The organism is Pseudomonas sp. SDI, assembly GCF_003105155.1.
Lineage (GTDB): Bacteria > Pseudomonadota > Gammaproteobacteria > Pseudomonadales > Pseudomonadaceae > Aquipseudomonas.
Map to the genome: position 1 here is coordinate 55981 of NZ_QETK01000005.1, position 55774 is coordinate 111754.

The following is a 55774-nucleotide window of genomic DNA, read 5'->3' on the forward strand; positions in this document are numbered from 1 at the left end:
TATTCTTATAGGGTAGAGTGGTCAATCACCGGCTGGATCGTCTTATTTTTTGGCGATTGTGTCTACCCTCGGTTCCTGTGTTGTACACAGGAACCGTTTAAGCCGCTTAGGGTGCGGGGTTGGGCTGCTCCTGATGAAGCGCTTCGATGCTGGCCAGCAGCTCTTCGCCAAGCTTCAGGTCGATGCTGGCCAGGTTGCTGTCGAGCTGTTCGAGCGAGGTGGCGCCGATGATGTTGCTGGTGACGAATGGCTGGCGGGTGACGAACGCCAGGGCCATTTGCGCCGGGTCCAGGCCGTGCTCGCGGGCCAACTGCACGTAGCGGCTGCAGGCCGCCACGGTTTGCGGGTTGGAGTAGCGCGCGAAGCGGCTGAACAGGGTCAGGCGGCCGTTGGCCGGGCGCGCACCGTTCTCGTATTTGCCCGAGAGCATGCCGAACGCCAGCGGCGAATAGGCCAGCAGGCCACATTGCTCGCGGATGGCGATTTCTGCCAGGCCCACTTCGAAGCTGCGGTTGAGCAGGTTGTACGGGTTCTGGATCGACACCGCCCGCGGCCAGCCGCGGCTTTCCGCCAGCTGGAGGAACTTCATGGTGCCCCAGGGCGTTTCGTTGGACAGGCCGATGTGACGGATCTTGCCGGCCTTGACCTGCTCGTCGAGCACTTCGAGGGTTTCTTCCAGTGGGGTGAAGTGATCCTGCGGCAGGTGCTGGTAGCCCAGCTTGCCGAAGAAGTTGGTGCTGCGCTCGGGCCAGTGCAACTGGTACAGGTCGATCCAGTCGGTGCGCAGGCGCTTGAGGCTTTCGTCCAGGGCCGCGACGATGTGCTGGCGGTTGTGCTTGAGCTGGCCGTCGCGAATGTGGCTGATGCCGTTGCCGGGGCCGGCGACCTTGCTGGCGAGGATCCAGTCGGCGCGATCGCCGCGCGCATGGAACCAGTTGCCGATGACGCGCTCGGTGGCCGCGTAGGTCTCGGGGCGGGGCGGCACCGGGTACATTTCGGCAGTGTCGATGAAGTTGACGCCGGCGGCCTTGGCCCGCGCGATCTGGGCGAAAGCCTCGGCCTGGTCGTTCTGCTCGCCCCAGGTCATGGTGCCCAGGCACAGCGCGCTCACATTGAGGTCGGTACGGCCCAGCTGGCGATAGTCCATGTGCTTCTCCACGGCAAAAGAAGCATAAAAGCAGGTTGATATTTTTTGCGCAATCTGGATAATTCCCGGGCTCTCTCAGCAGTGGAAGTGATGCCCCGCTCGCCGAAGAATCTTGCCGTATTCTGGACGCGCTGACCCGAGCCCCCGATAGCGTCCGCATCCGGCTGCCTTTGACCTTGTCAAAGTACGCACTATTCAGTAAGATCCGCCGTCTATTTTGCTGGGCGGCCCCTGAGGCTATAAAGAATGAAAACTTTTACTGCTAAACCGGAAACAGTAAAGCGCGACTGGTTCGTCGTCGACGCTGCTGGTCAGACCCTGGGTCGTCTGGCCACCGAAATCGCGAGCCGTCTGCGTGGCAAGCACAAGCCAGAGTACACGCCTCACGTTGACACTGGCGACTACATCGTCGTCATCAACGCCGAGCAAGTACGTGTCACTGGTGCCAAGACCACCGACAAAATGTACTACTCCCACTCCGGTTTCCCGGGCGGCATCAAGGAAATCAACTTCGAGAAGTTGATCGCCAAGGCCCCTGAGCGCGTGATCGAGACCGCGGTAAAAGGCATGCTGCCTAAGAACCCGCTGGGTCGCGACATGTACCGTAAGCTGAAAGTCTATGCGGGCGCTGCTCACCCTCATACTGCTCAGCAGCCCCAAGAACTGAAGATTTAACGGAATAGTTCATTATGTCGGCGACTCAAAATTACGGCACTGGCCGTCGCAAGACTGCAACCGCACGCGTTTTCCTGCGTCCGGGTACTGGCAGCATCTCCATCAACAACCGTTCTCTGGACGTGTTCTTCGGTCGTGAAACCGCGCGCATGGTAGTTCGCCAGCCGCTGGAACTGACTGAAACCACCGAGAAATTCGACATCTACGTCACCGTTGCCGGTGGTGGTGTCAGCGGTCAAGCCGGTGCAATCCGTCACGGTATCACCCGTGCGCTGATGGCATACGACGAGACTCTGCGTAGCGCCCTGCGTAAAGCTGGCTTCGTGACTCGTGACGCTCGTGAAGTTGAGCGTAAGAAAGTCGGCCTGCGTAAAGCACGTAAGCGTCCTCAGTACTCCAAGCGTTAATTCGCTTCGGCGTTCAAAAAAAGCCCGGTTCCAGTGGAACCGGGCTTTTTTTATGTCTTGAATAAATGAGGCTATTGTTCTCTGTGACAACTTGCCGCATAGACGCAAGTCAACAGGTGCAAGGGATGCAGGCCTTTAGCCAGGCTAATCACCTTGTCAGAGCAGGGTCTTTTCATTACCATGCGGCAAATTTTAAGCAGTTCAGAAATTACTTAGTAGATGCCTGTTGCAACAGGCCATAAAGCTGATGGGAGAGGACTGAATGAGCAATGACGGCGTCAATGCAGGCCGGCGTCGCTTCCTTGTAGCAGCCACGTCCGTGGTGGGTGCTGCAGGAGCGGTGGGGGCTGCGGTCCCGTTCGTAGGGTCATGGTTCCCCAGTGCCAAGGCGAAAGCTGCTGGTGCACCGGTGAAGGTCAATATCGCCAAGGTCGAGCCGGGTCAGCAGCTGATTGCTGAATGGCGCGGTCAGCCAGTGTTCATCGTGCGGCGAACTGAAGAGATCCTCGGCAATCTGAAAAAAATTCAGGGCGACCTCTCCGATCCTGAATCCAAAGCTTCGGAACAGCCGGCCTACGTCGACCCGGAAAACCGCGCCATCAAGCCCGAAATTCTGGTGCTGGTCGGCCTGTGCACGCACCTCGGTTGCTCGCCGACCTTCCGTCCTGAAGTTGCTCCGGTCGACCTCGGGCCGAAATGGGTGGGCGGCTATTTCTGTCCTTGCCACGGTTCGCACTACGACCTCGCCGGTCGCGTCTACAAGTCCCAGCCGGCCCCTCTCAATCTGCCCGTGCCGCCGCACTCGTACGAGTCCGATGACATCATCGTCGTTGGCGTCGACCAGGAGAAAGCATGATGAGCAAGTTCATGGACTGGGTAGACGCCCGCTTCCCCGCGACCAAGATGTGGGAAGACCACCTCAGCAAATATTACGCGCCGAAGAACTTCAACTTCTTCTACTTCTTCGGCTCCCTGGCCCTGCTGGTTCTGGTCAACCAGATCGTTACCGGCGTGTGGCTGACCATGAGCTTCACGCCGTCGGCCGAAGAGGCGTTTGCCTCGGTCGAATACATCATGCGTGATGTCGAATACGGCTGGATCCTGCGCTACCTGCACTCCACCGGTGCCTCGGCGTTCTTCATCGTGGTTTACCTGCACATGTTCCGTGGCCTGCTCTACGGTTCGTACCAGAAGCCGCGTGAGCTGGTCTGGCTGTTCGGCATGCTGATCTACCTGGCGCTGATGGCCGAAGCGTTCATGGGTTACCTGCTGCCATGGGGGCAGATGTCGTACTGGGGGGCCCAGGTGATCATCTCGCTGTTCGGTGCCATCCCGGTGATCGGCGGTGACCTGACCCAGTGGATTCGTGGTGACTACCTGATCTCCGGCATCACCCTGAACCGCTTCTTTGCCTTGCACGTGGTGGCCCTGCCGATCGTGATTCTCGGCCTGGTGGTGCTGCACATCCTGGCGCTGCACGAAGTCGGTTCGAACAACCCGGACGGCGTCGACATCAAGAAGCACAAGGACGAGAACGGCATTCCGCTGGACGGGATCGCCTTCCACCCGTACTACACCGTGAAAGATATCGTCGGTGTGGTGGTGTTCCTCTTCGTGTTCTGCTCGATCGTGTTCTTCTTCCCGGAAATGGGCGGTTACTTCCTGGAGAAACCGAACTTCGAACAGGCCAACGCCTTCAAGACCCCTGAGCACATTGCTCCGGTCTGGTACTTCACGCCGTTCTACGCGATCTTGCGGGCGGTGCCGGACAAGCTCCTGGGGGTAATCGCCATGGGCGCGGCAATTGCGGTGCTGTTCGTGCTGCCGTGGCTCGACCGTAGCCCGGTCAGGTCGATGCGCTACAAGGGCTGGATGAGCAAGGCCTGGCTGCTGGTGTTCTGCGTTTCCTTCGTGATCCTGGGTGTGCTCGGTGTACTGGCGCCAACCCCGGGTCGCACGCTGCTCTCGCAGGTATGTACTTTCCTGTATTTCGCCTACTTCATTCTGATGCCGTTCTACACCAGGCTTGAGAAGACCAAACCGGTTCCGGAAAGGGTGACTGGCTGATGAAAAAGCTATTTGCAGTATTGATTCTGGCTGTGATGCCAAGCCTGACCTTCGCCGCCGAGCCAGGTCTGGCGCTTGACAAGGTCGACATCGACCTCACCGACAAGGCCGCCATGCAGGACGGTGCGCGTACCTTTGCCAACTATTGCATGGGTTGCCACGGGGCCAAGTTCCAGCGTTACGAGCGGGTCGCCGATGACCTGGGTATCCCGCACGAGCTGATGCTTGAGAAGCTGGTGTTCACTGGCGCCAAGATCGGCGATCACATGAACGCCAGCATGCAGCCGGCGGACGCCAAGACCTGGTTCGGCGCGGCGCCGCCCGACCTGACCCTGGTGGCGCGCGTGCGCGGCACCGACTGGCTGTACAGCTACCTGCGCGCCTTCTATGAAGACCCGGCGCGCCCTTGGGGGGTGAACAACAAGGTATTCCCGAACGTCGGCATGCCGAACGTGCTGGTCGGCTTGCAAGGTCGTCAGGTGGTCGGGTGCAAACAGGTGCAGATGGTGGTCGATGGCAAGAAGCAATTCGACCCGCTGACGGGTACCCCGTTGACGCATGAAGCATGCGATCAGCTGACCATCGTGCCGAAATCCGGTACCCTGACGCCAGAGCAGTTCGACGAGAAGGTCAAGAATCTGGTGACCTTCCTGGCCTACTCGGCCAACCCGGTCAAACTGGAAAGCCAACGCATCGGTACCTACGTGCTGCTGTACCTGGCCTTCTTCTTCGTATTCGCCTACCTGCTCAAGCGCGAATACTGGAAGGACGTGCACTGATCACGCAGTAATTTCTGGTAGTTGAGCGCGCGCCCTGGGGTGCCTCTGGATAACAGGGGTGCCCTCAGGGCGCGTTTGCATTTGTGTATTCCCAATTTCAACAAGCGAGGAGGACCACCATGGGCGTGACCAATCGGTTAGCCTGCTACTCCGACCCCGCTGACCACTATTCTCATCGGGTGCGCATCGTCCTCGCCGAGAAGGGCGTCAGCGTAGAGATCATCGACGTGGAGGCCGGGCGTCAGCCGGCCAAATTGCTTGAGGCAAACCCGTATGGCAGTTTGCCGACGCTGGTTGATCGTGACCTGGCGTTGTATGAATCGACGGTGGTAATGGAATACCTCGATGAGCGTTACCCGCATCCGCCCTTGTTGCCGGTGTATCCGGTGGCGCGGGCCAACAGTCGGCTGCTGATCCATCGGATCCAGCGTGACTGGTGTGCGCTGGTCGACCTGATTCTCGATCCGCGCAGCAAGGAGGCTGCCCGTGTGCAGGCGCGCAAGGAATTGCGCGAAAGCCTGACCGGGGTGTCGCCGCTGTTTGCCGACAAGCCGTTTTTCCTCAGTGAGGATCTAAGCCTGGTCGATTGTTGTCTATTGCCCATACTGTGGCGGTTGCCAGTGTTGGGTATTGAACTGCCGCGGCCTGCCAAGCCGCTGCTCGATTACATGGAGCGTCAGTTTGCCCGCCAAGCTTTCCAGGCAAGCCTGTCCTCCGCTGAACGTGAAATGCGTTAGGTTTTAAGGAGCTGTTGATGAACTCCAGTCGCCCCTATCTGGTGCGTGCATTGTACGAGTGGATCGTGGATAACGATTGCACGCCGCATATCCTGGTGAATGCCGAGTTTCCGGCGGTGCAGGTGCCACAAGGTTTCGCCAGCGATGGTCAGATTGTCCTGAACGTGTCGCCGAGCGCCGTGCGTCATCTGCACATGGATAACGAAGCGGTCAGCTTCGAAGGTCGCTTCGGTGGGGTGTCGCACACCCTGTTCGTGCCGTGTGGCGCGATTCTCGGTATCTATGCCCGTGAAAATGGTCAGGGCATGGTGTTCGAGCTCGAGCCGTCGATCATCGACGAAGACGACGATCTTGAAGAGGATGGCGTTGAGCCGGATGACGATGGTCCGCCGAGCGGTGGTCAGCCGCCGCGCCCGAGCGGTCGGCCGAGCCTGAAGGTTGTGAAGTAATTCAGGCGCAAAAAAAATCCGACAACCCATGAGGGTGTCGGATTTTTTTATGCCCGCAGATCAGGCGCCGGGCCTGATCTGGTCGCCGGGTCTCAGCGTTTGGCCGAGGCTGGCAGGTGCGGCTGGATGGCGGTCAGTACGGCCTTGAAGCACTTGATGTTGCCGGCTACGACGTGGCCTTTTTCGAGGAAGTCGTGACCGCCGGTGAAGTCGCTCACCAGGCCGCCCGCTTCCTGGATCAGCAGGGCGCCTGCAGCCATGTCCCATTCGGACAGGCCTGACTCCCAGAAGGCGTCGTAGCGACCGGCGGCAACGTAGGCCAGGTCCAGGCTGGCGGCGCCGGCGCGGCGGATGCCGGCGGTCTGGCCGACCAGGGCGCGGAACATGCCCAGGTAGTTGTCGAGGTCTTCCATCTGGTTGTCGCGGAACGGGAAGCCGGTACCCAGCAGGGCGCCTTCCAGGCTGCTGCGGGCGCTGACGCGCAGACGGCGACCGTTCAGTTGGGCGCCACGGCCACGGCTGGCGGTGAATTCTTCCTGGCGGACAGGGTCGAGAACAACGGCGTGTTCCAGGCGGCCACGGTATTTGCAGGCAATGCTGACCGCGAAGTGCGGAACGCCACGCAGGAAGTTGGTGGTGCCATCCAGTGGGTCGATGATCCACAGGTAGTCCTTGCCTTCCTCGCCGGTGCCGGCGTGCAGGCCGGTTTCTTCGCCGTAGATGGAATGGTTCGGGTAGGCTTTGCGCAGGGCATTGATGATGGTCTGCTCGGCAGCACGGTCTACTTCGGACACATAGTCCTTGGCGTCTTTTTCATCAACCTTGATGCTATCCAGGCGCTCGATGGAGCGGAAAATCAGTTCACTGGCGCTGCGGGCGGCGCGCAGCGCGATATTCAGCATGGGCTGCATGGACGTTTCACCTAGGTCGTTAAAGAAAGCCGGACATTCTAGCAGAAAACTTTTCGCGAAGAAGGGCCTCATTCGCTTTCGTAGCGTAACGTCCGTCGGTTCTGTAAGATTTGCTCCCCTTTTTCCATGTCTGTGAGCGCCTGCCGTGCTGCAAAATATTCGTGTTGTCCTGGTCAACACCAGCCATCCCGGCAATATCGGTGGGGCTGCGCGCGCCATGAAGAACATGGGGCTGTCGCGCCTGGCGCTGGTCGATCCACTGCACTTCCCGAGCCCGGAGGCTGCCGCACGCGCCTCCGGTGCCGATGACGTGCTGGCCGGCGCCCAGGTAGTCGCCAGTCTTGAAGAGGCGCTGGTTGGCTGCACCCTGGTGGTCGGCACCAGTGCCCGCGACCGTCGCCTGCCGTGGCCGATGCTCGACCCGCGCGAGTGTGGCGCGAAGACCGTCGAGCAGGCCGCAGGGGGTTGCGAGGTCGCCCTGGTGTTCGGTCGCGAGCACTCCGGGCTGACCAACGAGGAGTTGCAGCGCTGTCATTATCATGTGCACATTCCGTCGAATCCGGACTTCAGCTCGCTGAACCTCGGTGCGGCGGTGCAGGTGCTGGCCTACGAAGTGCGCATGGCCTGGCTGGGGCAGCAGGAGCAGTCAGCCGGGTTGGAGAAAACCGAGGTCGTGCCGGCGCGCACTGAAGAGCTGGCCACCATGGATGAAATGGAAGGGTTCTACGGGCACCTGGAGCAGGCGCTGGTCGAGATCGGTTTCCTTGATCCGGCCAACCCGCGCCACCTGATGTCGCGCCTGCGCCGCCTGTATGGGCGCAGCTCGGTCAATCGTTCGGAAATGAGCATTTTGCGTGGCATCCTCACCGAAACCCAGAAAGCGGCCCGGGGCGATGCGCATAAACGGAAGGATCAATGATGTTCGAGCGTCTGCGTGAAGATATCCAAAGCGTTTTCCACCGAGACCCGGCGGCGCGCAATGCCTTTGAAGTGCTGACCTGCTACCCGGGCATGCATGCGATCTGGCTGCATCGCGCGGCGCACTGCCTGTGGAAAAAGGATTGGAAATGGCTGGCCCGGCTGGTCTCGAACTTTGGGCGCTGGATGACCGGCATCGAGATTCATCCGGGGGCCAAGGTCGGTCGGCGCTTTTTCATCGATCATGGTATGGGCATTGTCATCGGCGAGACCGCCGAGATCGGCGACGATGTCACCCTCTATCAGGGCGTGACCCTGGGCGGCACCAGCTGGAACAAAGGTAAGCGTCACCCGACCCTGGAAGACGGCGTGGTGGTTGGTGCCGGGGCCAAGGTGCTTGGTCCGTTTACCGTCGGCGCCGGGGCCAAGATCGGTTCCAATGCCGTGGTCACCAAGGCGGTGCCGGCTGGTGCCACTGCGGTAGGCATTCCGGGGCGAATCATCGTCAAGTCCGATGGCGAGCAGGAGGCCCGGCGCAAGGCCATGGCCGAGAAGATCGGTTTCGATGCCTATGGCGTCAGCGAAGACATGCCCGACCCGGTGGCCCGCGCCATCGGCCAGTTGCTTGACCACCTGCAGGCGGTCGATGGGCGTCTGGAGGATATGTGCGGCGCCCTGAAGAACCTGGGCAGCGACTATTGCGCCAAGGAGCTGCCGGCGCTGCGCGATGAAGACTTCGCCGGGGTCAAGGCTGATCTGCGTAGCGACACGTCGGCGCATTGACAGAAGGGGCGTGTGCTGGCGCCCCGACTTTGCTATCCTTTGCGCCGCCATTCAGGCGCAAACCCGACTAAAGCACTAGGTCTTATAGTTGACTTAAATGCTCGGGAATCGCATACTCGCACCCATTCCGTAACTCCCGTGGTACTAACTAGCCATGCGACTGACTACCAAAGGCCGATACGCCGTGACCGCCATGCTCGACCTGGCCTTGCACGCGCAAAATGGGCCGGTGTCCCTGGCCGACATCTCTGAACGCCAAGGTATTTCCCTTTCCTACCTGGAGCAGCTGTTCGCCAAGCTGCGTCGCAGCAGCCTGGTCTCCAGTGTGCGCGGGCCGGGCGGCGGCTATCAGCTGTCGCGGGACATGGCGACCATTCAGGTGGCGCAGGTAATCGATGCGGTCAACGAATCCGTCGATGCTACCCGCTGCCAGGGCCTGGGTGACTGCCACGCCGGCGATACCTGCCTGACCCACCACCTGTGGTGCGACCTCAGCCAGCAGATCCACGAATTCCTGAGCGGCATCAGCCTGGCCGACCTTGTGACTCGCCGTGAGGTACAAGAAGTCGCCCAGCGTCAGGACCTGCGCCGCATTGCCGGCCGTAAACCGCAGCTGGACAAGATTGAGACGTCCGCCGTCGAATGACCGTTTCGAACGAGCGACGCGCCTGCCTGATAGGAGATATTCAATGAAGTTGCCGATCTACCTCGATTATTCCGCGACCACGCCGGTCGACCCACGCGTCGCCCAGAAGATGAGCGAATGCCTGCTGGTCGACGGGAACTTCGGTAACCCGGCCTCGCGCTCCCACGTCTTTGGCTGGAAAGCCGAAGAGGCGGTCGAGAACGCCCGCCGTCAGGTTGCCGACCTGGTCAATGCCGACCCGCGTGAAATCGTCTGGACCAGCGGTGCTACCGAGTCCGACAACCTGGCAATCAAAGGTGTCGCGCACTTCTATTCGACCAAGGGCAAGCACATCATCACCTCCAAGATCGAGCATAAAGCGGTCCTGGACAGCACCCGCCAGCTGGAACGTGAAGGCTTCGAAGTTACCTACATCGAGCCAGGGGCTGATGGTCTGATCACTCCGGCCATGGTCGAGGCAGCGCTGCGTGACGACACCGTGCTGGTTTCGATCATGCACGTGAACAACGAAATCGGCACCATCAACGACATCGCCGCCATCGGCGAGCTGACCCGCAGCCGCGGCGTCATGTTCCACGTCGATGCTGCACAGTCCACCGGCAAGGTCGATATCGACCTGCAAAAGCTGAAGGTCGACCTGATGTCGTTCTCGGCGCACAAGACGTATGGCCCGAAAGGTATCGGCGCACTGTACGTCAGCCGTAAGCCACGCGTCCGTCTGGAGGCCACCATGCACGGCGGCGGTCACGAGCGCGGCATGCGTTCCGGCACCCTGGCGACCCACCAGATCGTCGGCATGGGCGAAGCGTTCGCCATCGCCAAGGAACTGATGGCTAGCGAGAACCTGCGCATCAAGGCCCTGAGCGATCGTTTCTACAAGCAGGTTGAAGGTCTGGAAGAGCTGTACATCAACGGCAGCATGACCGCGCGCATTCCGCACAACCTGAACCTGAGCTTCAACTACGTCGAAGGCGAGTCGCTGATCATGGCGCTCAAGGACCTGGCCGTTTCGTCCGGTTCCGCCTGTACTTCGGCTTCCCTCGAGCCGTCCTACGTGCTGCGTGCCCTGGGCCGCAACGACGAACTGGCGCACAGCTCGATCCGCTTCACCTTCGGCCGCTTCTCCACCGAAGAAGAAATCGACTACGCCGCGCAGAAAGTCTGCGAGGCCGTAACCAAGCTGCGCGAATTGTCGCCGCTGTGGGATATGTACAAAGACGGCGTCGACATCTCCAAGATCGAGTGGGCTGCGCACTAAGTAGTCGCCAGCAAGAGCGGCTCTCTGATGAGGAAGGAATTGCACCATGGCATACAGTGAAAAGGTCATCGACCACTACGAAAACCCGCGTAACGTCGGCAAGATGGACGCCGAAGATCCGGACGTAGGTACCGGCATGGTCGGCGCTCCGGCGTGCGGCGACGTGATGCGCCTGCAGATCAAGGTCAACGAGCAGGGCGTTATCGAAGACGCCAAGTTCAAGACCTACGGCTGCGGTTCGGCGATCGCTTCCAGCTCCCTTGCCACCGAGTGGATGAAGGGCAAGACCCTGGACGAAGCGGAAACCATCAAGAACACCCAGCTGGCCGAAGAGCTGGCGCTGCCGCCGGTCAAGATCCACTGCTCGGTTCTCGCCGAAGACGCCATCAAGGCGGCCGTTCGCGATTACAAGCAGAAGAAAGGTTTGCTCTAAGTCGCCTGTTACAGGTAAGGAGTCTCGATGGCTATCAGCATGACAGAAGCCGCCGCCAACCACGTGCGGCGCTCCCTCGAAGGTCGCGGCAAGGGTGACGGCATCCGCCTGGGCGTTCGTACCACCGGCTGCTCCGGTCTGGCCTATGTGCTGGAGTTCGTCGACGAGCCAGCCAGCGAAGACCAGGTGTTCGAAAGTCACGGCGTGAAAGTGATCATCGACCCGAAGAGCCTGGTTTACCTCGACGGCACCGAACTGGATTTCGTCAAGGAAGGGTTGAACGAAGGCTTCAAGTTCAACAACCCCAACGTGCGCGGTGAATGTGGCTGCGGCGAAAGCTTCAACGTCTGAGGCTGAGTTGTGGGTACTCCTTGTCATTTCGCCTTGTTCGGCCTGCAGCCGGGCTTTCGTCTGAACCTCGAGCAACTGGCCACTCGCTACCGCGAGTTGGCCCGTGAGGTGCACCCGGACCGTTTTGCCGATGCCTCCGAGCGCGAGCAGCGCCTGGCACTGGAACAGTCCGCGGGCCTCAACGAAGCCTATCAGACCCTCAAGAGCGCTCCACGCCGGGCGCGCTACCTGTTGGCCATCAGCGGTGCCGAAGTGCCGCAGGAAGTCACTGTCCACGATCCCGAGTTTCTCTTCCAGCAGATGCAATGGCGCGAAGAACTCGAGGACCTGCAGGACAGTGCCGACCTCGACGGTGTCAGCACCTTCAAGCGCCGTCTGAAAGTTGCGCAGGAAGCACTCAACGAGGACTTCGCCGCCTGCTGGGACGATGCTGCGCAGCGTGAACAGGCCGAGCGCCTGATGCGCCGTATGCAGTTCCTCGACAAGCTCGCCTACGAAGTGCGCCAGCTGGAAGAGCGCCTCGACGATTAACCCGGTGTCGCCGTTGGCGACGCCTTTGGTATTCAGAAAAGCATGGCCCTACTGCAGATCGCCGAACCCGGTCAGACTCCTCAGCCCCACCAGCGTCGCCTGGCCGTGGGTATCGACCTTGGCACCACCAATTCGCTGGTCGCTGCGTTGCGCAGTGGCCTCTCCGAACCGCTGCCCGATGCCGAAGGCCGGGTCATCCTGCCGTCCGCAGTGCGCTACCACGCCGACCATGTCGACGTCGGGCATGTCGCCCGTGATGCGGCAGCGAGCGACCCGCTGAACACCGTACTGTCGGTCAAGCGCCTGATGGGCCGTGGCCTGGCAGACGTCAAGCAGCTCGGCGAGCAATTGCCATACCGCTTCGTCGGTGGCGAATCGCATATGCCGTTCATCGACACCGTGCAGGGCGCGAAGAGCCCGGTCGAAGTGTCTGCCGACATTCTCAAGGTGCTGCGCCTGCGCGCCGAAGCCACCCTGGGTGGCGAGCTGGTGGGCGCCGTGATCACCGTGCCGGCCTACTTCGACGACGCCCAGCGCCAGGCCACCAAGGACGCCGCGCGTCTGGCCGGGCTGAACGTGCTGCGCCTGCTCAACGAGCCTACTGCGGCGGCGGTGGCCTATGGCCTGGACCAGAACGCCGAAGGCGTGGTGGCCATCTATGACCTGGGTGGCGGTACCTTCGACATTTCCATCCTGCGCCTGACCGGCGGGGTGTTCGAAGTGCTGGCCACCGGTGGCGACAGCGCCCTGGGCGGTGACGACTTCGACCATGCCATCGCCAGTTGGATCGTCGAGCAGGCCGGCTTGTCCGCCGACCTCGATCCGGGTGCCCAGCGGCAACTGCTCCAGGCCGCCTGCGCGGCCAAGGAAGCGCTGACCGAAACCGACAGCGTGAAGGTCGCCTACGGTAACTGGCAAGCCGACTTGAGCCGTGCCGCCTTTGAAGCGCTGATCGAGCCGATGGTTGCCCGCAGCCTCAAGGCCTGCCGCCGCGCCGTGCGCGACAGCGGCATCGAGCTGGACGAAGTCGAGGCCGTGGTCATGGTCGGTGGTTCCACCCGCGTGCCGCGTGTGCGTGAGGCTGTTGGCGCGCTGTTCGGGCGCACGCCGCTGACCGACATCGACCCGGATCAGGTCGTCGCCATTGGTGCTGCCATCCAGGCCGATACCCTGGCCGGCAACAAGCGCGATGGTGGCGAACTGCTGCTGCTTGACGTGATTCCGTTGTCCCTGGGGCTGGAAACCATGGGCGGGCTGATGGAGAAGGTGATTCCACGCAACACCACCATCCCGGTCGCCCGCGCCCAGGAGTTCACCACTTACAAGGACGGCCAGTCGGCCATGATGATTCACGTGCTCCAGGGTGAGCGCGAGTTGATCAGCGACTGTCGTTCCCTGGCGCGCTTCGAGCTGCGCGGTATTCCAGCGATGGTTGCCGGTGCGGCGAAGATCCGCGTCACGTTCCAGGTCGACGCCGACGGCCTGCTCAGTGTGTCTGCGCGCGAGCTGGGTTCGGGCATCGAATCGAGCATCCAGGTCAAGCCGTCCTACGGCCTGACAGACGGCGAAATTGCCCGGATGCTGAAGGACTCCTTCGAGCATGCCAGCAACGACAAGGTGGCGCGTCAGTTGCGCGAACATCAGGTCGACGCCGAGCGCCTGCTCGAAGCCGTGCAGGGTGCCCTCGATGCCGATGGCGAGCGCCTGCTCGACGCCGAAGAGCGTCTGGCCATAGAACAGCAGATGCAAGATTTGCGTGATTTGATGAACGGCACCGATGGTTCGGCCATCGAGCAGCAGACCCGGCGTCTGTCGCAGGTGACCGATGCCTTTGCCGCCCGTCGCCTTGATTCGACGGTCAAAGCCGCGTTGGCCGGGCGCAACCTGAATGAGATCGAGGATAACTAATGCCGCAGGTGACATTTCTGCCCCACGAGAAGTTCTGTCCGGAGGGGTTGACCGTCGAAGTGCCGCCGGGAACTAACGTTCTTGAGCTAGCCCACGACCATCACATCGAGATCGAAAGCGCTTGCGGTGGCGTTCGTGCCTGCACCACCTGCCACTGCATCGTGCGCAAGGGCTTCAACTCGCTGGAAGAGGCCGACGAGCTCGAGGAAGACATGCTGGACAAGGCGTGGGGCCTGGAGCCGCAGTCGCGCCTGTCGTGCCAGGTGGTGGTTGGCGAGGAAGACCTGACCATCGAAATACCGAAATACTCGCTCAACCACGCTGCCGAAGCGCCGCACTGATTCTGGGAGCCGACATGAGTCTGAAATGGGTTGATGTACTTGAGATCGCAATTCAACTTGCCGAAAGCAAGCCGGAAGTCGATCCTCGTTATGTGAATTTCGTCGATCTGCATCAGTGGGTGCTGGCATTGCCGGAGTTCAGCGACGATCCGAGCCGTGGTGGCGAGAAGGTTCTCGAAGCCATCCAGGCCGCCTGGATCGAAGAAGCTGACTGAGCGCACGCTGCAGGTTAGGCAATCCCCCTGAACCCGCGTATAATTCGCGGGTTTAATTTTTCGCTTCACTTACTGTTTCTGGAGTTACACCATGGCTGTTCAACGTACTTTCTCCATCATCAAGCCTGACGCCGTTGCCAAGAACGTGATCGGCAAGATCACCACTCGCTTCGAAGACGCTGGCCTGAAAATCGTTGCTTCGAAAATCAAGCAACTGTCCAAAGCCGAAGCTGAAGGCTTCTACGCCGAGCACGCTGAGCGTGGCTTCTTCGCTGACCTGGTTGCCTTCATGACTTCCGGCCCGGTTGTCGTTCAGGTCCTGGAAGGCGAAAACGCCATCGCTCGCAACCGTGAGCTGATGGGCGCTACCAACCCTAAAGAAGCTGCTGCCGGCACCATCCGTGCTGACTTCGCCGAGTCCATCGACGCCAACGCCGTTCACGGTTCGGACTCCGAAGCCGCTGCTGCTCGCGAAATCGCTTACTTCTTCGCAGCTACCGAGGTAACCACTCGCTAAGCGAAAGCTTTCGAGTGAGGGTGAATCCATGACGACATCGACTGGCAAAACAAACCTGTTGGGGCTGACCCAGCCGGAAATGGAAAAGTTCTTCGACTCGATAGGGGAGAAGCGCTTCCGTGCCGGTCAGGTTATGAAATGGATTCACCACTTTGGCGTCGACGATTTCGATGCCATGACGAACGTCGGCAAGGTCTTGCGCGAAAAGCTCAAGGCCTGTGCCGAAATTCGTGGTCCCGAAGTGGTCAGCGAGGACATTTCCAGCGACGGCACCCGTAAATGGGTGGTGCGCGTGGCGTCCGGCAGCTGCGTCGAGACCGTCTACATCCCTCAGGGCAAGCGTGGCACGCTGTGTGTCTCGTCTCAGGCCGGTTGTGCCCTGGACTGCAGTTTCTGCTCCACCGGCAAGCAAGGTTTCAACAGCAACCTCACCGCCGCCGAGGTTATCGGCCAGGTGTGGATTGCCAACAAATCGTTCGGCAGCATTCCGGCGACCGTCGACCGTGCCATCACCAACGTGGTGATGATGGGCATGGGCGAGCCGCTGCTGAACTTCGACAACGTGATCGCCGCCATGCGCATCATGATGGATGACCTGGGCTACGGCATCTCCAAACGCCGGGTTACCCTGTCGACGTCCGGCGTTGTGCCGATGATCGACCAGTTGGCCAAGCACATCGACGTGTCGCTGGCCCTGTCGCTGCACGCGCCAAACGACGCGCTGCGCAATGAACTGGTGCCGATCAACAAGAAATACCCGCTCAAGATGCTGCTTGAGTCGTGCCAGCGCTACATGTCCGAACTCGGCGAAAAACGCGTCCTGACCATCGAATACACCCTGCTCAAGGACGTCAACGACAAGCCTGAGCACGCCGTGGAAATGGTTGAACTGCTGAAGAACGTCCCGTGCAAGGTCAACCTGATTCCGTTCAACCCGTTCCCGCACTCCGGCTACGAGCGTCCGAGCAACAATGCTATCAGGCGTTTCCAGGATCACCTGCACCACGCCGGCTTCAACGTCACCGTGCGTACCACCCGTGGCGAGGATATCGACGCCGCCTGTGGTCAGCTGGTCGGCCAGGTCATGGACCGTACCCGTCGCAGTGAGCGTTACATCGCTGTGCGGCAACTGAACGCCGACGCCGATGTCACCGGCGTGGCGGGCAACTAAGGCGAGAAGCGCCATGTCCCTGCGCGTTGCGCTGTCGTTGCTGATTCTGACGCTGCTGGCCGGCTGCGTCAGTAGCGGCAGTTCCGACCCGTTGGTCAGCGACAAGGGCCGCGATGCAGCACGCGAGGCTTATGTGCAGTTGGGCCTGGGCTACTTGCAACAAGGCTTGACCGAACGCGCCAAGGTGCCACTCAAGCAGGCGCTGCAACTGGATGCCGACGATGCCGCGGCCAATGCGGCGCTAGCCCTGGTGTTCCAGCGCGAAGACGAGCCGGCGCTGGCCGAAGCGCACTACCGCAAGGCTCTGGCAGCCAACCCCGACGACCCGCGGCTGCGTAACAATTACGGCAGTTTTCTCTATGCGCAGGGCCGATATTCCCACGCGCTGAAGATGTTTCGCCAAGCGTCCACCGATACCCTGTATCCTGAGCGCTCACGGGTCTTCGAGAACCTTGGCCTGACCGCCATCAAGCTCGGCGAGCGTGACCAGGCGCGTGAATACCTGAACAAGGCTTTGAAGCTCAACCGGCAGCAACCGCGTGCGTTGCTGGAAATGGCTGAGTTGTCTTACGAAGACAGGCATTATGTGCCAGCCCGTGACTTCTACGATCGTTTCAGCCAACTGAGCGACGCTAACGCCCGCAGCCTGCTGCTGGGCAGTCGTCTGGCAAACGTCTTTGAAGAGCGGAGCAAGGCCATCGATCTGGGCCTGCAATTACAACGACTTTATCCCGGTACGCCGGAATATCAGCAATACCTGTCGGAGCAATGATGAAAGCGGCGCATCCCGAAGCAGCAGCAGCGACTCGCGAGAATCCCGGAGAGACCTTGCGTCAGGCCCGCGAGAGCAGGGACTGGTCGCAGGCCGAAGTGGCCCGCAAGCTCAACCTCACCGTGAGTTCCCTGAACAACCTTGAAGCCGGTGCCTTCGACAAGCTGCCGGGGCATACCTTCGCCCGTGGTTATATCCGCGCTTACGCCAAATTGCTCGACATGGACCAGGCGACCCTGGTGCAGGCCTTCGACCAGTGCACTGGCACTCACGCCCAAGGCAGCGACGTGCATGCCCTGGGGCGGATCGAAGAGCCGGTGCGCCTGTCGCACAACATCATGCGTATCGTCAGCCTGGTGCTGTTGGTACTGGTGGTCGGCGGTGGCTTCCTCTGGTGGCAGGACCAGAGCAAGCTGAGCGGCAAGGACCTGGCCAGTATCGCCATGGAACACGTCGAAGTCGAAAGCGCCGACGGCACCACCCAGATTCATCCGCTGGACGAGCCGGAGGACCAGGCCGTTGCCGAAGGTCAGCAGCCGCAAAGCACCGAGCTGAGCCTTGACCAGGGCCAGGCCGCAGCGCCGAACGAAGCCGCACCGGTCGCTGAAACCGCGCCGGCCGTCGTGCCTGCGCCGGCGGCACCTGCCGTTAGCGCGCCGGCTGCCCCGGTCGCCCCTGCGCTAGCGCCTGTGCATACTGCGCCGGCTCCGGTTGTCAGTGCACCGGTCGTGGCCGCCGCAGTTCCGGCCGTCGCCCCGAGCGCCCCAGCCGCCAGCGCCCCGGCTGCTGCGCCAGCGGGCAGCGGCCAACTGCATATGCAATTCAACGCCGATTGCTGGACTTCGGTCACCGATGGCAACGGCAAGCTGCTGTTCAGCGCCATCAAGCGCAAGGGCGACAGCCTGGACCTGACCGGCAAGCCGCCGTTCTCGGTACGCCTGGGCTATGCCCGCGGCGTGCAGGTCAGCTACAACGGCCAGGCCGTCGACGTTGCGCCGTTCACCAGTGGCGAGACTGCTCGCCTGAAGTTGGGACAATAAGTCATGCACGGCGAATCTCCGATCAAACGTCGCGAATCCCGGAAAATCTGGGTCGGTAATGTGCCTGTCGGCGGCGATGCCCCTATCGCCGTCCAGAGCATGACCAACACCGACACCAACGACGTTGCCGCCACCGTTGCGCAGATCCAGCGCCTGGTCGATGCCGGTGTCGACATCGTCCGCGTTTCGGTACCGGACATGGACGCGGCCGAAGCGTTCGGCCGGATCAAGAAACTGGTCAGCGTACCGCTGGTCGCCGACATCCACTTCGACTACCGCATTGCCTTGCGCGTCGCCGAGTTGGGCGTCGACTGCCTGCGCATCAACCCGGGCAACATCGGTCGCGAAGACCGCGTGCGTGCTGTGGTCGATGCCGCCCGCGACCGCGGTATTCCGATCCGTATCGGCGTCAACGCCGGTTCCCTGGAAAAAGACCTGCAAAAGAAATACGGCGAACCGACCCCGGCAGCGCTGGTCGAGTCGGCACTGCGCCACGTCGAGCACCTCGACCGTCTGGATTTCCAGGACTTCAAGGTCAGTGTCAAGGCGTCCGATGTGTTCATGGCGGTCGAAGCCTACCGTCTGCTGGCCAAACAGATCGTCCAGCCGCTGCACCTGGGCATTACCGAAGCCGGTGGCCTGCGTTCGGGTACGGTGAAATCCGCGGTCGGCCTCGGTATGCTGCTTGCCGACGGGATTGGCGATACTATCCGCATCTCGTTGGCGGCCGACCCGGTCGAAGAAGTGAAAGTCGGCTACGACATCCTCAAGTCGCTGCACCTGCGTTCGCGTGGCATCAACTTCATCGCCTGCCCGAGCTGCTCGCGGCAGAACTTCGATGTGGTCAAGACCATGAACGAGCTGGAAGGGCGCCTGGAAGACCTGCTGGTACCGCTCGATGTGGCGGTGATCGGTTGTGTGGTCAACGGCCCGGGCGAAGCCAAGGAAGCCCACGTTGGGCTGACCGGCGGCACGCCGAACCTGATCTACATCGACGGCAAGCCAGCGCAGAAGCTGACCAATGACAACCTGGTGGATGAACTGGAAAAGCTCATCCGGCAGAAAGCGGCCGAAAAAGCCGAGGCCGACGCGGCAGTGATTGCCCGCGGTTGACCGACTCAGATTCGTAAGGATTTTCCGTGAGCAAATCGCTGCAAGCCATCCGTGGCATGAACGACATCCTGCCGGAGCAGACGCCGCTGTGGCGCTACTTCGAAAGCACCGTAGCTGGCCTGCTGGACACCTACGGCTATCGCCAGATCCGCACGCCGATCGTCGAGTTCACCGAGCTATTCAAGCGTTCGATCGGTGAAGTGACCGATATCGTCGAGAAGGAGATGTACACCTTCGAAGACCGCAACGGCGACTCGCTGACCCTGCGCCCTGAAGGCACCGCCGCCTGCGTGCGCGCCGTGCTTGAGCACGGCATCACCGGCAGTGGCCAGGTGCAGAAGCTCTGGTACATCGGCCAGATGTTCCGCCACGAGCGCCCGCAGAAGGGTCGCTATCGCCAGTTCAATCAGATCGGCGTCGAAGTGTTCAACCTCGACGGCCCGGATATCGACGCCGAGCTGATCGTACTGACCTGGCGCCTGTGGGGCCTGCTGGGCATCCGCGACGCGGTCACGCTCGAACTGAACAGCCTGGGCACCAGCGAAGCGCGGGCCCGCTACCGTGACGCGCTGGTCGAGTTTCTCTCGGCACGCCTGGAGCAACTGGACGAAGACAGCCAGCGGCGCCTGAAGAGCAACCCGCTGCGCATCCTCGACAGCAAGGACGCCAATACCCAGAAGGTTCTGGTGGGCGCGCCGAAGCTGGAAGACTACCTCGACGAAGAGTCGCGGCTGCACTTCGACGGCCTGAAGGCGCGTCTGGAGGCTGCCGGCATCCCGTTCGTGATCAACACCAAACTGGTGCGCGGCCTGGATTACTACAGCAAGACGGTGTTCGAGTGGGTGACCGACAAGCTCGGTTCCCAGGGCACTGTCTGTGCCGGTGGCCGTTACGACGGCCTGGTCGAACAGATGGGCGGCAAGCCGACCACCGGCGTAGGTTTCGCCATGGGCATCGAGCGGCTGATCCTGCTGCTGGAAACCCTGGAGCAGGTGCCGGAGTCGATCCACCGTCAGGTCGACGTCTACCTGTGTGCCTTCGGCGAGCAGGCCGAACTGGCTGGGCTGGCCCTGAGCGAGCAACTGCGCGACCGTCTGCCGAACCTGCGCCTGCAGGTGAACGCCGGGGGTGGCAGTTTCAAGAGCCAGTTCAAGAAGGCCGACAAGAGTGCTGCGCTGTTCGCCTTGATCCTGGGGGACGACGAGCTGGCGCAACAAGTGGTAGGTTTCAAACCCCTGCGTGGCCAGGGAGAACAACAAAACATTGCCTGGGATGCTCTGGCCGAGCACCTGGAAGCTTCGTTCGCGCAGGCGTGAAGCGGGTCAACAGCCGATTTGGTGAAAAGGAGTATTGGGGTGTCGAGTACCGATGATGAACAGCTGGCCGCAGTGAAGGACTGGTGGGACCGCAATGGCAAGCCGTTGCTGACCGGTGCCTTGCTGGCCGCAGTGGTAGTGCTGGGCTGGAACATGTGGCACAAATACCAGGGCAACCAGTCGCAAGGCGCCTCGAACCTCTATCAGGCCTTGCTGGAAACCACCCTCACGCCAACCGGCACGCCTGACCTGGCCAAGGTGGCCGAGCTGTCGGGCAAGCTCAAGAGCGAGTTCGGCGGTACTGCCTACGCGCAGTACGGCAGTCTGTTCGTGGCCAAGGTCGCGGTCGATGGCGGCAAGCTGGATGACGCCGCCGCCGAGCTGAAAAGCGTGCTCGACAAGCCGGCCGACGCCACCCTGGGCGAAATCGCCCGGCAGCGTCTGGCCCGTGTCCTGGCCGCCCAGAACAAAACTGACGAAGCGCTGAAGCTGCTCGAAGGCGACGCCGACAAGGCGTTCCTGGCCAGCCGCGAAGAGCTCAAAGGCGACCTGCTGGTACAGCTGGGCCGTGCCGATGACGCCCATGCCGCTTATGAAAAAGCCAAGGCCGCGCTGTCTGACGACGCTGCGATCGGTGGTTTGCAACTCAAGCTCGACGACCTTGCCAAAGGGGATGCGTGACGTGATCGGTTGGAAACATGCAGCAGTGCTGGCCGTGGCCCTTCTGGCCGTTGGTTGCAGCAGCAACAGCAAAAAGGAATTGCCTCCGGCCGAGCTGACCAAGTTCACCGAGGAAGTGGTGCTGAAGAAGCAGTGGAGTCGTTCGATCGGTGACGGTCAGGGCGAAACCTTCAACATGCTGGTTCCGGCCATCGAGAATGACCGTATCTACGCCGCCGATGTGACCGGCGTGGTCATGGCCCTGGATCGCCTGAACGGCGACGTGGCCTGGAAGAAGGACCTCGAACTGCCGGTTTCCGGCGCCGTTGGCGTGGGTTACGGCATGGTCATGCTCGGCACCCTGAAGGGCGAAGTGATTGCCCTGGATGCCAGCACCGGTGAAGAGAAGTGGCGCTCGCGCGTCACCAGCGAAGTCCTGGCACCGCCAGCCACCAACGGTGACGTAGTGGTTGTGCAAACCCAGGACGACCGCGTGATCGGCCTGGACGCCAGCACCGGCGACCGCCGCTGGATCTACGAAAGCACCCCTGCGGTACTGACCCTGCGCGGTACCGGGGCGCCGATCGTGACCAACCGTCTGGCCATCGCCGGGCTGTCGACCGGCAAGGTCATCGCCCTTGACACCCAGAACGGCGTGCCGGTCTGGGAGCAGCGCGTAGCGATTCCACAAGGTCGTTCCGAGCTGGATCGCGTAGTCGATATCGACGGTGGCCTGCTGCTGTCCGGCGGTACCCTCTACGTTGCCAGTTACCAGGGGCGGGTGGCCGGCCTGGACATGGAAAGCGGCCGTGTGCTGTGGCAGCGCGATGCCTCCAGCTACACCGGTGTGGCCCAAGGCTTCGGTAACGTCTACGTGAGCCTGGCTTCGGGCACCGTCGAAGGTATCGACGAGCGCTCGTCTTCGGCGCTGTGGAGCAATGATGCCCTGGCCCGTCGTCAGCTGTCGGCGCCGGAAGTCTATTCCAGCTACGTGGCGGTCGGTGACCTGGAAGGTTACCTGCACCTGCTGAGCCAGGTAGATGGTCGTTTCGTTGGCCGTGAGCGGATCGACAGCGACGGCCTGCGCGCCCGTCCGCTGGTAGTAGGGGACATGATTTATGTGTTTGGCAACAGCGGCAAACTCGAGGCGCTGACCATTCGCTGAGTCTATGCTTGAGGCCTGCGGGCCTCGGGCTGCGGCGCCTTCGGGGCGCTGCCCGAACTCCGGCCGCTGCCCTGCAGCGGCCTTTGTATTTTTTGAATTTATGAAGTGGAGAGCCGCATGGTTCCCGTAATCGCCCTGGTGGGCCGACCGAACGTCGGTAAATCCACCATGTTCAACCGCCTGACCAGGACCCGCGATGCCATCGTCGGTGACCTTTCCGGCCTGACTCGTGATCGTCAATATGGTGAGGCGCGCTGGCAAGGGCGTTCCTACATCCTGGTCGACACCGGTGGTATTTCCGGTGACGAGCATGGCATGGACGAAAAAATGGCCGAGCAGTCGCTGCTGGCCATCGAAGAAGCCGATGTAGTGCTGTTCCTGGTGGACGCCCGGGCTGGCCTGACCGCTGCCGACCAGATGATTTCCGAGCACCTGCGCAAGCGCAACAAGCGCTCGTTCCTGGTGGCGAACAAGATCGACAACATCGATCCGAACACCGCCGTGGCCGAGTTCTCGCCGCTGGGCATGGGCAACGCCCTGCCGGTGGCCGGCTCCCAAGGCCGTGGTATCAACAACCTGCTGGAAGTGGTGCTGAGCGATTTCCCTCGTGACAAGGACGAGGAAGAGATCGACACCAACGTTGCCGAAGGCGAGGAAGCGGTACGTATCCCGGGGCCGAGCGAGAAGGATGGCATCAAGATCGCCATTATTGGCCGGCCGAACGTCGGCAAGTCGACCCTGGTCAACCGCATGCTCGGTGAAGACCGGGTAATCGTCTACGACCAGCCCGGCACCACCCGCGACAGTATCTACATTCCCTTCGAGCGTAACGAAGAGAAGTACACGCTGATCGACACCGCCGGTGTGCGCAAGCGCGGCAAGATCCACGAGGAAGTCGAGAAGTTCTCGGTGGTCAAGACGCTGCAGGCGATCAAGGACGCCAACGTGGTGATCTTCGTCATGGATGCCCGCGAAGGCGTGGTGGACCATGACCTGAACCTGCTGGGCTTTGCCCTGGAAGCCGGCCGCGCCATCGTCATCGCCCTGAACAAGTGGGATGGCATGCAGCCGAGCAAGCGCGACTATGTGAAGACCGAGCTGGAGCGCCGGCTGTTCTTCGTTGACTTCGCCGACATCCACTTCATTTCGGCGTTGCACGGCACTGGCGTGGGCAACTTGTACCAGTCGGTGCAGAACTCGTTCAAGTCGGCGGTAACCCGCTGGCCGACCAGCCGCCTGACGCAGATCCTCGAAGACGCGGTCAGCGAGCACCAGCCGCCGATGGTCAACGGTCGCCGGATCAAGCTGCGCTATGCCCACCTCGGTGGCGCGAACCCGCCGATCATCGTGATCCACGGCAACCAGGTCGAGAAGGTTCCGAAGTCGTACTCGCGCTATCTGGAAAACACCTACCGCCGCGTGCTGAAGCTGGTCGGTACGCCGATCCGCATCGAGTACAAGGGTAGCGACAACCCGTACGAGGGGAACAAGAACACGCTGACCGACCGCCAGGTCAACAAGAAGCGGCGTTTGATGTCGCACCACAAGAAGGCCGAGAAGAAGCGCCGCGACAAGCGCTAACAGCAAGAGCATCGCCGGCCGAGCCCGCTCCCACAGTGTTCCATGTGGGGGCGGGCTCGTCCCGCAGTGCGGCCTCCAGCTTTTTCCTGACCACTCAATCCGCTATGCTCGAAGGCCGAACCGCGCCGCCTCGAGCCGGATGTCAGCAGGAAAGAGGGCCCCATGATCAGCAGCAAGTTGCCGAACGTCGGCACGACCATCTTTACCACCATGTCCCAGCTCGCCGTGCAAACCGGCGCGATCAACCTGTCTCAGGGTTTTCCCGACTTCAACGGCCCGCAAGCGTTGTTGGACGCGGTTGGCCGGCACGTCAGCGCCGGGCATAACCAGTATGCGCCGATGACCGGTCTGCCCGCCCTGCGCCAGCAGGTGGCGGCGAAGGTCGCTCGTAGCTATGGCGTGACCGTGGATGCCGACAGCGAAGTGACCATTACCCCGGGTGCGACCGAGGCGATTTTCTGCGCGATCCACGCGATCATCCGCGACGGCGACGAAGTGATTGTCTTCGACCCGTGCTACGACAGCTACGAACCCGCGGTGGAACTGGCCGGTGGCCGCTGTGTGCATGTGCAACTGGGCGCCAGCGATTTTGCCATCGACTGGCAGAAGCTCAGCGATGCGCTGAGCCCGCGTACCCGGATGATCATCATCAACTCGCCGCACAACCCCAGCGGCGCACTGATCAGCCGCGCCGAACTCGACCAACTGGCCCAACTGATCGCCGAGCGCGACATCTACCTGATCAGCGACGAAGTCTATGAGCACCTGGTGTTCGACGGCGTCGCCCACGCCAGCGTGCTGGCGCATCCGGCCCTGGCCCAGCGTGCCTTTGTGGTCAGTTCGTTCGGCAAGACCTACCACGTCACCGGCTGGAAAACCGGTTATGTGATTGCCCCGCCGGCGCTGACTGCCGAGCTGCGCAAGGTGCACCAGTACGTCAACTTCTGCGGGGTGACCCCGCTGCAATGTGCGCTGGCCGATTTCATGGCCGAGCACCCCGAGCACGTCGAGGAGTTGCCGGCGTTCTACCAGGCCAAGCGTGACCTGTTCTGCGATTTGCTGGGCCCATCGCGGTTTCGGTTCAGCCGTTCGGCGGGCACCTATTTTCAACTGGTCGACTATTCGCAGATTCGCCCTGACTTGAACGACGTCGACATGGCCCTGTGGTTGACCCGCGAACATGGCGTGGCGACCATTCCGGTGTCGGTGTTCTATCAGCAACCCATGGCCGAGCAGCGCCTGGTGCGCCTGTGCTTTGCCAAACGCGAGGAGACGCTGCGCGAAGCAGCGGAGAAACTATGCGCGATCTGAGCAACCTGCCCAACCTCAAGGTCGCCCTGATCCAGACCACCCTGGCCTGGCAGGACCGGCTGGCCAACTACGAACACTTCGAGGGCCTGCTGGAGCAGGCCCGCGGTGCCGACTTGATCGTCTTGCCGGAAATGTTCACCACCGGTTTTTCGATGGATTCCGAAAGCCTGGCCGAGCCGGAGAACGGCCCGACCTACAAATGGCTGAAGAGCCAGGCGAAGAAGCTCGATGCCGTGGTGACCGGCAGCGTCATCATCCAGGCGGCCGACGGTAGCCACCGCAATCGCCTGTTGTGGGCGCGGCCGGATGGCGAACTGCTGCATTACGACAAGCGTCACCTGTTCCGTATGGCTGGCGAGCACAAGCACTACACGCCGGGCGAGCGCCAGGTGCAGTTCGAGCTCAAGGGTTGGCGGGTGCGCCCGCTGATCTGTTACGACCTGCGCTTCCCGGTGTGGAGTCGTGACGCCCAGGACACTGACCTGCTGCTGTACACGGCGAACTGGCCGGCCGCACGCCGCCAGCACTGGAACCGGTTGCTGCCGGCGCGGGGGATCGAGAACCTGTGTTATGTGGCGGCGGTGAACCGGGTGGGTACCGACGGCAAGGGCTTTGCCTATACCGGCGACAGCCAGGTGCTGGACTTCCAGGGCGAGAGCCTGCTCAGTGCCGGGGAAGCGGACGGGGTGTTTACCGTGGTGCTGAATGCGGCCGACCTGGCAAGCTACCGGACGCGGTTCCCGGCCAATCTGGATGCGGATACGTTCGAGCTGCATTGATTCGTCGCTCTGTGTAGGCGCTGGCACGCCAGCGCCTACAGGCGATCAGTACACATCCCGCCGATAGCGCCCAGCCTCGGTCAGGCGCTCGACCTCTGCCGCGCCGAGCACTTCATTCAGCACGGCATCAACCCCGGCGGCCATGCCTTGCAGGCTGCCGCAGAGGTAGATCGATGCGCCATCCTCCAGCCAGCGTTTGAGCGCCACTGCATGCTCGCGCAGACGATCCTGCACATACACCTTGTGCGCCTGGTCCCGTGAGAAGGCCAGGTCCAGCCGCGCCAGATCGCCGTTCGCCAGCCAGCCCTGCAACTCCTCGCGGCAGAGGAAGTCATAGGCCTCGTTGCGCTCGCCGAACAACAGCCAGTTGCGCTGTTCGCCTGCCGCGATCCGCGCCTTGAGCAGGCTGCGTAGCCCCGCCAGGCCGGTGCCATTGCCCACCAGCAGCATCGGCGCGGCAGTCGCCGGCAGATGGAAGCCACTGTTGCGCCGCAACCGCAGGCTCACGCTATCGCCTACGGGTAGATGCTCGGTCAGCCAGCCCGAACCCAGGCCCAGTGTGCCATCGGCATGCCGCTCCTGGCGGACGATCAGCTCCAGCACGCCGTCGCTGGCAATCGAGGCGATCGAGTATTCCCGTGCTGTCAGCGGAATCAGCGCATCGATCAGCGCCTGGGCATGCAAACCGACCAGATGCTCGCGGCTGCTTGGCAATTGCCGGCTGGCCAGGGCCACTGCCAGCGGCTCGCGCAAGCCATCGACCTGCACCTCAGCATCGGCCGAAAGGCCCAGGCCCTGGAGGAACTGCGTAACCGCCTCGCGGCCATGGCGTGGCAGGATTTCCACCAGGTCTCCGGCCTGCCAGGTCTGCGCGGCAGGGGCAGTGAGCCCGAGCAGGTACACCGCCGAACCCTGGCTACCCAGGTTCATCCGCTCGCGGCGGGTCAGGGTCCACTGTTCGAAGTCCGGCGCTTGCCAGGCTGGCAGTGTGCTGCTGCCGCTCAGCTCGGCCAGTTGCTGCTGCCAGCGCTGTAGCGCTGCCGGGTCGGCGTTGTCGACTTCGATCGGGGCAAAGCTGGCCTTGGCGCCGCGTTCGCCGAGCCAGGCATGCAGGCGCTGGGCAAAACCGCAGAACTGTGGATACTGGCGGTCGCCGAGGGCGAGTAGGGTGTAATTCAGTTCAGCCAGTGCCCACGACTGGCCCATCACCTTGCGCTCGAACCCGCGGGCGCTGTCTGGCGCCTCGCCGTCGCCGAAGGTGCTCACCACAAACAGCGCGCGCTCGGCTTGGCGCAGGTCGGCTTCGGTCAGTTGTGCCAGCGGCTGCACGCGCACCGGCACGCCGGCCGCTTGCAGTTGCCCGGCGCTCTGCCAGGCCAGTTGTTCGGCAAAGCCGCTCTGGCTGGCAAAGCCCACCAGCCAGCCACCGTTGCCCTCGCCAGCCGGCGTCAGCCCGCCACGTGCGGCCTTGACCTGACGCTTCTTGCGCCGCCGGTCGAGGTACAGCAGCCAGCCAGTAACGAAGAACAGCGGCATGCTCAGGCTGGCGACGGTAACGATGATCCGCCCCGGCAGGCCGAAATAGCTGCCGACGTGCAGGGCGTATACGCTGCCGAGCAGTTGCGCCTTGAACGATTTGTCGGTGTACACCTCGTGCTTGCGCACCTGGCCCGTGGCCGGGTCGAGGGTCAGGGTGTTGAAGGCGCGTTCGTGCGCCGCGCCCTCAAGCAGGTAGAACAGGGTCGCCGGTTGCCCGCCCGCCGACGGCAAACGCAAGTTGTAGGTGCTCAGGCCGGGGCCGGCTGCGGCTTTCAGGCTGGTCCAGATGGCGTCGTAATCCACCACCAGTGGCGCGGCGTTCTTGTCCGCCTGTGGCGGACCACCACGACCACGGCCACCCTGGCCGCGGCCTTCGCTGCGCTTCTGTTCGCCGGCTGCTGGCGCATCGGCCAGCAGCGTGTTCAGGCCGTCGCGGTACCATTCGTATGACCAGAACAACCCGGTCAGGGCAAACAGCAGGTAGAACAGCAGGCACCAGGTACCGAACACGGCATGCAGGTCCCAGTTGAACGCGCGGCCTTTTTTCGCCCAGTCGAAGGTCAGCCAGGTGCGCCAGTTCAGTGCTTGGCGCGGCCAGCGCAGGTACAGGCCGGAGAGGCAGAAGAAGATCAGCATCAGCGTACAGGCACCAGTGATCTGCCGGCCGCTGTCGCCCATGGCGAGGAAACGGTGCAGTCGCAGCATCAGGTCGAAGAAGCCCTGGCCGCCGACGTCTCCCTGGAACTCGCCGGTGTATGGGTCGACGTAACGCAGTTGGCCGCGACGTTCGCCCGGCGCTGGGGTGAAGAACACCCGTGCAGCCGCATCGCCCTGGGTCTGTACCCAGAGCATGGCGACTTTGTCGCCCTGCGTGGCCTCGACCTTGCGCACCAGCTCGGCAGGCGGCAGCACGCCACTGTCGCGGACCTCGACCTTGAGCACGTCCGGGTTGAACGCGCGCAGCAGTTCTTCCTGGAACGACCAGACCGCCCCGGTCACGCCCATCAGGGCGAGCACCAGGCCGGCCGTGATGCCAAAGAACCAGTGCAGTTGAAACAGCGACTTCTTCAACACATCGACCACCTTGACTTGTCGGTTACGCGAGCGCGCCGCGCCGTATGCCGTGATACACAAAAGCCCCGCTCACCAGGGGGAGCGGGGCTTGCCTGCCAGCGGTTCTTAGAAGTGGAAGCTGGTGGTCAGCAGGGCAGTACGCCCGGCTGCCTGGTTGGCAAAGTGCGCAGCGTATGCCTTGTCGTAGTAGACCTCGTTGGTGAGGTTCTGCACGTTCAGTTGCAGGTCGACGTTCTTGGTCAGCTTGTAGCTGGCCATGGCGTCATAACGAACGTAGGACGGTACGTACACCGTGTTGTTCAGGTCGCCCCAGACATCGTCGACGTAGAACGCACCACCGCCCAGGGTCAGCTTGTCGGTCACGTCATACGTGGTCCACAGGCTGAAGCTGTTCTTCGGCGTGTTCGGCAGTTCGTTGCCTTTGGCCGGGTTGGCGCCGCCGGTCAGTTGGGCATTCCGGTTGCCCGCTTCACCTGGGTCCACCGCCTCGCTCTTCAGGTAGCTGTAGCCGGCAAATACCTGCCACTGGTCGGTGATTTTACCGCTGGCGCCCAGTTCGATCCCGTCGACACGGGTGGTGCCGGAGTTTTCGTAGGTGTTGTTGGCAACCAGGACCCGAGTGTTTTCCTTTTCGGTACGGAAAATCGCTGCGGTCAGCGCGACACGGTTGTGGAACAGGTCCCACTTGGTGCCCAGCTCGTAGTTTTTGGTGGTTTCCGGTTCCAGGGCGCTCTGCAGTGTGCTGTTGCCGGCCGTCAACGGATTGCCGTCAGTGCCTTCGTTGAGCATCGCACCAGGCGGGGTTGCCGACGTGGCATAGGAAACGTAGATGCTGCCGTTCTCGGCCGGCTTCCAGACCAGGCCAGCCTGCCAGTTCCAGAAGTTGCTGTCGTTGCTGGTCTTGCCGGTGGTGGTGTTCTTGGCCTTGGTATCGAAGGTGTCGTAACGCAGGCCGAGGTTCACCAGCCATTGCGGGTCGAGCTCGATGGTGTCGAAGACGTAGGCCGCGCGGGTGTTGGCGGTGGTCTCGGTGCCAGCGTAGTTGCGGGTGATGGTGCCGGTGTAGTCATCGTTCGGGTTTGGGTTGCCCAGCGAGGTGCAGGTGCCACCGGCAACTACGCCTGGGCGGCACACCGGGTTGCTGTTGGCCGGGTTGGCAAAGGTGTAGCCGGTGACCTTGCTTTCTTCACGGGTGAATTCCAGGCCGGTGGAGTAGCTGTGCTTGAAGCCCAGGGCCTGGAACTCGCCAAACAGGTCGGTCTGGTTGGTGGTGGTCGCGGTATTGCTGACCCGGGCGTTGGCACGGCGCCAGACGGTGCCGAACTGATTGGTGTTGTGCTGGCTGTCGTCCGGCTGGGTCAGGATGTAGTCCTGGCCGGTGTTGCCGTGGCGCAGGGTGTTCTTGATGGTCATCGAGTCGCTGATATCGTGCTCGATGGAAAGGGTGCTGATGTCGGCGCGGGTCTTGCGGAAGTCGCGGCTTTTCAGACCATAGAAGTTGTCGCTGTCGCCGCCGTCGGTGGGTTTGTCGTGCACGTGTGTAGCCGTGGCCGAGGCAGACGTGTAGCCGTATGGAATGCCCGAGTCCGGCAGGTCGTCGCTTTCCATGTGGTAGTAGTTCAGGTTGACGCGGGTCGGCGTACCGAGGCCGAAGGTCACCGACGGCGCCACGCCCCAGCGATCGTAATTGATCGAATCGCGGCCGGCGACGTTCTGCTCGTGGCTCATCAGGTTCAGTCGGAATGCTGCGGTGTCGAGGAACTGACGGTTTACGTCGAGGGTGTAGCGGCGGGTCTGGTCGGAGCCGTAGGTGAACGCACCGTTGGTGAAGTCCTGCTGTTTCGGCGCTTTGCTGACCAGGTTTAGGCTGCCACCTGCCGAGCCACGGCCGCCGAACGACGAGTTCGGGCCTTTGCTGACTTCGATGGATTCAATGGCAAAGATTTCGCGGGTTTGTGCACCGGTGTCACGCACGCCGTCGAGGAAGGTGTCGCTTTGTGAGTCGAAGCCGCGGATGAACGGCCGGTCGCCTTGCGGGTTACCGCCTTCGCCAGCGCCGAAGGTGATGCCGGGCACAGTGCGCAAGGCGTCCTGCAGCGAAACGGCGCCGGTATCTTTGAGTACCTGTTGTGGCACCACCGTCACCGAGCGCGGTGTATCCACCAGCGGTGCGGTGTACTTCTGCGAGGAGGCTTTCTCGACCTTGTAGTCGGTGCTCGACGCTTCGGCCTGGCCGGTAATGCTGGTGGCGTCCAGCGAGATCGAGTCCTTGGCAGGGGCTGTTTCTGCGGCAAAGGCCAGGTGGCCGGCCGAGGTGGCGGTCATTGCTACACCAATGGCGGATGCGAGCAAGCGTGGTGAGCTGACAGCGGTTGGCACGTAGTGACGCGGCATTGGTGGTCCCCCTCCCAAGGTTTTCGAGGCGGCGAAATATAGTGTAAACAAATATGAGTAACAATTGAGAAGGATTGCTATTCGTGAGAAATTTACATTCTTTACAAATTTGCCGTGCGGTTTTTCCGTGCTCAACCGTCTCACCCGCCGATTGGGCCTTGTAGTGAGCCAATAAGAATCAATACCATTGGCATCCTTTCCTCTGCAGGTGCCTGCGCCATGCTGTTACACATCCCCGCTCTGTTCTCCCGCGACGAAGTGCTGCGCATCCGCGAAGCGCTGGAACAGGCCGATTGGGCCGACGGCAAGATCACCGCGGGCTATCAGTCGGCCAAGGCCAAGCACAACTTGCAGTTGCCCGAAGGGCATCCGCTGGCCAAGGAGATCGGCGTGGCGATGGTCGAGCGCCTGTGGGCCAACCCGCCGTTCATGTCGGCGGCGTTGCCGCACAAGGTGTTTCCGCCGTTGATCAACTGCTACCGTGAAGGCGGCAGCTTCGACTTCCATATCGACAACGCCATTCGCCAGCCACGTGGCAGCCAGGAGCGGGTGCGCACCGACCTGTCGTCGACGCTGTTCTTCAGCGACCCCGAGGATTACGACGGCGGCGAGCTGGTCATCCAGGACACCTTCGGCACCCGCCAGGTGAAGTTCGCCGCCGGCGATATGGTGCTGTACCCCGGCACCAGCCTGCACAAGGTCAACCCGGTCACCCGTGGCGCGCGTTACGCGGCGTTCTTCTGGACCCAGAGCCTGGTGCGCGAAGACAGCCAGCGCACCTTGCTGTTCGAGATGGACGGGGCGATCCAGCAACTGACCGCCGAGGTGCCCGAGCACCCGGCGCTGATCCAGCTCACCGGCACCTACCACAACCTGTTGCGCCGCTGGGCCGAGGTCTGAGCCGTGACCTTCAGCCTGCGCCGTGAAGAAGTGATCGCTACCGACCAACTCGCCGCACTGCTCGAAAGCAGCCCGGGCAAGGCCGCGCAAGCCTTGCTGGTGGCGGCCGGGCAGGGCGTGCTGGAAGCCCAGGTGCTGCTCGGGCAGATCCTGCTCGACGGCCGTGGCATCGAAAAAGACCCGGCCCTGGCCCGGCGCTGGTTCGCCATTGGCGCCCGCCAGGGCAGCGCGATGGCCGATAACATGCTCGGGCGCTGTCTGGAGCATGGCTGGGGCGGCCCGCTGGATCTGCCGGCAGCGGCGCTGCACTACCGGCGCGCGGCCGCGTCCGGCCTGGACTGGGGCCTGTACAACCTGGCCAACCTGTTGGCCACCGGCCGCGGTGTGGCGCAGGACCAGCAGCAGGCGCTGGCCTGCTACCGGCAGGCGGCCGAAGCCGGGCATGCCAAGTCGATGAACCTGCTCGGGCGTTATCTGGAAGAAGGCCTGGCCTGTGCAGCAGACCCGGAACAGGCGCGGGCCTGGTATCGCCGTTCGGCAGAGGCGGGGGATTTTCGTGGGCAGTTCAGCCATGCGGCGACGTTGGTCGAGCAGGGCCAAGTCGAGCAGGCGTTGCCGTGGCTGGAGCAGGCGCTGGCCAACGGCAACCTGAACTTTCTGCGCAGCAGCACGCCAGCCCTGGAGCAGGCCGGCGAGAGCCGCCTGCAAGACCTGGCGCGTCGCTACCGGGCGCGCCTCACGGCGCTGCAGGCGGCCACATAGGGCGTCTTACGCGGCCGGGTGGTCGCGTAGGAACACCAGGTTGTCCGGCGTCGACTGCTCGGCGTGGTAGTAGTAACCCTGCACGTCGAACTGCTTGAGCTGCTCGGGGTTGCTGATCTTTTCCTGAATCACGAAGCGGCTCATCATGCCGCGCGCTTTCTTCGCGTAGAAGCTGATGATCTTGTACTGGCCGTTCTTGAAGTCGCGGAACTCGGTGTTGATCACCCGCGCGTTCAGCGCGCTGCGTTTCACCGCCGAGAAGTACTCGTTGCTGGCCAGGTTCAGCAGCAGGTCGTCGCCTTGTTCGGCCAGCGCCTGGTTCAGCCATTCGCTGATCCGCGTGCCCCAGAAGGCATATAGGTCCTTGCCGCGGGCGTTGGCCAGCTTGGTGCCCATTTCCAGCCGGTAGGGTTGCATCAGGTCCAGCGGGCGCAGCAGGCCGTACAGGCCGCTGAGCATGCGCAGGTGCTCCTGGGCATAGGTGAAGTCGGCGTCGCTGAGGCTTTCGGCGTCCAGCCCGGTGTACACGTCGCCCTTGAACGCCAGCAGCGCCTGCTTGGCGTTCTGCGGGTTGAAGTCTGGTGTCCAGCTGCCGAAACGCGCGGCGTTGAGGCCGGCGAGCTTGTCGGACAGGTGCATCAGTTCGCTGATCTGCGCTGGCGACAGTTCGCGCAACTGTACGATCAGTTCCTGGGAGTCGTCCAGGTACTGTGGCAAGGTGAAACGCTGGGTCACCGGCGGGGTGTCGTAGTCGAGGGTCTTGGCGGGGGAAATCACCGTCAGCATGTTTCGGCTCCTGTTTTCGTGCGAGCGATTCTACGGGGCGGGGCCGGTGATCTCCAGCTATGACGTCGATAGCCGCGACCCTCTCGACACATGGCGCTATAGTTCGCGGCGACCAGAATGGAGTGTGTGCCTGTGCGATTAGCTTTTCTTTTGCTGACAGGTCTGTTGAGCGTTGCTGTGCAGGCAGCGCCACAGGAGGTGGCGACGTTCGACCGGGGCAACTGGCCCGAGCAGCTCGACACGCCGACCTTGTTCGATGTGGCCTCGCGGGCCGAGATCCTCGGTTTTGCCCGGGTGCTGCACGACAGCGAAGCGCTCGACGAAGCGGCGCTGGCCAAGCGTCTGAAGCTGCGCCAGATCAACCTGCTGGCGGTGAACCAGTTGCGCGAGCGCCTGTGGCAGCAGCTCTGGCGCAACTACGAGCGGGCGCAAAAAAGCTGCGAGCAGGACGCCTCGTTCTGCTATGTGATCGAGCACCTCGGCGATCTGCGCCAGCAGGCGGCCAAGTTCGACGTGGCAGCCGATTCCTTCTATGCCGGTTGGGTCGAGCCTGCGCGGCTGTTCCATCAGCGCTACCTCGACGAGCAGTTGCGCAAAGCCGCGCTGTTCCCGCAAACCAGCAGCGAAGTCGTACTGTTCTCCGAGCAGGAGCGCAATGGCGACGAACTCAACGACCGCCTGTTCCTGCTCACCTTCGAAGGCGGTCCGGGGCCTGCCACCGCCGCGCTGGCCGACTACCTGCGGCGGCAGAAACTCGGCGCCACCTTCTTCGTGCTTGGCACTGCCGTCCAGGCCCGCCGCGAAAGCACGTCGCTCAGTGACCTGCGCGCGCTCTACCAGGGCCAGTGCGTGGGGGTGCAGGGCTGGGAGTTCCGTTCCCATGCCCATTGGAAAGACTGGCAAGACTCGGTACTGCGCAGCGTCGCCCGGGTCCGGGGCGACCTGCCCGAGCAGTACGTGCCGTTGTTCCGGCCTCCGTATGGCCAACGGCGCGCCGACAGCCAGCGCTTCTTCGCCAGTCAGCAGCTTCAGGTATCGCTATGGGACATCGACGCCCAGGATCAGAGTGGGCTGAGCGCCGAGCAGTCGGCGCAGCGCGTGCTGAGCCTGATGCTGCTGTGGCGGCGCGGGGTGATCCAGTTCCACGACAACCAGCCCAAGGCCCAGGCGGCAGTGGCCTGGCTGCTGCAGCACACGGCGCAGAGCGGGATCGGTTGGGAGGATTGCCAAGGTTATGCCGGCATGCGGCACTAGGCGGGTGGCTGCGAGGAAGGGCGCTGTACTTATCGGTTACAGCACAACCTAATTTATGACTTTAACGGTGCTTTAGCGTGCCGCCAAGGGCCAGGCGTCAAACGGAAAAATAAAATCAAAGAATGCGTAAAAACGCTTTCTATAGTCATGGGTTTTGCGGTATCACGAAGACAGACCGCCGAACCCTGCTACACAGGTGGCGTCCTTGAGGCCACTTTTGTGCGCAGCTCCCTCCCCGTAACGACGCGGGCCTGGGGAGACCGGCGGCCACTTCGCGGCGCAGCACCGCTTGGGTATTGCGTCGTCTGGCTCCCACAAAGGTGACCGAGTATGGATGATCAAGGACGTACCACTTCTTCCAACCAGCCAATCCTTTATGTGCTCGATACCAATGTTCTGATTCACGATCCGAACGCGTTACTGAACTTCGAGGAGCACCATGTCGCGATCCCGATGACGGTGCTGGAGGAGCTCGACAAACTCAAGACCGGCAAACACACCGTTGCCGCCGAATGCCGCCAGGCCATCCGGCTGATCGACCAGACCCTCGGCGATGCCTCGCCTTCCGACGTTGAACTGGGCGTGCCGATCCAGCGTGGCAAGAGCGGGCCCAAGGGTTTCCTGTCGATCCTCATGACCCCGCGCACCGAGCCGAACCGGCTGCTGCCCGAGCACCTGAACGACAACATCATCATCAACCAGCTCCTGGAACTGCGCGCTCGGCGCAAGGACATGGACGTGGTGCTGGTGACCAAAGACATCAACATGCGCCTCAAGGCCCGCGCCTGTGGGATCGCGGCCGAGGACTACAGCACCGACCAACTGGTCGACGACGTGTCGTTGCTGTCCAAGGGCTATCACAGCGTCAGCGGTTCGTTCTGGGACCGCGTGGCCAAGGTCGAGACCCGTCAGGAGCGCGGGCGGACCTGGCACCGCGTGCAACTGATCGACAACCTGCCGGCGGTGCACATCAACGAGTTCATCATCGACGAGCAGGGTTTCGTCGGCTGGATCAAGGGCATTCGCGACAGCGAGCTGCTGTTGCTCGACCTGCACCAGGAGCCGCTGCTGCACCAGGAAGCCTGGGGCCTGAAACCGCGCGACATCCATCAGGGGCTGGCACTGTTCGCGCTGCTCGACCCGGACATTCACCTGGTCAACCTGACCGGTGCTGCCGGGTCCGGTAAAACCATCCTGGCCCTGGCGGCGGCAATCGAGCAGACCATGGTCAGCAAGCGCTACCGGCGCATCATCGCCACCCGCAGCGTGCAGGGGCTGGACCAGGAGATCGGCTTCCTGCCGGGTACCGAAGCGGAAAAAATGGAGCCATGGCTCGGTGCTATTACCGACAACCTCGAAGCCTTGCACATGGATGACGAAAACACCCACGGCAGCGTCGACTACATCCTTGAGCGGGTGCCGCTGCAGTTCAAATCGCTGAACTACATTCGCGGGCGCAGTTTCCAGCAAAGCCTGATCCTGATCGACGAATGCCAGAACCTGACGCCGCACCAGATGAAAACCATCATCACCCGTGCCGGTACCGGCTCGAAGGTGATCTGCCTGGGTAACCTGGCGCAGATCGACACCCCGTACCTGTCGGCCACCAGTTCGGGGCTCACCTACCTGACCGAGCGCTTCAAGGACTTCCCGAACGGCGTGCACATCACCCTGCAAGGGGTCCCACGCTCGGTGCTGGCCGAGTATGCCGAGTCGCATCTGTAGCAGCAAACAGCATCGCGGGCTTGTCCCGCGATTGCTTTTAAAGTGCTAAAAACTGACCGCCAGGTTTACAATCGGCACTCCTGATCAGGAGTAATGCCGTGCTGACTCATCTCGATTCCCAAGGTCGGGCCACTATGGTCGACGTCACCGAAAAAGCCGTGACTGCCCGCGAGGCCGTTGCCGAAGCGCGGGTGCGCATGCTCCCGCACACCTTGCAGATGATCGTCGACGGCGAGCATCCCAAGGGCGATGTGTTCGCCGTGGCGCGGATTGCCGGTATCCAGGCGGCGAAGAAAACCAGCGACCTGATTCCCCTGTGCCACCCGTTGATGCTCACCAGCGTCAAGGTCGAGCTGAGCGCCGAAGGCAGCGACACCGTGCACATCGTCGCCCGCTGCAAGCTGGCCGGGCAGACCGGTGTAGAAATGGAAGCCCTGACCGCCGCCAGCGTTGCCGCGCTGACCCTCTATGACATGTGCAAGGCCGTCGACCGTGGCATGACCATCGACGGTGTGCGCCTGCTGGAGAAACTCGGCGGCAAGAGCGGCCATTACCTGGCGGAGGACGCATGAAACTCAACGTCCAATACTTTGCCCGCTACCGTGAAACCCTCGGTGTGGACAGCGAGACGCTGACCGGCGAGTTCGCCAGCATTGGCGCGCTGCGTGAGCACCTGATGCAGCGCGAGGGCGCCTGGGCGGTGCTGGCCGAACAGAACATCATGTGTGCGCGTAACCAGGAACTCTGCGCCCTCGGCGAACCGCTGGCCGATGGCGACGAAGTGGCTTTCTTTCCCACCGTGACCGGAGGCTGAGATGACGATCCGGGTACAGGCGCAGGCGTTCGATCCGGGGGCGGAGCTCAATGCCCTGCATGCGGCGAATGTCGGAATTGGTGCGGTGGTCGGTTTTGTCGGCTATGTGCGCGATTTCAACGACGGCCGCGATGTCGCCGGGATGTTTCTTGAGCACTACCCGGGGATGACCGAAAAGGCCCTGGGTAAGATCGTCGCCGAGGCCGAGCAACGCTGGCCGTTGTTGCGCCTGGAGGTGTTGCACCGGGTGGGCGCGCTGGCACCGGGGGAGCCGATCGTGTTTGTCGGGGTGGCCAGTGCGCATCGTCAGGCGGCGTTCGAGGCCTGTGATTTCGTCATGGACTACCTGAAAACCCGCGCGCCGTTCTGGAAAAAAGAGAACACCAGCGAGGGGCCGCGCTGGGTGGAAGGGCGGCAGAGCGACCACGACGCGGCGGGGCGCTGGTAAAAGCATCGCGGGACGAGGCCCTCGGCGGTTTCACATAGGTTGAGTTTTCATACAAAAAAGTCCAGTATGGAATTATAAGTACAAAATAATTCCAGGCGGCCTTGCGCCTGTCCCTTTCTCTGTCTTGCAACACACCTCATCTAACGAGCGAGAGAGACCACCATGAAAACGCCTTCCCTGATCGCCGGCCTGGCCCTGAGCCTGTTGGCCAGCAGCTCGCTGTTCGCCGCCGAGAAAACCCTGCGCATCGGCATCGAGGCGGCCTACCCGCCGTTCGCCTTCAAGACGCCGGAAGGCACCATCAGCGGTTTCGACTACGACATCGGCAATGCCCTCTGCGCGCAGATGCAGGTCAAATGCCAGTGGACCGAGCAGGAATACGACGGCCTGATTCCGTCGCTGAAGGTCAACAAGATCGACGCTGCGCTGTCCTCGATCACCATCACCGAAGAGCGCAAGCGCTCGGTGGATTTCACCCACAAGTACTACTTCACCTCTGCTCGTCTGGCGATGAAGCAAGGCACCCAGGTCGACGACCAGTACGCCGCCCTCAAGGGCAAGCGCATTGGCGTCCAACGTGCCACCACCACCGACCGCTACGTCACCGCCGTGCTGGTGCCAAAAGGCGTGGAAGTGGTGCGCTACACCAGTAACGAAGAAATCTTCATGGACCTGGTCGCCGGCCGCCTCGATGGCGTGTTCGCCGATACCATTCCGCTGGAGCAGGGCTTCCTGGAAACGCCTAAAGGCGCCGGTTACGCCTTTGTCGGCCCCGAGCTGAAAGACCCGCAGTACGTCGGCGAAGGTGCCGGTATTGCGGTGCGCAAGGGCAACAGCCAACTGGTGGGCGAACTGAACCAGGCCATCGACGCGATTCGCGCCAACGGCGAATACCAGAAGATCCAGGCCAAGTACTTCAAGTCCGACATCTACGGCGACTGATCAACCCCACACGCAAGGCCTGGGCGTGCTCAGGCCTTGATCTCCTTCAGGTGCTTGTACACCGTCGCCCGGCCCATGTTCAGCACATTGGCGACATAGTTGGCCGCACTTTTCCCCCGGAACGCCCCTTCGGCATGCAGGGCCAGCACCAGCTCGCGCTTGTGCTCGCGGCTGAGCACGCCGAGGCTCAGCTGGCGCTGACGCAGCCAGCTGTTGAGGAAGGTGTTGATGCGCTCCTGCCAGTCGTCGCGGAACAGCGTGTCGGGCTGCGGGATCAGTTTGCTCGGCGACAGGAACAGGTCGAGCGCCGCCTTGGCGTTCTCGAACAGGCTGATGTTCAGGTTGATGCACAGCACTGCCAGCGGCTTGCCGCCGGTGTCGCGCAGTACTGTACTCAGCGAGCGGATCTTTTGCCCGTCCCAGTTCAGCTTTTCGTACGGGCCGATGTTGGTCTCGTCGGTGCCTTCCGCGAACATGTCCTCCAGGGCCGCATCGTCGCCGATCTGCCGTTTCGACAGGTTGTTGGCGATGTAGTCGATCTTCTGGCTGCGCAGGTCGTGCAGCACCACTTCGGCGTGGGGGAAGAACAGCGTGGCGATGGCATCGGCGATGGCCCGGTAGTTTTCCAGGGCAGCGTCGGGGCGGGGGGTCGACATTCGGGACAGGCTCCAGGCGGGGTCAGCGCCCTTGCACGAAGGGCGCTGCGAGTGTGCCGCAAAGCGGCCGGCGCGTCACCCTTGCAGGCGTGACGGCGAGAGCATGGCGGCGCTCAGGCCGAACGGCAGCAGCGCTGCGGGCAGCGGCTCGCCGCGTACCAGCGCAGCACTGGCCTGGCCCATGGCTGGCGAGGTCTGGATGCCATAGCCGCCTTGCGCCGCCACCCAGAACAGGCCAGCTACCTGCGGGTCGAAGCCGGCGACCAGGTCGCCGTCGGCGACGAAGCTGCGCAGGCCGGCCCAGGTCCGCGTCGGGCGGCGGATGCTCAGGGTGGTGGCTTCCTCGATCTGGTAGATGCCCATGGCGATGTCCAGTTCTTCGGCCTGCACGTCGTGCGGCTCGACCGGGTCGGCGTTGGCGGGTGAGCCGAGCAGGGCGCCGGCATCGGGCTTCAGGTAGAACGACTCGTCGAGGCTGACCAGCATCGGCCAGGCGTGGCTGTCGATGCCTTCCGGCGCCGGGAAGATGAACGCGGCGCGCCGCTTCGGTTGCAGGCCCAGTGGCTGGGCGCCGGCCAGCACGCCGATCTGGTCGGCCCAGGCGCCGGCGGCGTTGATCAGCACCGGCGCGCTGAAGCTGCCGCGCGCGGTGTGCACGTGCCAGAGACCCGCCGCATCGCGCTCGATGCGCTGGACCTCGCAGTCGCTGTGGACCTCGCCGCCCTGGCGGCGGATCCCGCGCAGGTAGCCCTGGTGCAGGGCGTCGGTATCGATGTCGCTGGCGCTCGGGTCGTACAGCGCACCGTGAACCTTGTCCTGGCGCAGCACCGGCACGCGCGCGCAGGCCTGCTCGGCGCTGAGCAGCTCGACCTGCGGCACACAGGCTTTGGCGCTGAGGTACTGGCGCTGCAGTTCGTCCGGGTCGCCCGTGAGGTCGACGGTCATTTCGCCGCGTGGGGTCAGCAGCGGGTGCTCGGCGAAACCGGCCGGCGGCGCGTCGAAGAAGGCGCGGCTGGCCAGGGTCAGCGCGCGCACTTGTGGCGTGCCGTAGGCGGCGGTGTACAGCGCTGCCGAGCGGCCAGTGGAGTGATAGCCGGGTTGCGCTTCGCGTTCGAGTACCAGCACCCGGCCGTGCGCGGCCAGCCAGAAACCGCTAGAGGCACCGGCAATTCCGGCGCCGATGATGATGAAGTCAGCCTGTTGCATGTCAGTCTCCGAAGGGCGTCAGCTGGCGCGGTGCAGGCGATAGAGGGCATTGGCCAGGGCGATGTCTTCCAGGCCCAGGCCGATCGAGCGGAAGAACGCATGGCGCTGGTAGTCCGGGCGTGGCGCCTGGGCACTGAGCACTTGGGCCAGGTCGCCGACGATGGCGTCTGCGTGCCAGCCGTGCTGTTCGGCCGCCAGGCGCATTTCCCCGGCCGAGCCTGGCGTGGTAACGCGGTAGTCGCAGTACACATCCATCTGCGCCAGGCACTGCGGCGGCACTTCGTGGGCGCGCACGGCGTTGGTGCTGATCGAGGTGATCAGGGCCGGCTTGCTCAGTTGGGCCGGGTCGATTACCGGGGTGGCCGACGAGGTGCAGAGCAGGATCACGTCGGCGTCTTCCAGGGCCGTCTCAAGGCTGTCGGCCAGGCTCAGGCGTGGGTCGAGGTCGGTCAGTACGGCGCGTTGTGCCGGCGATTTATTGGCCAGGCCTGGCGAGTACAGGCGGATGTCCAGCCACTGGCGCAGTTCGCGGGCGTAATGCAGGTGGGCCAGGGCAATCGGGCCGCTGCCGATGATGGTCAGGCGTTCGGCGGTGGTCGGCGCGAGGGCATCGACGGCGACCGCAGTAGTGGCGGCGGTGCGCGCAGTGGTCAGTTCGCCAGCATCGCAGAGCAGCAGGGGGTGGCCGCTGTCCATCGACATCAGCAGGGTCCAGGCGGTGACCAGCGGGCCGTCGTCGCGGACGATGTAGGGCGAGGTTTTCACGCCATAGACGCGGTCTTCGGCCAGTACGCCACCGTAATTGATGAAGTCGCCAGCGCCAGCCGGGAACTCGACCAGTTGCTGCGGCGGCTGCACGGCCTGACCGGCGGCAAGGTCGCGGAACAATTTGCGTAGGATCTGCGGGACGTCCACCTGGGCGAGCAGGTGGCGGGCATGTTGTTGATCAAGAATCACGGGCGTGGACATGCGAGGCTCCAGATAAACTATTTTGTCTATTATGGACTTTTAGTTTATTTGGGCAATATGCAGGAGATGAAAAGCAAAAAGCATCGCGGGACGAGCCCGCGATGCTTTAGTGAGGCCTACAGCAAATCAGTGATGCTTGCGCGGTACCGGCTTCAACAGTTCGGTCGGCGGCATCTCGCAGCTGATCTTGCGCCCCAGCAGCGTTTCGATCGCCGGCAACTGGTAGGAGTCGTCCTCGCCGGCAAAGCTGATCGACACACCGCTGGTGCCCGCCCGGCCGGTACGGCCAATCCGGTGCACGTAGTCGTCCGGGTCTTCCGGCAGGGTGAAGTTGATCACATGGCTGATGCCATTGATGTGAATCCCGCGCCCGGCCACGTCGGTCGCTACCAGCACGGTAATGCGCCCCTCGCGGAAACTCTCCAGGGTCTTGATGCGCTTGTGCTGCGGCACGTCGCCGGACAGCTGCGCCGCATTTACGCCATCGCGTACCAGGCGCTCTTCGATGCGCCGCACTTCGTCCTTGCGGTTGGCAAAGACAATCACCCGCTGCCACTTGTTCTCGGTCACCAGGTTGTACAGCAACTTGTATTTGTCGCTACCGGCTACCGCGTACACATGCTGCTCGACCGTTTCGCTGGCCACGTTCTCCGGCTCGATCTCGACGATGGCCGGGTCGGTGGTCCACTGCTTGGCCAGGTTCATCACGTCTTCGGTGAACGTCGCAGAGAACAGCAGCGTCTGCCGCTCGCTCTTGGGTGGGGTCTGACGAATGATCTGCCGTACCTGTGGGATAAAGCCCATGTCGAGCATGCGGTCGGCTTCATCGAGCACCAGCACCTCGACCATGTCCAGGTGCGCCTCGCCGCGCTGGTTGAAGTCCAGCAGTCGGCCCGGCGTGGCGACCAGAATGTCGCAGAAGCGCGCTTCCAATGCCTTGAGCTGTTTGTCGAAGTCCATGCCGCCGACGAACGTCATCACGTTCAGGCCACTGTACTTGGTTAGCGCCGCGGCATCCTTGGCGATCTGTACCACCAGTTCGCGGGTCGGGGCAATGATCAGCGCCCGTGGCTCGCCCATGTAGCGCTCTTTCGGCGGTGGGGTCTGCTGCAACTGGGTGATGATCGAAATGAGGAAGGCGGCGGTCTTGCCGGTGCCGGTCTGGGCACGGCCAATCGCGTCTTTGCCACGCAGGGTATGACCGAGCACCTGCGCCTGGATCGGCGTGCAGTACGGGAAACCGAGGTCATGAATGGCGTGCATCAGCTCGGGCGACAGCTTGAAGTCGTGGAAGCGGGTCTTGCCTTCCTGCGGTTCGACCGCGAAATCTTCCAGTTTCCAGGTCGACGCCTGGGGTTTCGGCTTGCGCTCGCGGCGCGGCTTGAGCTCGGCCGGTTTTTCGGCGCGCGCAGGCTTGGCGGCGGGAGCAACCTCGACCTCGAGCGGGGCCGTTGGCGTAGGGGCGGCGGCCGGAGCCGGCGGTTGCTGCACAGGAGCAACGCTTTCGGCGGCGAGTTGCTCAACCTCGTCTTTGCCGAACATCTTCTTGAGTGCTTTGAGCACGGTCATCTCATCAATTGGTTAAGGAATGTACGCCGGGCAGTGTAATGCAAGAATCGGGCGCGGCGTAGTGGATTGCACCGACAACTACAACCGAGCGGTCTTTCAGCGCAGGCGTTCGATCAGCCAGGTGGCGATATCCTGGATTTCTTCCGGCAACACCGCATGTTCCATCGAATATTCCTGCCAGGTAGCGCTCACGCCCCATTGCTTCAGGTACTCGAACGCGGTGCGGCCCATGGCCGGTACCACCACCGGGTCATAGACGCCGTGCAGGCACAGTGCCGGGGTGCGCTGCTGGCTGGCGTTGAGTTCGGTGCTGTCGGCGAAGGTCGGCGCATAGGTCGACAGGGCCATCACCCCGCCCAGTGCTTCCTGCCACTTTATATAGGCCGTGTGCAGCACCACTGCGCCACCCTGGGAGAAGCCGGCAAGGATGATCCGCGACAGGTTGATGCCCTTGGCCTGCTGTTCCTTGATCAGCCGGATCACTTCAGCGGCGGAGTCTTCCAGCTGGCTTTCGTCGATGGCGCGGGCCGGGCTCATCGCCTTGATGTCGTACCAGCTCGGCATCGCGTAACCGCCGTTGATGGTAACAGCGCGGGTCGGCGCCTGTGGCATGACGAAACGCGTGCTCAGCAAAACTTCCTGCAAGGCCTCGGCAACCGGCATGAAGTCGTAGCGATCGGCACCCAGGCCGTGCAACCAGATCACACACGCATCGGCGGGTTTCTGGGGTTCAAGAATCAAAGGGTTGGTCATGACTGCTCCGAAGGGGTGCGCGCGCTCTTATTGAGTGCATGAAAAAAAGGCGCGTCGGTTCGATCCGGGAAAAAGCTGTCGCAACGCTGCAAGTTTCCCTATTGACGAGCACTGAATCGCTTTAGCCGCTCAGTGTGGTACGCGCTTTGCTATGGACTTTACTACGCGAGGTTAGGCGTTCGAGACGGTAACACCTTTGATCGCGGTACCAAGGCTGTCACAGAACAGCGCATTGCGCCAATTGACCCAAAAACAAGCCAACACGGGTCGGATGCGCCTCATAAGGGTGCGGTGCAATTCCGGCTCATACAACAAGAGCAAAACTGGAGGTTTGAATGAAGATGTTGAAATCCACCCTGGCAGTCATGACGGCAGCCGCTGCATTGGGCATCAGCAGTTTCGCGCAGGCGGGTGCCACCCTCGATGCGGTGCAGAAAAAAGGTTTTGTCCAGTGCGGGGTGAGTGACGGCTTGCCGGGCTTCTCGGTGCCGGACGCCAAGGGCACTATCGTCGGGATCGACGCCGACGTCTGCCGCGCCGTTGCCGCCGCAGTGTTCGGCGACGCGAAGAAGGTCAAGTTCAGCCAGCTCAACGCCAAGGAGCGCTTTACCGCACTGCAGTCGGGCGAAGTCGATGTGCTGTCGCGTAACACCACCTGGACCAGCTCGCGCGATGCCGGCATGGGCCTGGTGTTCGCCGGCGTCACCTACTATGACGGCATCGGCTTCCTGGTGAACAAGAAGCTCGGTGTTTCCAGCGCCAAGGAGCTGGACGGTGCAACCATCTGCATCCAGGCCGGTACCACCACCGAACTGAACGTCTCCGACTACTTCCGCGCCAACGGCCTGAAGTACACCCCGATCACCTTCGACACCTCCGACGAAAGCGCCAAATCCCTGGAATCGGGCCGTTGCGACGTGCTCACCTCGGACAAGTCGCAGCTCTACGCACAGCGCTCCAAACTGGCTGCACCGGCCGACTACCAGGTACTCCCGGAAACCATTTCCAAGGAGCCGCTGGGCCCGGTCGTGCGCAAGGGCGACGAAGAGTGGTTCAGCATCGTCAAGTGGACCCTGTTCGCCATGCTCAACGCCGAAGAAATGGGCGTTACTTCGAAAAACGTCGAGGCCGAAGCCAAGTCCACCAAGAACCCCGACGTGGCTCGCATGCTCGGCGCCGACGGCGAATACGGCAAGGACCTGAAACTGCCGAAGGACTGGGTGGTGCAGATCGTCAAGCAAGTTGGTAACTACGGCGAAGTGTTCGAGAAGAACCTGGGCAAGGAAACCCCGCTGCAGATCGACCGCGGCCTGAACGCCCTGTGGAACAACGGTGGCATCCAGTACGCGCCACCTGTGCGCTGATGGGTAACGGCGCGGGGCAGCCTTGGGGCTGCCCCGCGTCGTAACGTTCCTCTTTTTCGGGGCATTACATGCAAAATCAAATCGGTGCACCCAAGGGCTTATCCCTGAGCGATCCACGTGTGCGTGCGTGGCTGTTCCAGATCCTCACCATCGTCGTGGTGGTCGGCCTGGGCTGGTACCTGTTCCACAACACCCAGACCAACCTGCAACACCGGGGTATCACCTCCGGCTTCGACTTCCTCGAACGCAGTGCCGGCTTCGGCATCGCCCAGCACCTGATTCCCTACACCGAGCAGGACAGCTATGCCCGGGTGTTCGTCATCGGTTTGCTCAACACCTTGCTGGTGACCTTCATCGGTATCGTGCTGGCGACCCTGCTGGGGTTCATCATCGGTGTGGCGCGACTGTCACCGAACTGGATGATCAACAAGCTGGCCACGGTGTATGTCGAGACCTTCCGTAACATCCCGCCGCTGCTGCAGATCCTGTTCTGGTACTTCGCGGTGTTCCTGACCCTGCCGGGACCGCGTGGCAGTATCAACCTTAGCGACACCTTCTTCATCAGCAACCGTGGCCTGAACATGCCCGGTGCCTCGATGGCCGACGGTTTCTGGCCGTTCGCCATGTCGTTGGTGCTGGCCGTCGTCGCCATCGCGCTGATGGTGAAATGGGCCAACCGCCGCTTCGAAGCCAGCGGTCAGCCCTTCCACAAGTTCTGGGCCGGACTGGGCCTGCTGCTGGTGATTCCGGCGCTGAGCGTGCTGCTGTTCGGCAACCCGCTGAGCTGGGAAATGCCGCAATTGAAAGGATTCAATTTCGTCGGTGGCTGGGTACTGATTCCCGAGCTGCTGGCGCTGACCCTGGCACTGACCATCTACACGGCTGCGTTCATCGCCGAGATCGTTCGTTCCGGGATCCGTTCGGTCAGCTACGGGCAGACCGAAGCGGCGCGCTCGCTGGGCCTGCGCGAAGGGCCGACGCTGCGCAAGGTGATCATTCCCCAGGCGCTGCGGGTCATCATCCCGCCGCTGACCAGCCAGTACCTGAACCTGGCGAAGAACTCTTCGCTGGCGGCCGGTATCGGCTACCCGGAAATGGTCTCGCTGTTTGCCGGCACCGTGCTCAACCAGACCGGCCAGGCCATCGAGGTGATTGCCATCACCATGAGCGTCTATCTGGCGATCAGCATCAGCATTTCCCTGCTGATGAACTGGTACAACAAGCGCATTGCGCTGATCGAGCGGTAAGGAGACGCGCATGACTTCCCATGTTTTCAAACCCGATATGCCGCCACCGGTGAAAACCGTCGGCGTGCTCGCCTGGATGCGCGCCAACCTGTTCTCCAGTTGGCTGAACACCCTGTTGACGCTGTTTGCCATCTACCTGGTGTGGCTGATCGTGCCGCCACTGCTGCAGTGGTCGATCTTCGATGCCAACTGGGTCGGCAGCACCCGCGCCGACTGCACCAAGGAGGGCGCCTGCTGGGTGTTCATCCAGCAGCGCTTCGGCCAGTTCATGTACGGCTACTACCCGAGCGAGCTGCGCTGGCGGGTCGACCTCACCGTGTGGCTGGCGGTGATCGGCGCGGCGCCGCTGTTCATTGCGCGTTTCCCGCGCAAGGCGCTATACGGGCTGTGCTTCCTGGTGGCCTATCCGATCCTCGCCTACACCCTGCTGCACGGCGATAGCCTGGGCCTGACCCTGGTGCCGACCAGCCAGTGGGGCGGGCTGATGCTGACCCTGGTGATTGCCACCGTGGGCATCGTTGGCGCCTTGCCGCTGGGCATTCTGCTGGCGCTCGGCCGGCGCTCGAAAATGCCGGCGGTGAAGGTGGTGTGCGTGACCTTCATCGAGTTCTGGCGCGGCGTACCGTTGATCACCGTGCTGTTCATGTCGTCGGTGATGCTGCCGTTGTTCCTGCCCGAGGGCATGAGCTTCGACAAGCTGCTGCGGGCGATGATCGGGGTAATCCTGTTCCAGTCGGCGTACATCGCCGAGGTGGTGCGTGGCGGTTTGCAGGCGATTCCCAAGGGCCAGTACGAAGCCGCTGCGGCCATGGGCCTGGGCTACTGGCGGGCGATGGGCCTGGTGATTCTGCCGCAAGCCCTGAAGCTGGTGATCCCCGGCATCGTCAACACCTTCATTGCACTGTTCAAGGACACCAGCCTGGTGATCATCATCGGCCTGTTCGACCTGCTCAACAGCGTCAAGCAGGCGGCGGCAGACCCGGCCTGGCTTGGTATGGCGACCGAGGGCTATGTGTTCGCGGCCCTGGTGTTCTGGATTTTCTGTTTCGGTATGTCCCGCTACTCCATGCACCTGGAGCGCAAGCTGGACACAGGCCACAAGCGTTAGGAGTTTTTCGAGATGAGTGAAGCGATCAAACAGCCTGTGGGCCCTGAAGGCATTATCCAGATGCAGGGCGTGAACAAGTGGTACGGCCAGTTCCACGTGCTCAAGGACATCAACCTGAATGTGCGCCAGGGCGAGCGCATCGTCCTGTGCGGGCCTTCGGGCTCGGGCAAGTCGACCACCATTCGTTGCCTGAACCGGCTGGAAGAGCATCAGCAGGGGCGCATCGTGGTGGATGGGGTGGAACTGACCAACGACCTCAAGCAGATCGAGGCGATCCGCCGCGAAGTGGGCATGGTGTTCCAGCACTTCAACCTGTTCCCGCACCTGACCATCCTGCAGAACTGCACGCTGGCGCCGATGTGGGTGCGCAAGATGCCCAAGCGCAAGGCCGAGGAAATTGCCATGCATTACCTGGAGCGCGTGCGCATCCCGGAGCAGGCGCACAAGTTCCCTGGGCAGTTGTCGGGGGGGCAGCAGCAGCGCGTGGCGATTGCCCGGGCATTGTGCATGAAACCGAAGATCATGCTGTTCGACGAACCGACCTCGGCGCTCGACCCGGAGATGGTCAAGGAAGTGCTGGATACCATGGTGAGCCTGGCCGAAGACGGTATGACCATGCTCTGCGTAACCCATGAGATGGGCTTTGCACGGACGGTGGCGAACCGCGTGATCTTCATGGACAAGGGCGAGATCGTCGAGCAGGCGGCACCGGACGACTTCTTCGACCGGCCACAGAACGAGCGGACCCAGTTGTTCCTGAGTCAGATCCTGCACTAAGGCAAAAAGCATCGCGGGACGACTCGTCCCGCGATGCGGCCCTGAGGCCTTACTGTTCCTCTTTGGCCACCGGCGCCGGTGGCGGCCGCAAGCCGACTTCAGCCGTCAGCTTCAACTGCTTGCCGTTACGCACCACTTCAATCGCGATCTTGTCGTTCGGCTTGGTCCGCGCCACCTGGTTCATCGAGCGCCGGCCATCGCCGGCCGGCTCGCCATTGATGCTCAGAATCACGTCACCCAACTGCAACCCGGCTTTCTGCGCCGGCCCGTCGCGGAAGATCCCCGCCACCACGATGCCTGGCCGCCCCTGCATGCCGAACGACTCTGCCAGCTCCTGGCTCAGCGGCTGCACTTCGATCCCCAGCCAGCCGCGAATCACCTGGCCATGCTCGATAATCGACTTCATCACCTCCAGCGCCAGCTTGGTCGGAATGGCAAAACCGATCCCCTGCGAGCCCCCCGACTTGGAGAAGATCGCTGTGTTGATCCCGGTCAGGTTGCCGTTGGCATCCACCAGTGCGCCACCGGAGTTGCCCGGGTTGATCGCCGCGTCGGTCTGGATGAAATCCTCGTAGGTGTTCAGCCCCAGCTGATTACGTCCGGTGGCACTGATGATGCCCATGGTGACCGTCTGGCCGACGCCGAACGGGTTGCCGATGGCCAGGGCGACATCGCCGATATGAATGTTGTCGGAGCGGCCGATGGTGATTGCCGGCAGGTCCTTGAGGTCGATCTTCAGCACCGCCAGGTCGGTTTCCGGGTCGCTGCCGATTACCCGCGCCAGGGTTTCGCGGCCGTCCTTGAGCGCCACCACGATCTGGTCGGCACCAGAGGTGACGTGGTTGTTGGTCAGCAGGTAGCCTTCCGGGCTCATGATCACCGCCGAGCCCAGGCTCGACTCCCAGCGCCGCTGCTTGGGCAGGTTATCGCCGAAGAAGCGCCGGAACTGCGGGTCTTCGAACAGCGGATGGGCGCTCTTGTTGACCACCTTGGTGGTGTACAGGTTGGCCACGGCCGGGGCTGCGTGGCTCACCGCGTCGGCATACGACACCGGGCCCTGAATGACCCGTGAAGTCTTTGGCGCCTGTTGCAGGTTGACGTCCTGGCTCGGCAGGCCGACCCAGTGAGGAAACCGCTGGATAACCAGCAGGGCGATCAGCACGCCGGTGAACAGTGGCCAGCCAACGTAACGCAGAGCCTTGAGCATTTAACGAATCCTGGGGAGATGGCCAGAGCCAGTCTTGCCATGGGGGAGTAATGAGCGCGCGCGATCATACTGCGCCAGCGCCGGTGCAGGAACCGCTAAATAAGCCAGACCACCCCGTCACCCACCGTCGGTTCCCCCAGAACAGCCGACGGCCCATAATGGTGGCCATTATACGAGGCCTTGTGCCGCGCTGAACTGTTGAATTGAGGAGTCTTTCCATGGCTGTAGCCCTGAATACCCTGGTCGAGGAAGCCGATCGCTACCTGGGCAGCGCCAAAATCCAGGATTACTGCCCCAACGGCCTGCAAGTCGAAGGCAACCCGCAGGTGTCGCGTATCGTCAGCGGTGTTACCGCCAGCCAGGCACTGCTCGACGCCGCAGTAGAGGCTGGCGCCGATCTGGTGCTGGTGCACCACGGCTACTTCTGGAAGGGCGAGAACCCGTGCGTCACCGGCATGAAGCAGCGCCGCCTGAAAACCCTGCTCAAGCACGACATCAGCCTGCTCGCCTACCACCTGCCGTTGGACCTGCATGCCGATGTCGGCAATAACGTGCAACTGGCGCGACAGCTCGACATCACCGTCGAAGGCCCGCTCGACCCGGCCAACCCGCGGGTGGTCGGCCTGGTCGGCTCGCTGGCCGAGCCGCTGTCGGCCCGCGACTTCGCCCGGCGGGTGAGCGAAGTGATGGGCCGCGAACCGCTGCTGATCGAAGGCGCGCAGATCATCCGCCGGGTTGGCTGGTGCACGGGCGGCGGCCAGGGCTACATCGACCAGGCGATTGCCGCCGGGGTCGACCTGTACCTGAGCGGCGAGGCCTCCGAGCAGACCTTCCACAGTGCCCGCGAAAACGGCATCAGTTTCATCGCCGCCGGCCACCACGCCACCGAACGTTACGGGGTGCAGGCACTGGGCGATTATCTGGCGCGGCGGTTCGCCCTCGAACACCTGTTTATCGACTGCCCGAACCCGATCTGAGGCTAAAACGAGAGGGCATATTCTTATACTGTTTCGTTCTACTTGGGCGCCTAAATAGAATAGGACGTTGTGATAGAGTGGCTCGCTCGAACACGGCCCGCTGGCCGTCCATAAGATCGATTTTCCGTGAGTAGCCATGGTCGACAAACTGACGCATTTGAAACAGTTGGAGGCGGAGAGCATCCACATCATTCGTGAGGTGGCCGCCGAGTTCGATAACCCGGTGATGCTGTACTCGATTGGCAAGGATTCGGCCGTGATGCTGCACCTTGCGCGCAAAGCCTTCTTCCCGGGCAAGCTGCCGTTTCCGGTGATGCACGTCGACACCCAGTGGAAGTTCCAGGAGATGTACAGTTTCCGTGACAAGATGGTCGCGGAGATGGGCCTGGAGCTGATCACTCACGTGAACCCGGACGGCGTCGCCCAGGGCATCAACCCGTTCACCCACGGCAGTGCCAAACACACCGACATCATGAAGACCGAGGGGCTCAAGCAGGCACTCGACAAACATGGTTTCGACGCCGCCTTCGGTGGCGCGCGCCGCGACGAAGAGAAGTCGCGGGCGAAGGAGCGGGTCTACTCGTTCCGTGACAGCAAGCACCGCTGGGACCCGAAAAACCAGCGTCCCGAGCTGTGGAACGTCTATAACGGCAAGGTCAACAAGGGCGAGTCGATCCGCGTGTTCCCGCTGTCGAACTGGACCGAGCTGGACATCTGGCAGTACATCTACCTCGAAGGTATCCCGATCGTGCCGCTGTACTTCGCCGCCGAGCGCGAAGTGATCGAGAAAAACGGCACGCTGATCATGATCGACGACGAGCGCATCCTCGAGCACCTCTCCGACGAGGAGAAGGCGCGCATCGTCAAGAAGAAAGTCCGTTTCCGTACCCTTGGCTGCTACCCGTTGACGGGCGCGGTGGAGTCCGAGGCCGAGAGCCTGACGGACATCATTCAGGAAATGCTCCTGACGCGTACGTCTGAACGCCAGGGCCGTGTCATCGACCACGATGGCGCAGGTTCCATGGAAGACAAGAAACGCCAAGGCTATTTCTAAGTTAGGGTCAGAGCATGTCGCACCAATCCGAATTGATCAGCGAGGACATCCTCGCGTACCTGGCCCAGCACGAACGCAAGGAACTGCTGCGCTTCTTGACCTGCGGTAACGTCGACGACGGCAAGAGCACCCTGATCGGGCGCCTGCTGCACGACTCCAAGATGATCTACGAAGATCACCTGGAAGCGATCACCCGCGACTCGAAGAAAGTCGGCACCACCGGCGAAGACATCGACCTGGCGCTGCTGGTCGACGGCCTGCAGGCCGAGCGTGAGCAAGGCATCACCATCGATGTGGCCTACCGCTATTTCTCCACCGCCAAGCGCAAGTTCATCATTGCCGACACCCCGGGCCACGAGCAGTACACCCGTAACATGGCCACCGGCGCGTCCACCTGCGACCTGGCGATCATTCTGGTCGACGCCCGCTACGGCGTGCAGACCCAGACCCGCCGGCACAGCTACATCGCCTCGCTGCTGGGCATCAAGCATATCGTTGTGGCCATCAACAAGATGGACCTCAAGGGCTTCGACGAGCAGGTGTTCGAGTCGATCAAGGCCGACTACCTGCAGTTTGCCGACGCGATCAAGCTGAACCCGAGCAGCCTGCACTTCGTGCCGATGTCGGCGCTCAAGGGTGACAACGTGGTCAACCGCAGCGAGCGTTCGCCGTGGTACAGCGGCCCGGCGCTGATGGAAATCCTCGAAACCGTGGAAGTGGCGGCCGACCGCAACTTCACCGACCTGCGCTTCCCGGTGCAGTACGTCAACCGGCCGAACCTGAACTTCCGTGGCTTCGCCGGGACCCTGGCGAGCGGCGTGGTGCACAAGGGCGACGAGATCGTCGTGTTGCCGTCGGGCAAGAGCAGCCGGGTCAAATCCATCGTCACCTTCGAAGGTGAGCTGGAGAACGCCGGCCCTGGCCAGGCGGTCACCCTGACCATGGAAGACGAGATCGACATCTCCCGTGGCGACCTGCTGGTGCATGCCGATAACGTCCCGCCGGTTACCGACCAGTTCGACGCGATGCTCGTGTGGATGGCCGAAGAGCCGATGCTGCCGGGTAAGAAATACGACATCAAGCGCGCCACCAGCTACGTGCCGGGCTCGATTGCCAGCATCGCCCACAAGGTCGATGTGAACACCCTGGAGCAGGGCGCTGCCAGCGCCCTGCAACTGAATGAAATCGGCCAGGTCAAGGTCAGCCTCGACGCGCCGATCGCCCTCGACGGTTACGAGAGCAACCGCACCACTGGTGCATTCATCGTTATCGACCGCCTGACCAACGGCACTGTCGGTGCGGGCATGATCATCGCGCCGCCGGTGGTGCCGCATGGTTCGGTGGGGCAGCATGGCAAGTTGGCCCACGTGGCCACCGAAGAGCGCGCACTGCGCTTCGGCCAGCAGCCGGCCACCGTGCTGTTCAGCGGCCTGTCCGGCGCGGGCAAGAGCACCCTGGCCTATGCCGTGGAGCGCAAGCTGTTCGACATGGGCCGTGCGGTGTATGTGCTGGACGGGCAGAACCTGCGCCATGACCTGAACAAGGGCCTGCCGCAGGACCGTGCCGGGCGTACCGAGAACTGGCGGCGTGCCGCGCACGTGGCGCGTCAGTTCAACGAAGCCGGCCTGCTGACCCTGGCGGCGTTCGTTGCGCCGGATGCCGAGGGGCGTGAGCAGGCCAAGGCGCTGATCGGCAAGGAGCGTTTGCTGACGGTCTACGTGCAGGCTTCGCCGCTGGTCTGCCGTGAGCGCGATCCGCAGGGGCTGTATGCGGCGGGTGGGGATAACATCCCAGGCGAGAGCTTCCCGTTCGACGTGCCGCTGGATGCCGATCTGGTGATCGATACCCAGCATGTCAGCCTGGAAGACGGCGTCAAGCAGGTACTCGACCTGCTGCGCAAGCGTGGCGCGATCTAAGCCGCTGTGCAGAATGAAAAACCCCGCCCGGGCCTGACCCTGGCGGGGTTTTTTATGGCCTATCGCGGGACGAGCCCCTCAGACCACCGCCTCAGCCGGCGACACAATGCTGGTCTTGCCCCCCCGCGAACGCCCCGAGCTCAGGTACGCGGCAATCGACTCCTGCGTCACCTCGCCCAGGAACACCTGCTCGGCATCCAGCACCGGCAGCCACGCACGGTTGAACTCGTACATCCGCGACAACAGGATGCGCAGGTGCTCGTCATGCGCCGCCGTCGCATTGAAACTACGCAGGAAGTCCTGACACGTTCCCTGCTGGCGATGCAGATCGCGCCGACGCACATAGCCCTTGGCCTTGTTCTCGGCATCGGTCACCACCACGTAGCGACGGTCGTGCTCGTCCATCAGTTCCAGCGCATCGCTCACCGGGGTTTCCGGGCTCACCGACGGCGCGTTGTCCGCCGCATCCTCGGCCCGCACCAGCAACAGTCGCTTGAGCGTACTGTCCTGGCCGACGAAGTTGCTTACGAAGTCATCCGCCGGGTGTGCCAGCAGCGTGTCCGGGTGATCGATCTGCACCAGTTTGCCGGCGCGGAAGATGGCGATCTTGTCGCCCAGCTTGATCGCCTCGTCGATGTCGTGGCTGACCATGATCACGGTCTTGTTCAGCGCCCGCTGCATCTCGAAGAACTCGTTCTGGATCATTTCGCGGTTGATCGGGTCGACCGCGCCGAACGGCTCGTCCATCAGCAGCAACGGCGCATCCGCCGCCAGCGCCCGGATCACCCCGATGCGCTGCTGCTGCCCGCCGGACAATTCCCGCGGGTAACGATGCAGGTACTGCTTGGGCTCCAGCTTGATCATGCGCATCAGCTCGCGGGCCCGTTCATGGCACTTCTGCTTGTCCCAACCGAGCAGGCGTGGCACCACGGTGATGTTTTCCTCGATGGTCATGTTCGGGAACAGGCCGGTCTGCTGGATCACATAACCGATGCTGCGGCGCAGCGTTACCGCGTCCAGGCCGGTGGTGTCCTCGCCATTGATCAGCACCTTGCCGGCGGTCGGCGCGATCAGCCGGTTGATCATTTTCAGGGTGGTGCTCTTGCCGCAACCGGACGGGCCGAGGAATACGCAGATCTCGCCTTCGTTGACCGTCAGGCTTACCGAGTCGACGGCCTTGATGGCTTTGCCGTTGCTATGGAAGGTTTTGCCAAGGTTTTGAAGTTCGATCATTTGAGCAGTCCTTTTGGAGTCAGCGAACGTTGCAGGGCTTGCAGCAGCAGGTCGGCAAAGATGGCCAGCAGGCTCACCAGCACGGCGCCGACCAGTAGCATCGACATGTCGCTGCGGCTGATGGAAGTCAGGATGAGTACACCCAGGCCGCCGGCGCCGATAGTGGCGGCGATGGTCATGACGCCGATGTTCATCACCACTGCGGTGCGCACGCCGGCGATGATCACCGGCAGCGCAATCGGCAACTCGACCATGCGCAGGCGCTGGCCGAAGGTCATGCCGATACCGCGCGCGGCCTCGCGAATGCCTGGCTCGACGTTGGTCAGCGCCAGGTAGGTGTTCCGCAGGATCGGCAGCAGTGAATAGAGGAACACCGCGGTGATCGCCGGCAGCGGGCCGAGGCCCTGGCCGAATTTGGAGTAGAACGGCAGCAGCAGGCCGAACAGGGCAATCGACGGCACCGTCAGCAACACTGTGGCGCTGGCTTGCAGTGGCCCGGCCAATGCCGGAAAGCGGGTCATCAGAATGCCCAGCGGCACGCCGACCAGAATGGCCAGGGACACGGCGATGCCGACCAGGGTGATGTGTTCCCAGGTCAGTTGCAGCACCTGGGCCCAGTCGAGGTGGGCGAACGTATCGAGCAGGTTCATGGGCGCTCCTCCGCAGGTGGATGCTGGCGCAGGTACTCGGCGGCGACCTTGGTCGGGTTCTGGTGCTCGACGTCGACCTTGGCGTTGAGCTGGCGCATGGTGTCGTCATCCAGTTGCTCGGCCAGCGGCTTGAGCAGGCTGGCCAGCTGTGGATGGGCGTCGAGCACGGCCTGGCGCACCACCGGTGCGGCGGTGTAGTCGGGGAAGTAGTGCTTGTCGTCTTCCAGCAGCTTGAGGTCGAAGGCGCTCAGCCGGCCGTCGGTGGTGTAGACCAGACCACTGAATACCTGGCCGTTGCGCAGCGCGGTGTAGACCAGGCCGGCGTCCATCTGGCGAATGTTGCGGCGGCTCAGTTGCAGGTCGTAGGTTTCGCTCAGGCCGACCAGACCGTCGGGGCGGTTGGCGAACTCGGTGTCCAGTGCCACCACGTGGGCCTGCTCGGCTTCGTCGCGCAGCACCTGGTTCAGTT

57 protein-coding genes (1 of these 57 cut by a window edge) are annotated in these 55774 nt (G+C 62.6%); 43 read left to right on the forward strand and 14 right to left on the reverse strand.

The features are described 5' to 3' along the window. Nucleotides 1-106: 106 nt before the first annotated feature. Complete coding sequence (locus DCO48_RS04510) at nt 107-1147, reverse strand: NADP(H)-dependent aldo-keto reductase (RefSeq protein ID WP_116549417.1); 1041 nt, start codon at nt 1145-1147, stop codon at nt 107-109. 246 nt (nt 1148-1393) lie between these two features. Between DCO48_RS04510 and rplM the strand changes: the two genes are divergently transcribed. From rplM to DCO48_RS04545, 7 genes are all read left to right on the forward strand, one after another. Further along, nucleotides 1394-1822, forward strand: a complete 429-nt coding sequence (rplM, locus tag DCO48_RS04515) for a 50S ribosomal protein L13 (protein WP_116549418.1) — start codon at nt 1394-1396, stop codon at nt 1820-1822. A gap of 14 nt (nt 1823-1836) precedes the next feature. Continuing rightward, nucleotides 1837-2229 carry a 30S ribosomal protein S9 gene (gene rpsI / locus DCO48_RS04520; protein ID WP_116549419.1) on the forward strand — a complete coding sequence of 131 codons (393 nt, stop codon included), beginning with the start codon at nt 1837-1839 and terminating at the stop codon, nt 2227-2229. A gap of 262 nt (nt 2230-2491) precedes the next feature. Then, nucleotides 2492-3085, forward strand: a complete 594-nt coding sequence (gene petA, locus DCO48_RS04525) for a ubiquinol-cytochrome c reductase iron-sulfur subunit (RefSeq protein ID WP_116549420.1) — start codon at nt 2492-2494, stop codon at nt 3083-3085. Continuing rightward, entirely contained in the window at nt 3085-4296 is a 1212-nt protein-coding gene (locus DCO48_RS04530) for a cytochrome bc complex cytochrome b subunit (protein WP_116549421.1), read from the forward strand. The genes petA and DCO48_RS04530 overlap by 1 nt, the downstream gene beginning before the upstream one ends. Further along, entirely contained in the window at nt 4296-5075 is a 780-nt protein-coding gene (locus tag DCO48_RS04535; protein WP_116549422.1) for a cytochrome c1, read from the forward strand. The genes DCO48_RS04530 and DCO48_RS04535 overlap by 1 nt, the downstream gene beginning before the upstream one ends. 119 nt (nt 5076-5194) lie before the next feature. Continuing rightward, nucleotides 5195-5812: a glutathione S-transferase N-terminal domain-containing protein gene (locus tag DCO48_RS04540; RefSeq protein WP_116549423.1), complete on the forward strand. Its 618-nt coding sequence runs from the start codon at nt 5195-5197 to the stop codon at nt 5810-5812. 17 nt (nt 5813-5829) lie between these two features. Continuing rightward, nucleotides 5830-6261, forward strand: coding sequence for a ClpXP protease specificity-enhancing factor (locus DCO48_RS04545; protein ID WP_116549424.1), 432 nt, complete (start codon nt 5830-5832; stop codon nt 6259-6261). A 92-nt stretch (nt 6262-6353) separates the two neighbouring features. On the opposite strand, the gene suhB is transcribed toward DCO48_RS04545, so the two are convergent. Beyond that, a complete protein-coding gene (suhB, locus tag DCO48_RS04550) occupies nt 6354-7172 on the reverse strand; it encodes an inositol-phosphate phosphatase (RefSeq protein ID WP_116549425.1) in 819 nt (272 codons plus the stop codon). Nucleotides 7173-7317: 145 nt separating this feature from the next. Between suhB and trmJ the strand changes: the two genes are divergently transcribed. The 21 genes from trmJ (at nt 7318) to DCO48_RS04655 (ending at nt 25981) form a co-directional block, all read left to right on the forward strand. Beyond that, entirely contained in the window at nt 7318-8091 is a 774-nt protein-coding gene (trmJ, locus tag DCO48_RS04555) for a tRNA (cytosine(32)/uridine(32)-2'-O)-methyltransferase TrmJ (protein WP_116549426.1), read from the forward strand. Continuing rightward, nucleotides 8091-8873, forward strand: a complete 783-nt coding sequence (gene cysE / locus DCO48_RS04560; protein ID WP_116549427.1) for a serine O-acetyltransferase — start codon at nt 8091-8093, stop codon at nt 8871-8873. The genes trmJ and cysE overlap by 1 nt, the downstream gene beginning before the upstream one ends. A gap of 154 nt (nt 8874-9027) precedes the next feature. Continuing rightward, nucleotides 9028-9519, forward strand: coding sequence for a Fe-S cluster assembly transcriptional regulator IscR (gene iscR, locus DCO48_RS04565; protein ID WP_116549428.1), 492 nt, complete (start codon nt 9028-9030; stop codon nt 9517-9519). A gap of 43 nt (nt 9520-9562) precedes the next feature. Further along, nucleotides 9563-10777 (forward strand): IscS subfamily cysteine desulfurase, encoded by a 1215-nt coding sequence (locus DCO48_RS04570; RefSeq protein ID WP_116549429.1) that lies wholly within the window; start codon nt 9563-9565, stop codon nt 10775-10777. A 46-nt stretch (nt 10778-10823) separates the two neighbouring features. Then, on the forward strand, nt 10824-11210 hold the full coding sequence (iscU, locus tag DCO48_RS04575) for a Fe-S cluster assembly scaffold IscU (protein ID WP_040261926.1): 387 nt from the start codon (nt 10824-10826) through the stop codon (nt 11208-11210). A 27-nt stretch (nt 11211-11237) separates the two neighbouring features. Continuing rightward, nucleotides 11238-11561: an iron-sulfur cluster assembly protein IscA gene (iscA, locus tag DCO48_RS04580; RefSeq protein WP_116549430.1), complete on the forward strand. Its 324-nt coding sequence runs from the start codon at nt 11238-11240 to the stop codon at nt 11559-11561. Between the two features lie 9 nt (nt 11562-11570). Next, nucleotides 11571-12092 carry a co-chaperone HscB gene (gene hscB, locus DCO48_RS04585; RefSeq protein WP_116549431.1) on the forward strand — a complete coding sequence of 174 codons (522 nt, stop codon included), beginning with the start codon at nt 11571-11573 and terminating at the stop codon, nt 12090-12092. Nucleotides 12093-12134: 42 nt separating this feature from the next. Beyond that, nucleotides 12135-14000 carry a Fe-S protein assembly chaperone HscA gene (gene hscA, locus DCO48_RS04590; RefSeq protein ID WP_116549432.1) on the forward strand — a complete coding sequence of 622 codons (1866 nt, stop codon included), beginning with the start codon at nt 12135-12137 and terminating at the stop codon, nt 13998-14000. Beyond that, the gene (fdx, locus tag DCO48_RS04595; RefSeq protein ID WP_116549433.1) at nt 14000-14341 is read left to right on the forward strand and encodes an ISC system 2Fe-2S type ferredoxin; all 342 of its coding nucleotides are present in this window, start codon (nt 14000-14002) and stop codon (nt 14339-14341) included. The genes hscA and fdx overlap by 1 nt, the downstream gene beginning before the upstream one ends. A gap of 14 nt (nt 14342-14355) precedes the next feature. Further along, nucleotides 14356-14556 (forward strand): Fe-S cluster assembly protein IscX, encoded by a 201-nt coding sequence (gene iscX / locus DCO48_RS04600; RefSeq protein ID WP_116549434.1) that lies wholly within the window; start codon nt 14356-14358, stop codon nt 14554-14556. Nucleotides 14557-14647: 91 nt separating this feature from the next. After that, nucleotides 14648-15073 (forward strand): nucleoside-diphosphate kinase, encoded by a 426-nt coding sequence (gene ndk, locus DCO48_RS04605; RefSeq protein WP_116549435.1) that lies wholly within the window; start codon nt 14648-14650, stop codon nt 15071-15073. A 28-nt stretch (nt 15074-15101) separates the two neighbouring features. Next, nucleotides 15102-16244 carry a 23S rRNA (adenine(2503)-C(2))-methyltransferase RlmN gene (rlmN, locus tag DCO48_RS04610; RefSeq protein WP_116549436.1) on the forward strand — a complete coding sequence of 381 codons (1143 nt, stop codon included), beginning with the start codon at nt 15102-15104 and terminating at the stop codon, nt 16242-16244. A 13-nt stretch (nt 16245-16257) separates the two neighbouring features. Further along, entirely contained in the window at nt 16258-17016 is a 759-nt protein-coding gene (gene pilW / locus DCO48_RS04615) for a type IV pilus biogenesis/stability protein PilW (protein ID WP_116549437.1), read from the forward strand. Then, on the forward strand, nt 17016-18056 hold the full coding sequence (locus DCO48_RS04620) for a RodZ family helix-turn-helix domain-containing protein (protein ID WP_116549438.1): 1041 nt from the start codon (nt 17016-17018) through the stop codon (nt 18054-18056). Before pilW ends, DCO48_RS04620 begins: the two co-directional genes overlap by 1 nt. Before the next feature lie 3 nt (nt 18057-18059). Further along, a complete protein-coding gene (ispG, locus tag DCO48_RS04625; protein ID WP_116549439.1) occupies nt 18060-19169 on the forward strand; it encodes a flavodoxin-dependent (E)-4-hydroxy-3-methylbut-2-enyl-diphosphate synthase in 1110 nt (369 codons plus the stop codon). A gap of 26 nt (nt 19170-19195) precedes the next feature. Then, the gene (hisS, locus tag DCO48_RS04630; protein ID WP_116549440.1) at nt 19196-20485 is read left to right on the forward strand and encodes a histidine--tRNA ligase; all 1290 of its coding nucleotides are present in this window, start codon (nt 19196-19198) and stop codon (nt 20483-20485) included. Between the two features lie 39 nt (nt 20486-20524). Next, entirely contained in the window at nt 20525-21166 is a 642-nt protein-coding gene (locus DCO48_RS04635; RefSeq protein ID WP_116549441.1) for a tetratricopeptide repeat protein, read from the forward strand. Continuing rightward, nucleotides 21159-22310 carry an outer membrane protein assembly factor BamB gene (gene bamB / locus DCO48_RS04640; RefSeq protein WP_116549442.1) on the forward strand — a complete coding sequence of 384 codons (1152 nt, stop codon included), beginning with the start codon at nt 21159-21161 and terminating at the stop codon, nt 22308-22310. The genes DCO48_RS04635 and bamB overlap by 8 nt, the downstream gene beginning before the upstream one ends. A 117-nt stretch (nt 22311-22427) precedes the next feature. Further along, nucleotides 22428-23891, forward strand: a complete 1464-nt coding sequence (gene der / locus DCO48_RS04645) for a ribosome biogenesis GTPase Der (RefSeq protein ID WP_116549443.1) — start codon at nt 22428-22430, stop codon at nt 23889-23891. Nucleotides 23892-24053: 162 nt separating this feature from the next. Further along, nucleotides 24054-25202 carry a pyridoxal phosphate-dependent aminotransferase gene (locus tag DCO48_RS04650; protein WP_116549444.1) on the forward strand — a complete coding sequence of 383 codons (1149 nt, stop codon included), beginning with the start codon at nt 24054-24056 and terminating at the stop codon, nt 25200-25202. Beyond that, nucleotides 25190-25981: an amidohydrolase gene (locus DCO48_RS04655; RefSeq protein ID WP_116549445.1), complete on the forward strand. Its 792-nt coding sequence runs from the start codon at nt 25190-25192 to the stop codon at nt 25979-25981. The genes DCO48_RS04650 and DCO48_RS04655 overlap by 13 nt, the downstream gene beginning before the upstream one ends. 45 nt (nt 25982-26026) lie before the next feature. Here the strand turns inward: DCO48_RS04655 and DCO48_RS04660 are convergent, their stop codons facing one another. Together DCO48_RS04660 and DCO48_RS04665 are read right to left on the reverse strand one after the other, a co-directional pair. Further along, on the reverse strand, nt 26027-28594 hold the full coding sequence (locus tag DCO48_RS04660) for a sulfite reductase flavoprotein subunit alpha (protein ID WP_116549446.1): 2568 nt from the start codon (nt 28592-28594) through the stop codon (nt 26027-26029). Nucleotides 28595-28699: 105 nt separating this feature from the next. Then, complete coding sequence (locus DCO48_RS04665) at nt 28700-30988, reverse strand: TonB-dependent siderophore receptor (protein WP_116549447.1); 2289 nt, start codon at nt 30986-30988, stop codon at nt 28700-28702. Nucleotides 30989-31207: 219 nt separating this feature from the next. Here DCO48_RS04665 and DCO48_RS04670 point away from each other — a divergent pair, with 219 nt between their 5' ends. Together DCO48_RS04670 and DCO48_RS04675 are read left to right on the forward strand one after the other, a co-directional pair. Beyond that, nucleotides 31208-31888 carry a Fe2+-dependent dioxygenase gene (locus tag DCO48_RS04670; RefSeq protein ID WP_116549448.1) on the forward strand — a complete coding sequence of 227 codons (681 nt, stop codon included), beginning with the start codon at nt 31208-31210 and terminating at the stop codon, nt 31886-31888. Between the two features lie 3 nt (nt 31889-31891). After that, complete coding sequence (locus DCO48_RS04675) at nt 31892-32650, forward strand: tetratricopeptide repeat protein (protein WP_116549449.1); 759 nt, start codon at nt 31892-31894, stop codon at nt 32648-32650. 6 nt (nt 32651-32656) lie between these two features. On the opposite strand, the gene yaaA is transcribed toward DCO48_RS04675, so the two are convergent. Then, on the reverse strand, nt 32657-33436 hold the full coding sequence (gene yaaA, locus DCO48_RS04680; RefSeq protein ID WP_116549450.1) for a peroxide stress protein YaaA: 780 nt from the start codon (nt 33434-33436) through the stop codon (nt 32657-32659). 132 nt (nt 33437-33568) lie between these two features. Here yaaA and DCO48_RS04685 point away from each other — a divergent pair, with 132 nt between their 5' ends. The 6 genes from DCO48_RS04685 (at nt 33569) to DCO48_RS04710 (ending at nt 38619) form a co-directional block, all read left to right on the forward strand. Then, a complete protein-coding gene (locus DCO48_RS04685) occupies nt 33569-34690 on the forward strand; it encodes a polysaccharide deacetylase family protein (protein ID WP_116549451.1) in 1122 nt (373 codons plus the stop codon). 330 nt (nt 34691-35020) lie between these two features. Next, nucleotides 35021-36415, forward strand: a complete 1395-nt coding sequence (locus DCO48_RS04690) for a PhoH family protein (protein ID WP_116549452.1) — start codon at nt 35021-35023, stop codon at nt 36413-36415. A 98-nt stretch (nt 36416-36513) separates the two neighbouring features. Then, complete coding sequence (moaC, locus tag DCO48_RS04695) at nt 36514-36987, forward strand: cyclic pyranopterin monophosphate synthase MoaC (protein WP_116549453.1); 474 nt, start codon at nt 36514-36516, stop codon at nt 36985-36987. Continuing rightward, entirely contained in the window at nt 36984-37229 is a 246-nt protein-coding gene (locus DCO48_RS04700; RefSeq protein WP_116549454.1) for a MoaD/ThiS family protein, read from the forward strand. The genes moaC and DCO48_RS04700 overlap by 4 nt, the downstream gene beginning before the upstream one ends. 1 nt (nt 37230) lies before the next feature. Further along, the gene (gene moaE, locus DCO48_RS04705) at nt 37231-37677 is read left to right on the forward strand and encodes a molybdopterin synthase catalytic subunit MoaE (RefSeq protein WP_116549455.1); all 447 of its coding nucleotides are present in this window, start codon (nt 37231-37233) and stop codon (nt 37675-37677) included. Between the two features lie 162 nt (nt 37678-37839). Beyond that, nucleotides 37840-38619, forward strand: a complete 780-nt coding sequence (locus DCO48_RS04710) for an ABC transporter substrate-binding protein (protein ID WP_116549456.1) — start codon at nt 37840-37842, stop codon at nt 38617-38619. Between the two features lie 29 nt (nt 38620-38648). Here the strand turns inward: DCO48_RS04710 and DCO48_RS04715 are convergent, their stop codons facing one another. The 5 genes from DCO48_RS04715 to DCO48_RS04735 all read right to left on the reverse strand — a co-directional run bounded on the left by DCO48_RS04715 (nt 38649) and on the right by DCO48_RS04735 (nt 43772). Further along, complete coding sequence (locus DCO48_RS04715; protein ID WP_116549457.1) at nt 38649-39275, reverse strand: transcriptional regulator; 627 nt, start codon at nt 39273-39275, stop codon at nt 38649-38651. A 75-nt stretch (nt 39276-39350) separates the two neighbouring features. Continuing rightward, a complete protein-coding gene (locus tag DCO48_RS04720) occupies nt 39351-40481 on the reverse strand; it encodes an FAD-binding oxidoreductase (protein WP_116549458.1) in 1131 nt (376 codons plus the stop codon). Nucleotides 40482-40499: 18 nt separating this feature from the next. Then, on the reverse strand, nt 40500-41450 hold the full coding sequence (locus tag DCO48_RS04725; protein ID WP_116549459.1) for an ornithine cyclodeaminase family protein: 951 nt from the start codon (nt 41448-41450) through the stop codon (nt 40500-40502). A 126-nt stretch (nt 41451-41576) separates the two neighbouring features. Next, nucleotides 41577-43013 carry an ATP-dependent RNA helicase RhlB gene (gene rhlB, locus DCO48_RS04730; protein WP_256583969.1) on the reverse strand — a complete coding sequence of 479 codons (1437 nt, stop codon included), beginning with the start codon at nt 43011-43013 and terminating at the stop codon, nt 41577-41579. A gap of 102 nt (nt 43014-43115) precedes the next feature. Then, the gene (locus DCO48_RS04735) at nt 43116-43772 is read right to left on the reverse strand and encodes an alpha/beta hydrolase (RefSeq protein ID WP_116549461.1); all 657 of its coding nucleotides are present in this window, start codon (nt 43770-43772) and stop codon (nt 43116-43118) included. Nucleotides 43773-44107: 335 nt separating this feature from the next. Here DCO48_RS04735 and DCO48_RS04740 point away from each other — a divergent pair, with 335 nt between their 5' ends. From DCO48_RS04740 to DCO48_RS04755, 4 genes are all read left to right on the forward strand, one after another. Beyond that, on the forward strand, nt 44108-45136 hold the full coding sequence (locus tag DCO48_RS04740) for an amino acid ABC transporter substrate-binding protein (RefSeq protein ID WP_116549462.1): 1029 nt from the start codon (nt 44108-44110) through the stop codon (nt 45134-45136). Between the two features lie 68 nt (nt 45137-45204). Further along, nucleotides 45205-46383: an amino acid ABC transporter permease gene (locus DCO48_RS04745; protein WP_116549463.1), complete on the forward strand. Its 1179-nt coding sequence runs from the start codon at nt 45205-45207 to the stop codon at nt 46381-46383. Between the two features lie 10 nt (nt 46384-46393). After that, nucleotides 46394-47491 carry an amino acid ABC transporter permease gene (locus tag DCO48_RS04750; protein WP_116549464.1) on the forward strand — a complete coding sequence of 366 codons (1098 nt, stop codon included), beginning with the start codon at nt 46394-46396 and terminating at the stop codon, nt 47489-47491. Between the two features lie 12 nt (nt 47492-47503). Then, complete coding sequence (locus DCO48_RS04755) at nt 47504-48268, forward strand: amino acid ABC transporter ATP-binding protein (RefSeq protein ID WP_116549465.1); 765 nt, start codon at nt 47504-47506, stop codon at nt 48266-48268. A gap of 49 nt (nt 48269-48317) precedes the next feature. Here the strand turns inward: DCO48_RS04755 and algW are convergent, their stop codons facing one another. Further along, the gene (gene algW, locus DCO48_RS04760; protein ID WP_116549466.1) at nt 48318-49475 is read right to left on the reverse strand and encodes a Do family serine endopeptidase AlgW; all 1158 of its coding nucleotides are present in this window, start codon (nt 49473-49475) and stop codon (nt 48318-48320) included. Between the two features lie 218 nt (nt 49476-49693). On the opposite strand from algW, the gene DCO48_RS04765 reads away from it, so the two are divergent. The 3 genes from DCO48_RS04765 (at nt 49694) to cysN (ending at nt 53422) form a co-directional block, all read left to right on the forward strand. After that, on the forward strand, nt 49694-50452 hold the full coding sequence (locus DCO48_RS04765) for a Nif3-like dinuclear metal center hexameric protein (RefSeq protein ID WP_116549467.1): 759 nt from the start codon (nt 49694-49696) through the stop codon (nt 50450-50452). A 136-nt stretch (nt 50453-50588) separates the two neighbouring features. Next, nucleotides 50589-51506 carry a sulfate adenylyltransferase subunit CysD gene (gene cysD / locus DCO48_RS04770; protein ID WP_116549468.1) on the forward strand — a complete coding sequence of 306 codons (918 nt, stop codon included), beginning with the start codon at nt 50589-50591 and terminating at the stop codon, nt 51504-51506. Between the two features lie 14 nt (nt 51507-51520). Further along, nucleotides 51521-53422 (forward strand): sulfate adenylyltransferase subunit CysN, encoded by a 1902-nt coding sequence (gene cysN / locus DCO48_RS04775; protein ID WP_116549469.1) that lies wholly within the window; start codon nt 51521-51523, stop codon nt 53420-53422. Between the two features lie 78 nt (nt 53423-53500). On the opposite strand, the gene DCO48_RS04780 is transcribed toward cysN, so the two are convergent. The 3 genes in view from DCO48_RS04780 to DCO48_RS04790 are tightly spaced (each overlapping or abutting the next) and all read right to left on the reverse strand, a layout consistent with a single transcriptional unit that may run on beyond the window. Beyond that, entirely contained in the window at nt 53501-54655 is a 1155-nt protein-coding gene (locus tag DCO48_RS04780; protein WP_116549470.1) for a betaine/proline/choline family ABC transporter ATP-binding protein, read from the reverse strand. Beyond that, nucleotides 54652-55305, reverse strand: coding sequence for an ABC transporter permease (locus DCO48_RS04785; RefSeq protein ID WP_116549471.1), 654 nt, complete (start codon nt 55303-55305; stop codon nt 54652-54654). Before DCO48_RS04785 ends, DCO48_RS04780 begins: the two co-directional genes overlap by 4 nt. Continuing rightward, a protein-coding gene (locus tag DCO48_RS04790; protein ID WP_116549472.1) for a glycine betaine ABC transporter substrate-binding protein crosses the window boundary here: on the reverse strand, nt 55302-55774 show its 3' portion. The gene runs 436 nt beyond the window's last position; the window shows 473 of its 909 coding nt (coding positions 437-909); the start codon falls outside the window, past its right edge; its stop codon occupies nt 55302-55304. The genes DCO48_RS04785 and DCO48_RS04790 overlap by 4 nt, the downstream gene beginning before the upstream one ends.

What these genes read in the sequence shown, in the direction of transcription:
- rlmN (WP_116549436.1), top strand. Translation starts at nt 15,102, where the DNA reads ATGACGACATCGACTGGCAAAACAAACCTGTTGGGGCTGACCCAGCCG.
- DCO48_RS04570 (WP_116549429.1), top strand. Translation starts at nt 9,563, where the DNA reads ATGAAGTTGCCGATCTACCTCGATTATTCCGCGACCACGCCGGTCGAC.
- DCO48_RS04690 (WP_116549452.1), top strand. Translation starts at nt 35,021, where the DNA reads ATGGATGATCAAGGACGTACCACTTCTTCCAACCAGCCAATCCTTTAT.
- DCO48_RS04510 (WP_116549417.1), bottom strand. Translation starts at nt 1,147, where the DNA reads ATGGACTATCGCCAGCTGGGCCGTACCGACCTCAATGTGAGCGCGCTG.
- rplM (WP_116549418.1), top strand. Translation starts at nt 1,394, where the DNA reads ATGAAAACTTTTACTGCTAAACCGGAAACAGTAAAGCGCGACTGGTTC.
- DCO48_RS04785 (WP_116549471.1), bottom strand. Translation starts at nt 55,305, where the DNA reads ATGAACCTGCTCGATACGTTCGCCCACCTCGACTGGGCCCAGGTGCTG.
- cysE (WP_116549427.1), top strand. Translation starts at nt 8,091, where the DNA reads ATGTTCGAGCGTCTGCGTGAAGATATCCAAAGCGTTTTCCACCGAGAC.
- moaE (WP_116549455.1), top strand. Translation starts at nt 37,231, where the DNA reads ATGACGATCCGGGTACAGGCGCAGGCGTTCGATCCGGGGGCGGAGCTC.
- der (WP_116549443.1), top strand. Translation starts at nt 22,428, where the DNA reads ATGGTTCCCGTAATCGCCCTGGTGGGCCGACCGAACGTCGGTAAATCC.
- DCO48_RS04715 (WP_116549457.1), bottom strand. Translation starts at nt 39,275, where the DNA reads ATGTCGACCCCCCGCCCCGACGCTGCCCTGGAAAACTACCGGGCCATC.
- iscR (WP_116549428.1), top strand. Translation starts at nt 9,028, where the DNA reads ATGCGACTGACTACCAAAGGCCGATACGCCGTGACCGCCATGCTCGAC.
- hscA (WP_116549432.1), top strand. Translation starts at nt 12,135, where the DNA reads ATGGCCCTACTGCAGATCGCCGAACCCGGTCAGACTCCTCAGCCCCAC.
- ispG (WP_116549439.1), top strand. Translation starts at nt 18,060, where the DNA reads ATGCACGGCGAATCTCCGATCAAACGTCGCGAATCCCGGAAAATCTGG.
- DCO48_RS04545 (WP_116549424.1), top strand. Translation starts at nt 5,830, where the DNA reads ATGAACTCCAGTCGCCCCTATCTGGTGCGTGCATTGTACGAGTGGATC.
- DCO48_RS04755 (WP_116549465.1), top strand. Translation starts at nt 47,504, where the DNA reads ATGAGTGAAGCGATCAAACAGCCTGTGGGCCCTGAAGGCATTATCCAG.
- DCO48_RS04720 (WP_116549458.1), bottom strand. Translation starts at nt 40,481, where the DNA reads ATGCAACAGGCTGACTTCATCATCATCGGCGCCGGAATTGCCGGTGCC.
- DCO48_RS04700 (WP_116549454.1), top strand. Translation starts at nt 36,984, where the DNA reads ATGAAACTCAACGTCCAATACTTTGCCCGCTACCGTGAAACCCTCGGT.
- iscX (WP_116549434.1), top strand. Translation starts at nt 14,356, where the DNA reads ATGAGTCTGAAATGGGTTGATGTACTTGAGATCGCAATTCAACTTGCC.
- bamB (WP_116549442.1), top strand. Translation starts at nt 21,159, where the DNA reads ATGCGTGACGTGATCGGTTGGAAACATGCAGCAGTGCTGGCCGTGGCC.
- pilW (WP_116549437.1), top strand. Translation starts at nt 16,258, where the DNA reads ATGTCCCTGCGCGTTGCGCTGTCGTTGCTGATTCTGACGCTGCTGGCC.
- ndk (WP_116549435.1), top strand. Translation starts at nt 14,648, where the DNA reads ATGGCTGTTCAACGTACTTTCTCCATCATCAAGCCTGACGCCGTTGCC.
- cysD (WP_116549468.1), top strand. Translation starts at nt 50,589, where the DNA reads ATGGTCGACAAACTGACGCATTTGAAACAGTTGGAGGCGGAGAGCATC.
- DCO48_RS04750 (WP_116549464.1), top strand. Translation starts at nt 46,394, where the DNA reads ATGACTTCCCATGTTTTCAAACCCGATATGCCGCCACCGGTGAAAACC.
- DCO48_RS04735 (WP_116549461.1), bottom strand. Translation starts at nt 43,772, where the DNA reads ATGACCAACCCTTTGATTCTTGAACCCCAGAAACCCGCCGATGCGTGT.
- DCO48_RS04740 (WP_116549462.1), top strand. Translation starts at nt 44,108, where the DNA reads ATGAAGATGTTGAAATCCACCCTGGCAGTCATGACGGCAGCCGCTGCA.
- fdx (WP_116549433.1), top strand. Translation starts at nt 14,000, where the DNA reads ATGCCGCAGGTGACATTTCTGCCCCACGAGAAGTTCTGTCCGGAGGGG.
- DCO48_RS04650 (WP_116549444.1), top strand. Translation starts at nt 24,054, where the DNA reads ATGATCAGCAGCAAGTTGCCGAACGTCGGCACGACCATCTTTACCACC.
- yaaA (WP_116549450.1), bottom strand. Translation starts at nt 33,436, where the DNA reads ATGCTGACGGTGATTTCCCCCGCCAAGACCCTCGACTACGACACCCCG.
- DCO48_RS04670 (WP_116549448.1), top strand. Translation starts at nt 31,208, where the DNA reads ATGCTGTTACACATCCCCGCTCTGTTCTCCCGCGACGAAGTGCTGCGC.
- DCO48_RS04765 (WP_116549467.1), top strand. Translation starts at nt 49,694, where the DNA reads ATGGCTGTAGCCCTGAATACCCTGGTCGAGGAAGCCGATCGCTACCTG.
- DCO48_RS04710 (WP_116549456.1), top strand. Translation starts at nt 37,840, where the DNA reads ATGAAAACGCCTTCCCTGATCGCCGGCCTGGCCCTGAGCCTGTTGGCC.
- cysN (WP_116549469.1), top strand. Translation starts at nt 51,521, where the DNA reads ATGTCGCACCAATCCGAATTGATCAGCGAGGACATCCTCGCGTACCTG.
- iscU (WP_040261926.1), top strand. Translation starts at nt 10,824, where the DNA reads ATGGCATACAGTGAAAAGGTCATCGACCACTACGAAAACCCGCGTAAC.
- algW (WP_116549466.1), bottom strand. Translation starts at nt 49,475, where the DNA reads ATGCTCAAGGCTCTGCGTTACGTTGGCTGGCCACTGTTCACCGGCGTG.
- DCO48_RS04530 (WP_116549421.1), top strand. Translation starts at nt 3,085, where the DNA reads ATGAGCAAGTTCATGGACTGGGTAGACGCCCGCTTCCCCGCGACCAAG.
- DCO48_RS04655 (WP_116549445.1), top strand. Translation starts at nt 25,190, where the DNA reads ATGCGCGATCTGAGCAACCTGCCCAACCTCAAGGTCGCCCTGATCCAG.
- DCO48_RS04535 (WP_116549422.1), top strand. Translation starts at nt 4,296, where the DNA reads ATGAAAAAGCTATTTGCAGTATTGATTCTGGCTGTGATGCCAAGCCTG.
- DCO48_RS04540 (WP_116549423.1), top strand. Translation starts at nt 5,195, where the DNA reads ATGGGCGTGACCAATCGGTTAGCCTGCTACTCCGACCCCGCTGACCAC.
- petA (WP_116549420.1), top strand. Translation starts at nt 2,492, where the DNA reads ATGAGCAATGACGGCGTCAATGCAGGCCGGCGTCGCTTCCTTGTAGCA.
- DCO48_RS04725 (WP_116549459.1), bottom strand. Translation starts at nt 41,450, where the DNA reads ATGTCCACGCCCGTGATTCTTGATCAACAACATGCCCGCCACCTGCTC.
- DCO48_RS04620 (WP_116549438.1), top strand. Translation starts at nt 17,016, where the DNA reads ATGAAAGCGGCGCATCCCGAAGCAGCAGCAGCGACTCGCGAGAATCCC.
- DCO48_RS04780 (WP_116549470.1), bottom strand. Translation starts at nt 54,655, where the DNA reads ATGATCGAACTTCAAAACCTTGGCAAAACCTTCCATAGCAACGGCAAA.
- iscA (WP_116549430.1), top strand. Translation starts at nt 11,238, where the DNA reads ATGGCTATCAGCATGACAGAAGCCGCCGCCAACCACGTGCGGCGCTCC.
- suhB (WP_116549425.1), bottom strand. Translation starts at nt 7,172, where the DNA reads ATGCAGCCCATGCTGAATATCGCGCTGCGCGCCGCCCGCAGCGCCAGT.
- DCO48_RS04745 (WP_116549463.1), top strand. Translation starts at nt 45,205, where the DNA reads ATGCAAAATCAAATCGGTGCACCCAAGGGCTTATCCCTGAGCGATCCA.
- rpsI (WP_116549419.1), top strand. Translation starts at nt 1,837, where the DNA reads ATGTCGGCGACTCAAAATTACGGCACTGGCCGTCGCAAGACTGCAACC.
- DCO48_RS04665 (WP_116549447.1), bottom strand. Translation starts at nt 30,988, where the DNA reads ATGCCGCGTCACTACGTGCCAACCGCTGTCAGCTCACCACGCTTGCTC.